Raw genomic sequence first — 56,982 nt, 5'->3', positions numbered from 1 at the left:
ACTCGCGACATGCCCGGATCTCCTTTGTCAAGGTCTCGAACATAACGTGCCTAGGCATCTCTCGTAATTACCTGAAGGAGTGATCCTGTGGGTCGCACCCTGCACACCATTCCCCGCCGCCTGCTGGGCGGCGAACTGCGGCGACTACGCCTGGCCGCCGGACGCTCCCAAGTCGAGGCGGCGCGGGCGATCGGTCGTGACCAGAGCCGGATCAACAAGCTCGAAGGTGGGCGGACCAGCCTCAACACCGAAGAACTCGCCGCGCTTCTCGACTTCTTCGGAGCCGATCCGGCCGAGCGCGGCCGAATCCTCGACATGGGGGTCGAGGCACGCAAAAGGCATCCCAGATCGCGCGCCTACGTAGACCAACTACCGCACTCCTACCGACGTCTCGCGACCCTGGAGGCGCAGGCAACCACCATCATGACGTACGAACGAGGCATCTTTCCCGGGCTGCTTCAGTGCGCCGAGTACGCCGAGGCGGCCATGCGGGCCGTGGACGGGCTGTGGTGGGAGCCGTCCTACGAGGAGCGGGCCAACCGGGTCGCGTTCCGGATGGAGAGACAACGCATGGTGCTGGAAGGCACGCTGCCCGAAAAGCTCGTATTCGTTGTCACCGATGACGCGCTGAACAGCCAGTACGGCGACCATAGGGTGATGCGAAGGCAGGTCGAGCACGTGCTCGCGCTGACCGCCGACCGCGAGATCGAACTCCGGCTGCTGTCGAGCTGGACGAGGGACAACCCGGCCCCCTCGGCCGGCTTCACCCTGCTGCACTTCGACCAGCCGGCCCCGCCCGTCGGCTTCATGTCGGTGGCGTTCGGTCCGTCGCCCTACCTGTCCGACCCGGACGACACTGCGGCGCTGGAACGGACCTTCCAGTGGCTGCTGGACGCCGCGCTCGACCCGGCAGAATCGAGGGACGTCCTGGAGGAAGCACTGAAGAGGAGTTGACCCGTGGCCGTCCCCACCGGCTGGTTCAAGAGCAGCCACAGCGCCCCCGCTTCCGACAACTGCGTGGAGGTCCGGTTCGCCGGTGCGGAGCGCGCGGTCGGCGTGCGCGACTCCAAGAACACCCGCGCGACCCTCACCGTCCCGGCCGCCGGCTGGTCGGTATTCGTCGCGTCGATGCGTCGGAGCTGACCGACGTGCGTTCGCGCCCCGCGTCATTGATCATGTTCACCGGAGGTTCCCGCGCCGTCGCCCGAACGGTGACGGCGCGGTAACCGGGCGGGACCCCAGGACCTGGGACCCTGCCCTCCACGGCAGGACCACGGCAGACCATGACGAGGACCACGGCGGACCACGGCGAGAACGGCGTGCCCGCCACGTGTGCGATGCCGTCGGACGGGGTACGAACAGCAGGGTGGGTCCCGGTGACGGCTGGTCCGGCCGCTGCGGGCAGACTTGACCGTGCACGCGTCACACCAGGTGAGAGGGGCGCTGCTGCCGATGAGTGGACGACTCGGGATCGACGACGTCTCCCCGATCGTGAGCGGTGGTCGTTACCCGGCGAAAGCCGTGGTCGGCGAGCACGTTCCGGTCGAGGCGACGGTCTGGCGCGAGGGGCACGACGCCGTCGCCGCCACCGTCGCGTGGCGAGGTCCGAACGACCGGGTCGCCAGACAGACGCGGATGGTCCCGCAGGGCGTGGGCCTCGACCGCTGGGCCACGACGATCGTGCCGGACGCCGAGGGCGCCTGGACGTTCCGCGTCGACGCCTGGAGCGACCCGTGGGCCACGTGGGTGCACGCCGTCGAGGTGAAGATCGCCGCCGGGCAGGGTCCGGAGGAGCTGGCCAACGACCTGGAGAGCGGCGCGCTGCTGCTCGACCGCGTCTCCCGCCGGCCCGACCGCCGCCGGGAGAAGCCGCTGCTGGCCAACGCCGCCGCGGCGCTGCGCGACGAGCACCGCCCGCTGGCCGAGCGGGTCGCCCCCGCGCTGGCCGCCGACGTCCGCCAGGTCATGCACGAGCACCCGGTCCGCGAGCTGATCACCAAGGGCAAGCCGCAGAAGGTCTGGGTCGACCGCAAGCGCGCCGCCTTCGGCTCCTGGTACGAGTTCTTCCCCCGCAGCACGGGCGGCGTGGACGAGTCGGGCGTGCCGGTCCACGGCACGTTCGCCACCGCGACCCGCGAGCTGGACCGCGTCGCGGCCATGGGCTTCGACGTCGCCTACCTGCCACCGATCCACCCGATCGGCCGGGTCAACCGCAAGGGCCCGAACAACACGCTGCACGCCACCGAGGACGACCCGGGCTCGACGTGGGCCATCGGCGCGGACGAGGGCGGGCACGACGCGATCCACCCCGAGCTGGGCACGATCGAGGACTTCGACGCGTTCGTGGCCCGCGCCCGCGAGCTGGACCTGGAGATCGCGCTCGACCTGGCGATCCAGTGCGCGCCCGACCACCCGTGGGTGCTGAAGAACCCGGAGTGGTTCACCACCCGCCCCGACGGCTCGATCGCCTACGCGGAGAACCCGCCGAAGAAGTACCAGGACATCTACCCGGTCAACTTCGACAACGACCCGCAGGGCATCTACAACGAGGTGCTGCGCGTCGTCCTGCACTGGGTCGACCACGGGGTGAAGATCTTCCGGGTCGACAACCCGCACACCAAACCGCCGGACTTCTGGGCGTGGCTGATCTGGGCGGTCAAGGACCGCCACCCGGACGTGCTGTTCCTGTCCGAGGCGTTCACCCGCCCCGCCCGCCTGTACGGCCTGGCCAAGCTCGGCTTCACGCAGAGCTACACCTACTTCACCTGGCGCACGACCAAGGAGGAGCTGACCGAGTTCGGCAACGAGCTGGTCGCGCACTGGGATGAGGCGCGCCCCAACCTGTTCGTGAACACCCCGGACATCCTGCACGAGTCGTTGCAGGTGGGCGGGCCGGGCATGTTCGCGCTGCGCGCGGCGCTGGCGGCGACGATGGCGCCGACCTGGGGCGTGTACTCGGGTTACGAGTTGTTCGAGCACGAGCCCGTCAAGCCGGGCAGCGAGGAGTACCTGAACTCGGAGAAGTACCAGCTCCGCCCCCGCGACTACGCGGCGGCGGTGGCCGAGGGCAGGTCGCTCGAACCGTGGTTGCGCAAGCTGAACGCGATCCGCCGGGCCCACCCGGCGCTCCAGCAGATGCGAACGCTGCGGTTCCACCACGTCGACAACCCGGCCCTGATCGCCTACTCGAAGCAGGACCCGGCCACCGGCGACACGGTGGTCGTCGTGGTGAACCTCGACCCGCACGACGCGCAGGACGGCACCGTCTGGCTGGACCTGCCCGCGCTCGGCATCGACTGGCACGAACGGCTGATCGCGCACGACGAGGTCACCGGGGAGACCTGGGACTGGGGGCAGGCGAACTACGTGCGCCTGGAACCGTGGCGCGCCGCGGCCCACGTCGTGGGCGTGCTGCGCCGATCCGGCTAGGGCGGGGTCCGGCGGCCGGCGGCCACGACAGCCGGCGACAGGCGACAACCGATCCGGTCCCCTTTCACGCAGTCCCCGCGCTCGCGGACGAGCGCGGGGACTATCGAACGTACCCCCAATGAGGTGGGACGAGGTGGAGCACAGATGCATGAAGAGGTCCGACCCGACGCCGCCCTGGTAGGGCTGGAGACCGTCCCGCACACCGGTGAGGGCATCCGCGCGGACGGCATGCTCATCGAACCGCAGGCCGAGGACTTCCGCTCGGCGAAGCTGGTGCCGCGCGAACCGGACTGGTTCAAGGGCGCGGTCTTCTACGAGGTGCTGGTCCGGGCGTTCAGCGACTCGAACGGCGACGGCACCGGCGACCTGCGCGGTCTCGCGTCGCGGTTGGACTACCTGGAGTGGCTGGGCGTCGACTGCCTGTGGCTTCCGCCGTTCTACGCCTCGCCGCTGCGCGACGGCGGTTACGACATCTCCGACTTCCGCGCCGTGCTGCCCGAGTTCGGCACCGTCGAGGACTTCGTCTACCTGCTGGACGAGGCGCACCGGCGCGGCATCCGCGTGATCACCGACCTGGTCCTCAACCACACCAGCGACGCGCACCCGTGGTTCCAGCAGTCACGGTCGGACCCGGACGGGCCGTACGGCGACTACTACGTCTGGAGCGACGACGACCAGAAGTACGCCGACGCGCGGATCATCTTCGTCGACACCGAGTCGTCCAACTGGACGTACGACCCGGTGCGCGGCCAGTTCTACTGGCACCGCTTCTTCTCCCACCAGCCGGACCTGAACTTCGAGAACCCGCACGTCCAGGAGGCCATGCTGGACACGCTGCGGTTCTGGCTCGACCTCGGCATCGACGGGTTCCGGCTCGACGCCGTGCCGTACCTGTTCGAGCAGGAGGGCACGAACTGCGAGAACCTGCCGCGCACGCACGACTTCCTCAAGCGCTGCCGCAAGGTCGTCGACGACGAGTACCCGGGCCGCGTGCTGCTGGCCGAGGCGAACCAGTGGCCGTCGGACGTGGTGGAGTACTTCGGCGACCCCGAGGTGGGCGGCGACGAGTGCCACATGGCGTTCCACTTCCCGCTGATGCCGCGCATCTTCATGGCGGTGCGGCGCGAGTCGCGGTTCCCGATCTCGGAGATCCTGGCCCAGACGCCGCAGATCCCGTCGGGCGCGCAGTGGGGCATCTTCCTGCGCAACCACGACGAGCTGACGCTCGAGATGGTCACCGACGAAGAACGCGACTACATGTACGCGGAGTACGCCAAGGACCCGCGGATGAAGGCGAACATCGGCATCCGCCGCCGCCTGGCGCCCCTGCTGGAGAACGACCGCAACCAGCAGGAGCTGTTCACCGCGATGCTGCTGTCACTGCCCGGCTCGCCGGTGCTCTACTACGGCGATGAGATCGGCATGGGCGACAACATCTGGCTCGGCGACCGGGACGCGGTGCGCACGCCGATGCAGTGGACCCCCGACCGCAACGCCGGCTTCTCGTCGTGCGACCCGGGCCGCATCTACCTGCCCGTGATCATGGACCCGGTGTACGGCTACCAGGGGCTCAACGTCGAAGCCCAGCTGAACAACCAGTCGTCCCTGCTCAACTGGACCCGCCGGATGATCGAGGTGCGCAAGCAGCACCACGCGTTCGCCGAGGGCGACTTCACCGACCTGGGCGGGTCCAACCCCAGCGTGCTGGCCTACCGGCGGCGCTACTGCCGACCCGACGGCCGCGAGGACGTCGTGCTGTGCGTGAACAACCTGTCGCGGTTCCCGCAGCCGGTCGAGCTCGACCTGTCCGAGCACCGCGGCTCCCGGCCCGTCGAGCTGACCGGCGGTGTCCGGTTCCCCCGCATCGGCGACCTGTCGTACCTGCTCACGCTGCCGGGCCACGGCTTCTACTGGTTCCAGCTCGTGGACGCGGGCGACGACAGCGAGAGCAGGTGAAGGACGTGACCGAAGCGCACGACCTGGTCGACAAGGTGGTGGCCGAGCTTCCGGCGTGGCTGCCGGAGCAGCGGTGGTTCGGCGGCAAGGACCGCCCGATCACCTCGGTCCGCCCCCTCCGGACGACCGTGCTGCGCGACGGCGTACCGGTGCTGGTGCACCTCGTGGTGGAGGTGGAGCAGGGCGACCGGCGCGAGCCGTACCAACTGCTGGTCACCGACCAGCCGGACAACCACGACGCGACGGGCGACTCCGAGCTGACCGGGCCGCTGCTCGACCTGATCGCGGAGGGTCGCGAGGTCGACGGGCTGGTGTTCGCGCACGAGCCGGGCGTGGAGATCCAGACGGGCCTGCGCGGCAGGCGCATCACCTCGGAGCAGTCGAACACCTCGCTGGTGTTCGGCAGCCAGTACATCCTCAAGCTGTTCCGCAAGCTCACGTTCGGCGAGAACCCGGACCTGGTGCTCCAGCGGGCCCTGCACGAGGTGGGCTGCGAGCACATCGCCCAGCCGCTCGGGTCGATCACCGGCGAGCTGGACGGCCGCGGCACGACCGTCGGCATGCTCCAGCAGTTCCTGCCGGACGCGGTGGACGGCTGGGCCATGGCCACGACGAGCGTGCGCGACCTGATGACCGAGCGGGACCTGCACGCCGACGAGGTGGGCGGCGACTTCGCGGGCGAGGCGCAGCGGCTCGGCCAGGCCGTGGCCACGGTGCACGCCGACCTGGAGCGCGCGCTGGGCGCCGAGCACGCCGACGCCGACGACATCGAGCGCAGCGTGCAGGCGATGGTCGACCGGCTGGACGACGTGGTGGCGCGGGTGCCCGAGCTGGAGCCGTACGTGCCCGCGCTGCGCGAGGCGTTCGAGCAGGCCAGGGACACGCCGGGGGCCGTCGCGATCCAGCACATCCACGGCGACCTGCACCTGGGCCAGGTGCTGCGGACCGTCCACGGGTGGCTGCTGATCGACTTCGAGGGCGAGCCGGGCGCGCCGATCGACGAGCGGACGGCGCTGCGGTCGCCGCTGCGCGACGTGGCCGGGATGCTGAGGTCGTTCGACTACGCGGCGCACCAGCTGCTCGTCGGCCGGCCGGAGGACCACCAGCTGGCCGTGCGGGCGCTGGAGTGGTCGCGCCGCAACCGGGCGGCCTTCACCCAGGGCTACGCGGAATCGGCGTCGCGGACGGTCGGCGACCCGCGCGAGCGCGGTTACCTGCTGCGCGCGTTCGAGCTGGACAAGGCCGTGTACGAGGTCGCCTACGAGCACGCGAACCGACCGGAGTGGTTGACGGTCCCGTTGTCGTCGATCGCCCGCATCACTGGAGAGGGAGCGGTGCAGTCATGATCTCGCCCCAGGACGTCGACCGGCTGCTGGCCGGGTCGCACCACGACCCGCACTCGGTGCTGGGCGTGCACCACGTCCCCGAAGGCGTGGTGGCGCGCGCCCTGCGTCCGGGCGCGTCCGCGGTGGCCGTGATGGCCGGTGACAAGCGGTTCGAGCTGGACCGCGTGACCGACGGGCTGTTCGCGGGCGAACTGCCCGAGCACCCCGGCGACTACCGGCTGGAGGTCGAGTACGGGTCCCAGGTCGTCGAGGTGGACGACCCGTACCGGTGGTTGCCGACGATCGGCGAGCTGGACCAGCACCTGATCGGCGAGGGCCGCCACGAGCGGCTGTGGGACGTGCTCGGCGCGCACGTGCGGACCTACGACACGCCCAACGGCGTCGTCAGCGGCGTGTCGTTCGCGGTGTGGGCGCCGACGGCGCGGGGCGTGCGGGTGATCGGCGACTTCGACGGCTGGGACGGTCGGGCGAACCCGATGCGCTCGCTCGGCTCGTCCGGGGTGTGGGAGATCTTCATCCCCGGCGTCCCCGTCGGCACCCGGTACAAGTTCCGCATCCTCGGCCAGGACGGCGCGTGGCACGAGAAGGCCGACCCGATGGCGTTCGCCACCGAGAAGCCGCCCGCCACCGCGTCGGTCGTCACCGAGTCGACGTACTCGTGGGGCGACGCCGAGTGGGAGGCGAAGCGCGACGCCACGCAGTGGGTCAACGCGCCGATGTCGGTGTACGAGGTGCACCTGGGGTCGTGGCGACCGGGCCTGGGCTACCGGGAGCTGGCCGAGGAGCTGGCCGACTACGTGTCGTCGGCCGGGTTCACGCACGTCGAGCTGATGCCGGTGGCCGAGCACCCGTTCGGCGGGTCGTGGGGCTACCAGGTGACGTCGTACTACGCCCCGACCTCGCGGTTCGGCTCCCCCGACGACTTCCGGCACTTCGTGGACGCCCTGCACCGGCGCGGCATCGGCGTGATCATGGACTGGGTGCCGGCGCACTTCCCGAAGGACTCGTGGGCGCTGGCGAAGTTCGACGGCACAGCGCTGTACGAGCACCCCGACCCGCGCCGCGGCGAGCACCCCGACTGGGGGACGCTCGTGTTCGACTTCGGGCGCAACGAGGTGCGCAACTTCCTCGTCGCGAACGCGCTGTACTGGATCGAGGAGTTCCACATCGACGGCCTGCGGGTCGACGCGGTGGCCTCGATGCTGTACCTCGACTACTCGCGGCAGGCCGGGCAGTGGCTGCCCAACCAGTACGGCGGCCGGGAGAACCTCGACGCGGTGCGGTTCCTCCAGGAGCTCAACGCCACGGTCTACAAGCGGCACGCGGGCGTCGTGATGGTCGCCGAGGAGTCCACCGCCTGGCCGGGCGTCACGCGGCCCACGCACCTGGGCGGGCTCGGGTTCGGCTTCAAGTGGAACATGGGCTGGATGCACGACACCCTGCACTACCTGTCGCGCGAACCCGTGCACCGCTCGTTCCACCACAACGAGATCACGTTCTCTCTGGTGTACGCGTGGAGCGAGAACTTCGTGCTGCCGCTGTCGCACGACGAGGTCGTGCACGGCAAGGGGTCGCTGTGGCAGCGGATGCCCGGTGACGACTGGAACAAGGCGGCGGGCCTGCGGTCGCTGCTGGCGTTCATGTGGGCGCACCCCGGCAAGCAGCTGCTGTTCATGGGCGGCGAGTTCGGGCAGCGCGGCGAGTGGTCGGAGTCGCGGTCGCTGGACTGGCACCTGCTGGACGACCCGCTGCACGCGGGCCTGCGGACGCTGATCGCCGACCTCAACGGCGTCTACAAGTCGTGCCCGGCGCTCTACAGCGCGGACGACCGCCCCGAGGGCTTCTCGTGGATCGACGCGAACGACTCGGGCGGCAACGTGCTGAGCTTCCTGCGCATCGGCGACGACGGCTCGGTGCTGGTGTGCGTCGCGAACTTCGCCGGTCAGCCGCACCACGACTACCGGGTGGGCCTGCCGTCGGCGGGGCGGTGGCGGGAGGTCGTCAACACGGATTCGGGCGCCTACGGCGGTTCGGGCGTGGGCAACCTGGGTGGCGTGGACGCGGAGGAGAGGCCGTGGCACGGCCGTCCCGCGTCGGCGGTGCTCCAGCTGCCGCCGTCGGGCGTGCTGTGGCTGACGCCGGAGGCCCCCGTGGCCGGTGAGGCGTCGGCGATGGCGCTGTCCGGGGTGAGCGAGAGCGGTGAGGTGACGGAGGCCCCGAAGGTGGTGCGGACGCCGGGGTCGGCCCCGGTCGCGCCGGGCGCCTCGTCCGGCGAGGTCGACACGGACGGCAGGGTCGAGCCGTCCGGCGGGGTCGACGCGGCGGGCGGGATCACCGAGGCCTGAGGCCCCGTCCCGGCACCCGGCAGGGGTTCCCTCGGAGGGGACCCCTGCTTCGTTCCACCCGCCGCACCTCCGGGCCGCCGCACCTCCGGGCCGCCGCACCTCCGGGCCGCCGAACGCCGGTCCGCCGAACGCCGGTCCGCGCAACCGCGTGACGCCCCGACGGAGTCCCGCGCTGTGACGGGCGACCGCGAGCCGTACCGCGACGCGGCCGGGTGCCCGGTGGTTCGCAGGAGGCGTCGACGGCCTTCCCGGCCCGCGGGGACGAGTAGTTCGCGCACTTCGCGGCCACGGCTGCGTGGAACAGCGGCGGACGGGCGTCGTCCGTGCCACCCTCGACTCCGTGGCCCGGGACATGCGGGCGTTGGAGGTGCCGACCGCCTTCGCCGACTTCGACGACTACCGGCCCCCGTTCCTCGGGCGCCGGGGCCTCGCGCCGTCCTACCTGGCGTCGCTGCCGGAGGACCGGCGGCTCGCCGTCCGGGACGCGGTCCGCGACCGCCTGCCGACCGGGCGCGACGGCTCCATCGGCCCGACGGCGCGCGCGTGGCCGTGCGGGGGACGACCTGACTCGTCCGGCCCCCGTAGGGGGTGCGGGCAGGCACAATGGACGAATGCGGCTCGCTTCGGCTCGGCTGGTCCTGCTGTCGACGGTCCTCGTCACGACGACGGCCTGCACGCAACTCGTGGCGGGCTCGCCCACGGCCGGTGACGCGGTCACCAAGGGCACCGTCGACCCCGCGTTCATCCAGGGCACCGACGGCGGTCCCATCGACCAGTTGGCGGCCACCGCGATCACGGACGTCGACTCGTTCTGGGAGGAGACCTTCCCGACGACGTTCGGCGAGCCGTGGCAGCCGCTGGAGGGCGGCATCTACTCGGTCGACACGTCCGACCCGTCCGCGAAGCCGCCGCCGTGCACGGAGAAGGCCAGCGACGTGGAGGGCAACGCGTTCTACTGCCCGAGCGCCGACGCCATCGCCTGGGACCGGGCCGCGCTGCTGCCGGTGCTCAAGGACCGGTTCGGCGACGCCGCCGTGGTGATCGTGCTGGCGCACGAGATGGGCCACGCCGTGCAGAACCGCATGGGCATCACGCCCGAGGCGGAGCGGCGCGACCCCGCCAAGTACCCGACGATCCTCACCGAGGCGATGGCCGACTGCTTCGCCGGCTCGTTCATCAAGTGGGTCAACGACGGCAAGTCCGAGCACCTCGACATCGGGTCGGACACGCTCGACTCGGCGCTCGGCGCGCTCATCACCTTCCGCGACCCCGTCGGCACGTCGCCGGACGACCAGTCGGCGCACGGCAACGCGTTCGACCGCGTGTCCGCGTTCCAGGACGGCTACCAGCAGGGCACGAAGTTCTGCGCGGCGATGACCGTGCAGAACCGGCCGTTCACGCAGGAGGCGTTCACCAGCGCCGACGACCGCGACCGGGGCGGCAACCTGCCGTTCGACGAGATGCTGGAGTCGATCACCCCGGACCTGAACGCCTACTACAAGGCGCTGGTCGAGTCGGCGGGCGGGACGTGGGTCCAGCCCGGGGCCACGGCCACCGAGACCGAGCCGGACTGCTCGGGCGACCAGGGGCCGGTGGCGTTCTGCCCGGCCGAGAAGTCGGTGGAGATCGAGGTCAAGGAGGACCTGCCCGAGCTGCACGCCGAGATCGGCGACTACGCGACGGGCGTGCTGCTGGCCAGCCGCTACGGCCTGGCCGCGATGTCCCAGGTCGGCGTGGACGTCGAGGGCGAGGCGGCGGCGACCGGCGCGCTGTGCCTGGCCGGCACGTACACGCGCGAGGTGTTCACCCGGCAGCAGGGCTTCGGCCTGTCCCCCGGTGACCTGGACGAGGCCGTGCGGGTGCTGCTGACCTACGACTACGCGGCGCGCGACGCGAGCGGCGGGTCCGCGCTGGACCCCGGCTTCAAGCGCGTCGAGGTCTTCCGCGGCGGGGTGCTGGAGGGCGTCGAGTCCTGCGGGTTGGGCTGAGGATTCGCCGGCTCCCACCCGAACGGGCGATCCGCTGGGTAGGGTTCGGCATCAACGTGAACCGCGGGAACGATGGAGCTGGGGCATGGGTCGACGGGCTTCTCTCTTCACGGCGCTCGTCGCCGTCCTGGCGTTGACCGGGTGCACCCAGCTGGTCAGCGGGCAGGGCCGGTCCGAGCGGCCGGACGTGAGCAAGGTGTCGGGGCTGGAGATCACCACCGGTGAGAGCGGGCCGAAACCCGGCGTGCCGGACGCCGACCTCCAGGTGGAGAACGGCGACGGCGGCGAGATGGACCGGCTGGCCATCAACACCCTCGCCGACGTCGAGGCGTACTGGGCGGAGCAGCTGCCGGCGAAGTTCGACGTCGAGTTCACGCCGGTCAAGCGGCTCGTGTCGTACGACTCGAACGGCAAGGGCGTCGACATCTGCCGCACCAACACGGCGGGCGTGGCCAACGCGTTCTACTGCTCCCTGGACGACTCGATCGCGTGGGACCGGGGCGAGCTGCTGCCCATGCTCGACGACGCGTTCGGCCCGATGTCCGTGGTGACCGTGCTGGCGCACGAGATGGGCCACGCCGTGCAGTACAAGCTCGGCGACAAGGGCGGCGTCAACCAGGCCACGCCGACGATCATCAAGGAGCAGCAGGCGGACTGCTACGCCGGCAACTTCTTCCGGTGGGTCGCCGAGGGCAAGTCGGAGCACTTCCGCATCTCGACCGGGCCGGGTCTGAACCAGGTGCTGGCGACGATGTTCTTCATCCGCGACGCGGCGGGCACGTCCGCCGAGAAGCAGGGCGCGCACGGCAGCGCGTTCGACCGGGTGTCGGCGTTCCAGTTCGGCTTCGCGGGCGACCCGACGCGGTGCGCCGCGATCGACGAGGCCGAGATCAAGGCCCGCATCACGCAGCAGAGGTTCGACGCGCAGGACGAGGACCAGGGGTTCGGCAAGGGCAACCTCAAGGTGGACGACCCGCGCTACCTGGACCTGCTGGAGCAGTCGCTGAAGGACGCGTACGCCGAGTCCGGCGCGACGCCCCCCACCTTCACCACGGAGGAGGACGACTGCCAGGACGCCGCCGAGACCTCGCCCGCGTCGTACTGCCCGGCGACCAACTCGGTGTCCATCGACCTGCCGGACCTGGTGAAGATCGGCACCCCGCCGAAGCGCGGTCAGAAGGGCGGGATCGGCGACTTCGCCGCGTTCGCCGAGATCGCGTCGCGCTTCGCGCTGTCCATCCAGAAGGCCACCGGGTACTCGCTGGAGGGGCCGGCGGCGGGGCTGCGGACGGCGTGCCTGACGGGCGCCTGGGCCGGGACCACGACGGAGAGCGAGGCCCGGCTGCGGTTGTCGTCGGGTGACCTGGACGAGGCCGTTGCGGAGTTGCTGGCCGACAAGAGCCTGATCGCGGCCGACGTGAACGGGACCGTGGTGCCCTCGGGGTTCGCCCGGGTCGAGGCCTTCCGGGACGGGTTCTTCGAGGGCTCCGGCTTGTGCACCCGGAAGTACTCGGGCTGAGGCCGACCCGGCACGGGTGGGCGGGAACAGCGGGAACGGGGACGGGGCCCGCCGGAGCGGGTCCCCGTCACGGCCGGGCGTGATCAGTACAGGGCGCTGGCCAGGTTGCGACGGGCCTTCGCGACCCGCTCGTCGTCCGCCGGGAACAGCTCGAACAACCCGACCAGGTGCTCGCGGACCCGGTCGCGGTCGTCGCCGAACACCCTGCGCACGGTGTCGACCAGGCGCTTGAACGCCTGCTCGACGTCGTTCGTGGCCACCTCCAGGTCGGCGGCGGCCAGTTGGGCGGCCACGTCGTCCGGGTCGGCGTCGGCCTTGGCGATCGCGTCGCCGCCGACCTCCTCGGCGCGGGCGGTGAAGCGGACCTGGGCCAGGGCGGCCTTCGCGTCGGCGTTGGCGGGTTCCGCGGCCAGGATGGCCTCGTAGGCGGCCTGGGCGGCGGCGAAGTCGCCCTGCTCGAAGGCCTCCTCGGCGGCGACGAAGCGGGGGTCCTCGAATTCCGGCTGCGGTTCGCCGCCGGCGTCGGCGCGGTTGGCCTCGGCCGCCTTGATGCCGGGCAGCCGGTCGCGCAGGGCGTCCAGCAGGCGGGTGATCCACTGGCCGAACTCGGCCTCCGGGAGGGGGCCGGCGAAGGCGTCGATCGGCTGGCCACCGGCGACGGCGACGACCGTGGGCACGGACTGGACGCCGAACGCCTGGCCGATGCGCGGGTTCGCGTCCAGGTCGACGCGCGCCAGCAGCCAGGCGCCGCCGCCGGCGCGGGCCGCCTTCTCGAGGATCGGCGAGAGCTGCCCGGCCTCGGGGCTCCAGGACGCGGTCAGCTCGACCACGACCGGGATGTCCAGGGAGCGCTCGACGACGGACTGGAACGTCGCCTCGGTGACGTCCAGCACCCACGGGCTCGGACCTGCGTCCGGAGCGGCGCCCGCGGGCGGGGGTGGGGTCGCGGAACGCTGCCTCGCGGCATCGGCCCGGGCCTTGAGCGCGCCGAGGTCGACGGCCCCGGACAGCGCGGCGGACAGTGCGGCGTTCTTGCGCGGGTCTGGCCTTGTCACGTTCCCATCCTGGCACGAGGGCCGGGACGGTCCGCGTCGGGTTGGCCGGCGATCTGCGCGACCGGGTCGATGGCCATGGGGTTGGTCCGCATGGCCTCGTTGAGGTGCCCCAGCCGGAGGGCGACGGGGGTCATCAGCCCGGTGAACCGGGCCGCGTCCACCTCCGCCCAGCAGTCGCGGGCGGCGTCGTCGGTGGCGCGTTCGACGTCGTCGCGCAGCGCCCGGCCGGCGGGGGTGAGGCCGCCGTCGACCAGGCCGCGTTCGCGCAGGGCCGATTCGGCGGCGGCCCACTCGTCGGCGGTCCAGCCGCGCGCCCTGCGCAGGTAGTCCGCGCCGAGCCCTTTGTCGGCGTCGAACAGCACGAGCGCCTCGCACGGCCCGAGCCCGGCGGCGACCAGGGCGGCGACGTGGCCGTCGCCCCGGGACTCGCGCAGCACGGTGCACGCCCACCACAGCGCGAGGTGGGGTTCGCCGGGCACGGGCAGCGCCCGGTTGGCCGCGGCGAGCACGCGGCCGGCGAGGGGCGTGGCCGTGGCGGCGGCGACGGCCAGGTCGGCGGCCTCCGCGAGGTCCAGCGACTCCAGCATCCGCCGCAGCGCGCCGTCGACGCCCTCCAGCCGGGCCTCCAGGTAGCGGGCGGGTGTGGCCACGTCCCACGCGTCGGGCAGCGCGCGGGCGACCATCCGCGGGTGGAAGGTGAAGAACGCGGCGGTCACGACCTCCGGCGGCACGGCGCCGAGCGGCGCGGCGCGCATGCCGAAGTAGCCCATCCAGCCGCCCTTGCAGCCGAGCGCGTCGGTGGCGGCCCTGGACTCCGGGGAGAAGTAGGTGACGTCGTGGTAGGTCTCGAACCGGAGCCAGAGGTCACGGGGTGTCATGACCACCAAATTAGTAGGACGTCCTACTAAATGCATCCCCCCGGACGATCCCCCGGGCGACCCCGTCCGGCTACGCGGGACCGGTCGGCGCGGCGTCGTCGCCGGCGGCGAGGTGCCGTTCGAGGCGCTCCACCTTGGCCGTCAGCTGACCGGTGTGGCCGGGCCGGATGTCCGCCTTGAGCACGAGGCCGACGCGGGGGGCGACGGCCTGCACGGCCTCGGTCGCCGCCTTGACCACCGCCATCACCTCGTCCCACTCGCCCTCGACCAGGGTGAACATGGCGTTGGTCTCGTTCGGCAACCCCGACTCGCGGACCACCCGCACGGCCTCGGCGACGGCCGCCGCCACCCCGTCGGACTCCCCGCCGAGCGGGCTGACACTGAAAGCGACGAGCACTGCTGCCTCCTGCCGGGCGGGTACTGACTGGTAGCTTCGGCGGCATGACGTCCCAGCCGCTGCCGTTCGACCCCATCGCGCGTGCCGCCGAGCTGTGGGAGAAGCGGATCGGACCCTCGACGTCGATGGCGGCGGTCACGAGCGTCATGCGAGTACAGCAGATCATCCAGTCCGCCGTGGACGCGGCCCTCAAACCGCACGGCCTGACGTTCGCGCGGTTCGAGGCGCTGGTGCTGCTGACGTTCTCCCGCGCGGGCAGCCTCCCGATGCGGGTCATGGGCGAGCGCCTCCAGCTGCACCCGACCAGCGTCACCAACATCGTGGACCGGCTGGAGGCCGACGGGCTGGTGCGCCGCACGCCGCACCCCACGGACCGCCGCACGACGCTGGTGGAGATCACCGAGGCCGGCCACACCCGGCGCGAGGCGGCGACCGAGGCCGTCACGACCGTCGACTTCGGCCTGCGCGGGCTCACCGACCGGCAGACCGAGCAGCTGACCGACCTGCTGGCGAAGGTCCGCCGCGCGGTCGGCGACTTCGACGACTGAGGACGTCGCGAACCGCCGATCCGGTCGACGCGGCGCGCCCGGCGTGACGACGAGCGTGCGGCGCCTGGTCCCGAGGGCGACCCCGAGGCGGAGCGGGAACGCGCTCAGTCCTCGGCGGCCCGAACCGGCCGGGTGTCGTCGAGGCGGCCGGTCTTCGCGGCCCAGCGCTCGAACACGACGGTGCCGAACGGCGGGATGCTCGCGAACAGCGCCCAGAACAGGGTCTTGCGGTCCCACTGCTGCGCCATCATCAGCGTCACGAGCACGTAGCCGACGAAGACGAGGCCGTGGATCGGCCCGAAGACCTTCACGCCGATCTCGTTCTGCACCACCACGTACTTGAAGAACATGCCGAGCAGCAGCCCGGCCCAGGACACCGCCTCGGCCATGGCGAGGAGGCGGAAACGGCCGACGGGGCTGGAGAGCATGTCCCCATTGTGGTGGGTGACGGCGCTCACCAGCCCCGCGGGGTGTCCGATTCGCCTGGATCGACCCGGCTCAGTCCTCCCAGCGGAACACGCGGGTCGCGACGAAGCCGACCACGAGCGTGAAGGCGACCAGCACCGCGGACGGCACCAGCAGCGCCTCCACGCCCTTGCCGCGCACCAGCACGTCGAGCATGCCGTCGTTCATGTGCCGCAGCGGGAACGCCTTCGACACGGTCTGGAGCCAGCCCGGCGCGTTGTCCACCGGGAAGAACGTGCCGGACAGGAACGCCATCGGCATGATGATCAGGTTCGCCGCGCCGGACGCGGCCTCCTCGGTCCTGCAGAACGCGCCGACCAGCATCCCGATGGCGAAGAACGCCGTGGTGCCGAGCACCAGCAGCGGCAGCGCGAGGTACCACTGGCCGGTGAGCCGCAGGCCGAACAGCGGCAGCATCGCGACCGCCACGAACACCACGCCCTGGACGAGCGCCGTGCCGATGGAGACGAGGATGCGCGAGGTGAGCACCGTTGTCGTGCTGACCGGGGCGAGCCGGATGCGGCGCAGCACCTGCTTCTTGCGCCACGACACCAGGGTGAGGGCCGCGCCGAACACGCCGGAGAACGAGACCGCCCACGACAGGATGCCGGGCGTCAGGTACTGGATGGGCTTGAGCGAGGCGTCCTCGACCGGCACGGTCCGCAGGGTGAACACCGGCCGCACGTCGGCCACGCCGAGGTTCACCTTGTCCACCACGCCGGACACGATGCCGACGACGGTGCCCGCGGCGACCTGGTCGGTGGCCGCGAACACGAGGTCGACCTGGTTGCCGTCCACGACGACCGCGGCGGGCAGGTCGCCGTCGTCGACCTTCCGCCGGGCGTCGGCGGCGCTGCCGTGGCGCTCCAGCTCCAGCGCGCCGGTCTGCTCCAGGGCGGTGACCACCGGGCCGTCGCCGACCACGCCGATCTTCGTCCGGTCGTCGTCCGGGCTGCCGAGCAGCAGGCCGAACACGACCAGGAACAGCAGCGGGAACAGGAAGATGAAGAACAGGGCCATCCGGTCGCGCAGGAAGCCCTTGACCATGGCCGCCGCGAGGCTCTTGAACGCGGTCACGCGCGGTACTCCCGTCCGGTCAGGTCGAGGAACACGTCCTCCAGGGTCGCGGTGCGCACCTGGAGCCCGTCGAGCGTGCCGCGCTCGGCCAGCGCCGAGAGCACGGGCGCGGGCCGGCGGGTGGAGATGGTCAGCGAGACCTCGTCCTCGTGCGCGTCCTCGACCCCGGAGATGGCGCGGGCCGCCTCGGTGGTGAGCGCGCCCTTCCGGAGGACGACGTGGGTGGGCGCGTCGAGGCCGCGCACCAGCGTGGCGGGCGCGTCCATGGCCAGGACGCGCCCGCGGTCCATGATCGCCACGCGGTCGCAGAGGATCTCGGCCTCGTCGAGGTAGTGCGTCGTGTAGACGATGGTCTTGCCGCGGGCCTGGATGGCGCGCAGCACGTCCCACAGGTTGCGGCGGGCCTGCGGGTCGAGCGCGGCCGTCGGCTCGTCGAGGAACACCACGTCCGGGTCGTGCACCAGGGCGCAGGCGATGGACAGCCGCTGCCGCTGGCCGCCGGACAGCTTGTTCTCCTGCACGTCCGCCTTGTCGCCGAGGCCGACGAGTTCCAGCATCTCGTCCGCCCGGCGCGCGGTCACGCCGTACAGCGAGCCGAACGTCTGGAGCTGCTCGCGCGCGGTCAGCCTCTCGAAGAAGCTCGACGCCTGGAGCTGCACGCCGATGCGGGGCAGCAGCTCGGGGTTGCGCGGCCACGGTTCGACGCCGAGCAGCGTCACCCGGCCCGAGTCGGGCCTGCGCAGCCCCTCCACGATCTCCAGCGTCGTGGTCTTCCCCGCGCCGTTCGGCCCGAGGATGCCGAAGAACTCCCCCTCCGCCACGGTGAACGAGACGCCGTCCACCGCCTTCAGCCCGCCGTAGCTCTTGCGGATGTCCGCAACCACGACCGCTGGAATGCGTGCCCCACTCATGGCTGGACGGTAGCCCCCGGACAGCGGCCGGTGGTGGGGAACGGGCAGCCCTCGACCGAAGTGGACGGTGATCGATACCTTCGTAGGACCCACCGGTAGCGCTGCGCACGCCACCGGCCACGAGGAGTGCTCACAGGCCCCGGGCGGTCTCGGCCGGGGCGTCGGTCAGCTCGTGGGCGACGGTCGTGCCCGACGTGAGCACCTCCCACGACAGCCGCACGTCGTCCCACGGCTCGTCGCCCACCCGCAACGCCCTCGTGCACTGGAGGCGGGAAGGGTCGGCGCCGGGCGCGGTGACGGTCAGGTCGCGGCCGTCCGCCAGGTGCACGACGGCGCGGGCGAACCTCGGGGTGTTGAGCACGAACTCCCCCGTGCCCGGTGCCACCGGGTACAGGCCGAGCGCGCCGAGCACGTACCACGCGGACATCGTGCCGAGGTCGTCGTTGCCCGTGACGCCGTCGGGCGCGGCCACGAACAGGGTCTGCGCCGCCCGCACCACCACCGAGGTCTTCCACGGCGCGCCGAGCAGCGCGTACATCCACGGCACGTGCAGGTCCGGCTCGTTGTTGGGGTTGTAGCGGTGCTGGTCGTAGTAGTCGTACGGCCCGACGACCCACTTGTCGCGCACCACGCGCGCCGGGTCGGCCGGCAGGTCGGTGAAGGCGAAGAAGTCGTCCAGCCGGGCGAGCGCGGCCTCCCTGCCGCCCAGCAGCCCGACGAGCCCGTCCACGTCGTGCTGGGCCAGCCACTGGTACTGCCACGCGGTGCCCTCGTGGAAGCCGTCCGGCCCCCGCGCGCTGAACGGCGACAGCCACGCGCCGCCGGCCACCTTCGGCCGCGGGAACCCGCGGAAGCCGCGGTCGGTGACCGAGGGGTCCCACAGCGCGCGGTGGTTGAGGCCCCTCGCGCGCAGCGCGGCGGCGTCCTCGTGGTGGCCCAGGGCTTCCGCCATGATCGACAGGGCGTGGTCGGCGAGCGCGTACTCCAGGGTCGCCGACGCGCCGTGGTGCGGGTCGACGTCCTGCCCCTTCTTCGGGAAGCCCGGGTCGTGCTCGACGAACCCGTCCGCGAGGTAGGACGGGTTGCCCGCCCTGCCCTCGAACGGCGAGGACGCGGGCGGCACGGACGTCGCGTTGCGCCACAGCGCCCGGTACGCCTGCTCCTCCCGGCCCTCCAGCGCGCCGAACCGCCACAGGTCGACCAGGAACGGCGTCACCGGGTCGCCGGTCATCGTGTTGGTCTCCTGGTTGGCGTACGCCCAGCGCGGCAGCCACCCGCCCTGCTCGTGGACCGCCAGCACGGACCGGGCGACGTCCCGCGCGCGGTCCGGCCGCAGCAGCGCGAGCAGCTGGTTGTGCGCGCGGTAGGTGTCCCACAGCGAGAAGTACTCGTGGTAGGTCCAGCCGTCCGCCAGGTGCACCCGGTCGTCGAACCCGCGGTAGCGGCCGTCCACGTCGTTGCCGGTCAACGGTTGGAGCAGCACGTGGTACAGCGCCGTGTAGAACACCACGAGGTCGTCGGGGTCCGCGCCCTCCACCTCCACGGACCCCAGTTCGCGCCGCCACTCGTCCTGGACGGCCGCGCGCAGCTCGTCGAACCCCTTGCCCCGCGACTCGGCCAGGTTCTTCGCCGCGCCCTCGGCGTCCACGTGCGAGAGGGCCGTCGCCACCGTCACCGGGTCGTCGCCGTCGAACACCGCCCACTGCCCGCGCAGGCCCGCGCCGCCCTCCGCGCCGCCCCAGTTCCCGGTGGTCCGGAACGGCCGGTCGAAGGTGGTGGTGAACCAGGTCGTGTAGGGCTTGCCGCCGCAGAACGCCTGCGCGGTCACGGTGCCCGCGAGCGTGCGGTCGTCCACCACCCGCACGGAACTGGCGGACACGGGTTCGCCGTCGTCGGCCTGACCGACGTTCACCAGCACGTGCGGCGTGGACCCGGGCGGGAAGGTGAACCGCTCGACGCCGGTGCGGGTCGTCGCGGTGCACTCGGCGGTGATGCCGGACGCCAGCCGCACCCGGTAGTAGCCGGCTTCGCCGACCTCGCCGTCGTGGGTGTACCCCGAGGCGTACGCGCGGTGGTCGAACGACGCCGGCAGGCCGAGCGCGGGCAGGACCGGCACCAGCCCGCCCTGCTCCCGGCAGCCCGCGCCGGACAGGAAGAAGTGCCCGAACCCGCGGATGGCCGGGTCGTCGTAACGGTAGCCCGCGTAGTGGGACCCGACGGGGCTGGAGTGGGCCATGCCGAACGGGGCCGACGCGCCGGGGAACGTGTTCCCGTCGTCGCGCGTGCCGATGAACGTGTTCACCCGGCCGACCGGGTCGAGGTCTGCCGCCACGACACCCACGGTAGACCCCACCAGCGGCGCCTGTCCGGTTCGGGACAGCGCGCGGCGTTGACATCCGCTGGTGCGGGGTGTGTGATTCGGCCACTATGACAACGTTGTCCCCGAACGGCGCGGCCGGCGCCCGCAAGGTGCGGCGCGCCACGATGAACGACGTGGCGCGGCTGGCGGGCGTCAGCATCAAGACCGTCTCGCGCGTGGTGAACGACGAGGCGGGCGTGCACCCGGCGACGGCCGAACGGGTGCTCGCGGCGATCGACCAGCTGGGCTTCCGGCGCAACCTCAGCGCGCGCAACCTCCGCCGCGGTTCGTCGACGGGCACCATCGGCCTGGTGCTGGAGGACGTGGGCAACCCGTTCTACTCCGGCGTCACGCGGGCGGTCGAGGAGATCTCGCGCCTGCGCGGCAGGCAGGTGATCACCGGTTCGTCGGACGAGGACCCGTCGCGGGAGCGGGAGCTGGCGCTGGAGTTCTGCTCGCGCCGCGTCGACGGGCTGCTGATCGTGCCGGCCGGGTTGCAGCACGGGTACCTGGTGCCCGAGATGCGCGCGGGCACGCCGGTGGTGTTCCTGGACCGACCCGCGGGCGACGTCGTGGCGGACACCGTGCTGGTGGACAACATCGGCGGCACGGTCGAGGCGGTCGCGCACCTGGCGTCGTTCGGGCACCGCAGGATCGCGTTCCTGGGCGACGCGCCGGACATCTTCACCGCCAACGAGCGGCTGCGCGGCTACCGCGAGGGCTGCGTGCGCGCGGGCATCGGCTACCACGAGTCGATGGTGGTCATGGGGCCGCACGACGAGCGCTCGGTGCGCGCGGCGCTGACCGGCCTGCGGGACCTGGCCGACCCGGCGACCGCCGTGGTGACCGGCAACAACCGGATCACCGTGCACGCGCTGCGCGCCCTCGCGGGCTCCGACTCGCGCCCGGCCCTCGTGGGCTTCGACGACTTCGAGCTGGCCGACCTGCTGTCCCCGCCGGTGACCGTGATCGCGCACGACGCGAGCGCGCTCGGCAAGGCGGCGGCCGACCTGCTCTACGCCCGGCTGGACGGCGACGGCACCCCACCGCGCCGCGTCGTCCTGCCGGTGCGCTTGGTGGCCCGTGGATCAGGAGAGGTACCCGTATGAGCTCCGACACCCAGCCCGTCCCGCTGGCGGCGAACCAGCCGCGCCAGTTCTACCGGGGCGGGGCGGCCATCGCGGCGTTGCGGAACGACGTCGGGGCCGACGGCGGGCCCGAGGACTGGGTCGCCTCGACGACCACCCAGTTCGGCAAGGACGAGGCCGGCCTGTCCCGGCTGCCCGACGGGCGGTGGCTGCGCGACGCCGTGGCCGCGGACCCGGTGACGTGGCTCGGCGCGGAGCACGCGGCCGAGTTCGGCGGTGACACCGCCCTGCTGGTGAAGCTGCTCGACGCCGGGCAGCGGCTGCCGGTGCACTGCCACCCCTCGAACGCCTTCGCCGAGCAGCACTTCGGGTGCCGGCACGGCAAGACCGAGGCGTGGATCGTGGTCGGCACCACCGGGCCGGACCCGACCGTCTACATCGGATTCCGCGAGGACGTGCCCGCGGACGTGGTGGCGCGGTGGGTGGCCGAGCAGGACCCGGCCATGCTCGACGCGCTCAACCCGGTGGCGGTCTCCCCCGGTGACACGGTGTTCGTGCCCGCGGGCGTGCCGCACGCCATCGGCGAGGGCGTGTTCATCGTGGAGCTGCAGCAGCCCACGGACTTCTCGATCACCCTGGAGTGGGACGGCTTCCTCGCCGACGCCGAGGCCGGCCACCTGGGCCTGGGCTACGACAAGGCGCTGGACTGCGTGGAGCGCCGCGCGCAGTCCGTCGACGACCTGGTGCTGCGCACGCGCGCCGAGACCGGTGCGTCGGTGCCGCTGCTGGGCACGCGGGCCGACCCGTTCTTCCGCGCCGACCGGCTGCACGTGTCGGGCACGGCGGCGCTGGAGCCCTCGTTCGGCGTGCTGGTGGTGCTGGAGGGCGCCGGCACGGTGGGTCCCGTCGCGGTGCGCCGGGGCAGCACGCTGGTCGTGCCGCACGCGGCGGGCGAGGTCGTGGTGACCGGCGACGTGGTCGCCGTCCGGTGCAGACCGCCACTGGTGTCGAGCCTCGGGAGCTGAGCGCATGGCACGTCCCGGTGGCCGGGCGCCCACCGGCCACCGGGACGGGTCACGCGCGTGCCAGGAGGCGCCCCTGGGGGAACCGCTCCCCCTCGCACGGCTCGCGCAGCACCCGGCCGACCTCGGTGAACCCGGCGTCGCGCGCCAGCGCCGCGAGGTCGTCGACCGGCCAGCGGTAGGCCGTCACCACCTCGTGGTCGAACGGCGCCACCGGTCCTCCCCCGGCCTCGAAGAAGCCGAGCAGCAGGTGGCCGCCGGGGACGAGCACCCGGCGGAACTCGGCGAAGCACGCGGCCAGGTCGGCCGGCGGGACGTGGATGACCGAGTACCAGGACAGGACGCCGTGCAGCGAGCCGTCCGGCAGGTCCAGGGCCTCCATGGAGCCGACCTCGAACCGCAGGTCCGGGTACGCCGCGCGGGCGAGGTCGACCATCACGGGCGACAGGTCGACGCCGAACGCGTCCAGCCCGAGGTCGCGCAGGTGCGCGGTCACCCTCCCGGGACCGCAGCCGACCTCGGCGACGGGGCCGGCGGCCCGCACGTGGTCGGCGAACGCGGCGAGCACCGCGCGGTCCAGCGGGATGCCGTCGAGGTCGTGGCGGGGCAGCTCGGCGTAGCGGACGGCGACGGCGTCGTAGGCGTCCGCCGTCGCGCGGAGGTCGGGTCGGGTCACGGCCGAAGACCCTAGAGGTACTTGTTGGCCAGCTCCGTGTACTCCTTCTCCAGGTCGTCGGCCAGGTACGCCACGTAGGCCCACGGCACGTCGTGCACGTGGTCGCGCATGCCGAGCAGGTGGCGCTTCGCGCGCGGCGCGTCGTCGGCCAGGGCGAAGGCCGCGGCGAACAGGTTGTGCGCCTGGAGGGCGCGCGGGTGCGGCTTGGCCTGGACCGCCTCCCACCGGTCCGCGGCGGTGGCGATCTCCTCCCGGTGCCGGCTGAAGTAGCGCAGCTTCAGGGTGGCGATCTTCAGCGCCGACCGGGACTGCACGGCGTCCTCGAACTGCTCCAGGAAGATCTCGAAGTGGGCCAGCGGCAGCATGGCCACGACCGGGTCGCCGGGCGGCGCGGCGTCCACGCTGCCCTGGGCGAACGCCATCATCTCCTCGGCCGAGCCGCCCCACTTGGCGGCCAGGATCTGCAACCGCGTCCAGTGCGCCGGGTACAGGGTGGGGCAGCGCGCGGCGATCTCGCGCCACACCTCGTCCTTCTGGTCCCGGTCGACCTGGAGGCCCAGGCCCGCGGTCTGGAGCTGCGCCCACGGCACGGCGTCCCGAGGCAGGAGCTTCGCGGCCTCGTGCAGCGGGCCGACGGCCTTGCGCAGCGTGCCGAAGAAGACCTTGAACCGGTCCTTGCCGACGGTGTCCGCGCGGCCCGAGCCGCGGATCGCCCACGCCTCCCGGATGAACGCGGTGCCCGCCAGCAGCCACAGGTCGGGGTCGGTGTTGCCCTTGGCCAGCTCCAGCAGCTCGTCGGCGTGCCCGATGGCGTGCTCGCCGAGCACCTCGGCCCGCAGCGCCCGCACCTCCGGGTCGTCCCGGCACTCCGCGAGGACCGTGGTGGCCGCGCGCAGGTGGCCCGCGTCCATCTCCTCCGCCGCGATGTCCAGGATCGCGTCGTCGTACGTGTGGTCCCGCACCACCTCGCGGGCGACCGCGGCAGGCCGCTTCCTCCGGAAAATCCCCACTCCCGCGACCTTACTTTCCTCCGAGCCCGAGTGGCCTAAGTCTTTCGTAGAGCCGAACAGGGCCTTTCTGCGCTTGTCCTCCACCCTACGCACGCGGTGGGGTGGAGGCCTCGACCGGAGGGGGAACCGATGAGGAGAGAACTGGCCACGGCCGTGTCCGCCGCGTTACTCGCGGTGGTGGCGCCGGCACTGGCGCAGGCACAGGACCGGGCGCCGGAACGGGCGCCCGCCAACCCGTACGAGAGCCAGACCGTCACGTGGGCGCCGTGCGCCGACATCCCGGGCCTGGAGTGCGCGACGTTCCGCGCGCCGCAGGACTGGCGCACACCGGGCGACGGCAGGGCCATCACCGTCGCGATCAGCCGGCTCACGCCGTCCGGCCAGGTCAAGGGCACCGTGTTCACCAACCCGGGCGGTCCCGGCGCGCCCGGCCGCACCCTGCCGCTGCTCTTCGCGGACCGGACCAGGCTCACGGGCAGCATGGAGGTCATCGGCATCGACGTGCGCGGCACGGGGGCGAGCACCAACGTCACCTGCGGCGGCTTCGACTTCTCGACGATCACCGACCCGCGCGACCGGAGCCGGGCCAACACCGACCTCCTCTACGACGCCGCGGAGCTCCAGGCCACGGCGTGCCAGGTGCGGTCCGGCGCGTTCGGGAAGGTCGTGAACACCGAGCAGACCGTCCGCGACCTCGACCTGCTGCGCCACCTGCTGGGCCGCGACAAGGTCAGCTGGATCGGCTACTCCGGCGGCACGTGGCTGGGGGCCTACTACGCGACGTACTTCCCGAAGCGCGTCGACAAGTTCGTGCTGGACTCGAACACCGACTTCACCAGCACGTTCCAGGACGTCTTCGACAACTTCGGCCACGGCTTCGAGCGCCGGTTCCGGGTGGACTTCCTGCCGTGGGTCGCCCGGTACGACGCCCTGTACCACCTGGGCACGACCGCCGAGCAGGTCCGCCAGTCCTACGAGCGGACCCGGGCCGCGCTCAACGCGAACCCGGTCACGCTGCCCGACGGCACCCTGCTCGACGGGGTCCTGCTCGACTTCGTCCTCGTCCAGGGGCAGTACAGCAAGCAGCTGTTCCCGGACACCGCGGCCGTCCTGTCCGAGCTGTCCGGGGGTTCCGGGACCGCGGCGTCGGTCCGGCTCCCCGCCGGCCCGGCGCGCTACCCGGACGCGGCGACCGGCACGCTGTTCGCCATCACCTGCAACGACACGCCGTTCCGGCACGACCGGACCACCCTGGCGCGCGAGGCCGAGCGCCTCGGCGCGCGGTACCCGCTGATCGGCTACCACCAGCCGCTCGCGCCCTGCGCGACCTGGGACCGGCCCGCCCTGGAGCTGCGGAAGCCGACCGGCCGGGACCTGCCGCCGGTGCTCATGGTGCAGTCGGTGCGCGACCCGGCCACCCCGCTGGAGGGGGCGCGGGCCGCGCACCGGAAGTTCGCGAACTCCCGGCTGCTGACCGTGACCGACGAGGGCGACCACGGGGTCTACGCCTTCGGCAACGCGTGCGTGGACGACGTCGTGGAGTCGTTCGTCGTGGACGGCGTGGTGCCCCCGGTCGACTCGACGTGCCCCGGCACGCCGCTGCCCGACCCGACCGCGCCCGCCGCCCAGCGGGAACGACCGCTCGTCGGCTACCCGCTGTAGCCGTTGGGGTGACCGGTCACGCCGCCCGCCTGCCGACGGCGGGCGGCGTACACCCCGGCCTCGGTGCGCCGGTCGAAGCCCAGCTTGTGCAGCAGCGAGGAGACGTAGTTCTTGACCGTCTTCTCCGCCAGGTACAGCCGGCTCGCGATCTGCCGGTTCGTCAGGCCCTCGGCGATCAGGTCGAGGATGCGCCGCTCCTGCGGGCTCAGCGCCGCGTAGCGCGGGTCCTCGACCGGTCCGCCGCGCAGACGCTGGAGCACGGTCGCGGTGACGCCCGAGTGCAGCAGCGAACCGCCGGCGGCCAGCGTGCGGATGGCGGACACCAGGTCGTTGCCCGACACCTGCTTGAGCATGTACCCGGCCGCGCCCGCCATGATCGCCCCGAACAGCGCCTCGTCGTCGGAGTACGAGGTCAGCATGAGGCACGCGGGCGGCGGTTGGACGGTCGAGCGGATCTCGCGGCACACCGTGACGCCGTCGCCGTCGGGCAGCCGCACGTCGATCACGGCCACGTCCGGCCGGTGCAGCGCGGCGGCGGACACGGCCGCCGCGGCGCTCTCCGCCTCACCCACGACCTCGATGTCCGGTTCCACGTCGAGCAGCTGGTGGAGCCCCCTGCGGACGATCTCGTGGTCGTCGACGAGCAGCACCGAGATGGACAACTCTTCCCTCCCTCTTGACCGCGTCACGCCGTGATCAGCGGCACGGACCACGTCACCGTCACCCCGCGGCCCCCCGGCGAGTCGACCTCGCAGGAACCGTCCCACCTCCTGGCCCGCGCCGCCATGTTGACCAGACCGCCGGTGTGCCGCGCCCGGCCCCGGGGCAGACCGTCGCCGTCGTCGCGCACGACGAGCCGCAGCCACGTCGCCGCGCGGTCCACCGACAGCTCGACCTCGACCTTCTTCGCCGACGCGTGCCGCGCCGCGTTCGCCAGCGCCTCGCGCAGCGTGGCGAGCAGGTCGGGGCGCACGTGGTCGGGCACGACCGAGTCGACGGGACCGTCCAGCGCGAGCGCGGGTTCGAAGCCGAGCAGCCGGGTCGAGTCCTGCACGACCCGGCGCAGCTGGACGCGCAGGTCGGAGTCGCCCGCGGGCGACTCCTGCAACGAGAAGATGGTGCGCCGGATCTCCCGGATCGTCTGGTCGACCTCGGTGACGAAGTCCTGCAACCGCTGCGCCACCAGCGGTTGCTCGACCAGGCCGTTGAGGCCCTGCAACCCGAGGCCCAGGCCGAACAGGCGCTGCACGACGAGGTCGTGCAGGTCGCGGGCGATGCGGTCGCGGTCCTCCAGCACCGCCAGGCGCCGCCCCGCGCCGGTGGCCCGGGTGAACTCCAGGATCAGCGCGGCCTGCCGGGCGAACGACTCGACCAGCTCCACGTCCGGCGCGTCGAACCCCACCTGGTCGCGGGCCCGCGCCACGAGCAGCACGCCGAGCACCCGCTCACCGGCCGCCAGCGGCACGACGACCACCGGCCCCACCCGGTCCGGCGTGCCGGGCAGCCCGTCGAGCACCTTCGCGCGGCCGGTCCCGAACACCTCGCGGGCCGGGCCGCCCTCGTCGGACACGTCGAACCCGCGCAGCTCGCCGTCCATCACCCGCACGACCAGCCCGCCCTGCGAGCCGGGCAGCGCCAGCGCGGCGGTCAGCCCGTCGGCGGCGAGCCGGGCGCGCACCGCGACCAGCCGCAGCGCGTCCCGGTCCGGGGTGCCGGTGAGCAGGGCGTTCGTCACCTCGTTGGACGCCCGCAGCCACACCTCGCGCTGCCGGGACTGCTCGTAGAGCCGGGCGTTCTCGATCGCGATGCCCGCCGCCGCGGCCACCGCCACCACCACCTCCCGGTCGGCGCGGGTGAAGTCGGCGCCGTCCTCCTTGTCGGTGAGGTAGAGGTTGCCGAACACCTCGCCCCGCACGTGCACGGGCACGCCGAGGAAACCGGGAGCGGACGGGTCGAACGCGGCGCCGCCCGCGTGCGGCCCGGCGGGGTGGTGCCCCTCGCCGTGGGTGAACTCCAGCAGCCGCCGGTTGGGACCCACGACGGCCAGCGCGCCGTAGCGGGCGCCGACGAGGCTGCACGACGACTCGACGATGCGGCGCAGCACGTCCGGCAGCGACAGGTCGCTGGCCAGCGACACGACCGCGGCGAGCAGCCGGTGCAGCCGCTCCTGCGACACGATCGCCTCGGCCGTGCGGTCGGTCAGCTGCCGGAGCAGGCCGTCCAAGCGCACCGCGTTGGCGTCGGGGAAACCGGGCACCGTGGAACCGCCCTCGGGCTGTGGGGGCTGCGCTGACGACCGCGCGGGGGCCACTGAGAGTAGCGCTTTCCGCTACGGGATGCGACGACCCGTGAGCACTTCCAGGTCCACGACGAGGTAGTGGTCGGGTCTGCCGTGGCGGCGGGCGGCCAGGGGAAGCTCGCGCAGGCGCGCCAGGTCCACCTCGTCGACGGCCTCGGTGACGTGCCCGACCACCATCACCGACCAGCCCTTGGACAGGTCGTGGGCGATGTCGTCGATCTGGAACGCGACGATCGTGTCGCGCGCGACCAGCGTGGAACTGCCCTCGGGAACGCGAAGCACGACGGTCTCGCCGTCGACGACGTACGGCACGGGGTGGACGACCGGCAGGGCGCGGTCGGTGTAGACGAGCCGCCCGATGACGGCCGTCCGCAGCAGCTGCATGCACTCCTCGCGGGAGAGGAGCTGAAGTCCAGCGGCGTCGTACATCGCACCCTCTTCATCCCCCGGTTGCCGGACCGAATCCTCCTGCCCCGTGGGCGTCCCGCCTAGAGGCGGAAGTCCCCCTTGTCTTCCCCACCCGGACGGGCGATCCCCGGCTCACCCGGCGAGTCCAACCCCCGAGCCGGGCGAGTCCAACGCCCAGGTCGCGGGAGTCCACCGCCCGGGTCGCGAATGTCGGACTCCCGGGTCCTGGGTGTGGGACTCGCCGGGTGAGCCGGCGGGTGAGCCGGCCCCCTACGCCCCCACTCCCTCGACGAGCCGGTCGGCGGCGGCGTAGGGGTCCAGCTCACCCGCCGCGACGCTCTCGGCCAGGGTTTCCAGGTCCGCGCCGCCGCGCAGTCCGCCGAAGCGCGACCGCAGCCGCTCGACGGCGATGGCCTCGACCTCCCGCGCCGCGCGCACCGCGCGGCGCCGGGCCAGTTCGCCTCGTTCGACCAGCCACGCGTGGTGGGCGTCGACGGCGTCCACGACGTCGTGGACGCCCTCGCCGCGCGACGCCACCGCCTTCACCACGGGTGGCCGCCACAGGCCGCCCTCGCGCTCCCGGCGCCCCAGGGAGATCGCGTGCTTGAGGTCGCGGGCGGTCCGGTCGGCGCCGTCGCGGTCGGCCTTGTTCACCACGAACACGTCGGCGATCTCCAGCACGCCCGCCTTCGCGGCCTGGATGCCGTCGCCCATGCCGGGCGCGAGGAGCACGACCGCGGTGTCGGCCAGCGACACCACCTCGACCTCGGACTGCCCGACGCCGACGGTCTCCACGAGCACCACGTCGCAACCCGCCGCGTCGAGCACGCGCAACGCCTGCGGCGTGGCCCAGGACAGGCCGCCGAGGTGGCCTCGGGTGGCCATGGACCGGATGAACACGCCGGGGTCGGTGCTGTGCTCCCCCATCCGCACCCGGTCGCCGAGCAGCGCGCCGCCGGAGAACGGCGACGACGGGTCGACGGCCAGCACCCCGACCCGTTCACCGCGTTCCCGGTACGCCTTGACCAGCGCGGACGTGCAGGTGGACTTGCCGACGCCGGGTGCGCCGGTCAGCCCGACGACCCGCGCGTTCCCGCAGTGCGGCGCCAGCGCGGCGGCCACGTCGCGCAGCTCCGGGCCGGCGTCCTCCACGAGCGAGATGAGCCTGGCGACCGCGCGCGGTTGTCCTTCGCGCGCGCGGTCGACCAGTCCTGCCACGTCAACGGTGCGGGCCACGCCGCCGGCCTCCCGCCCGACCCCGGGTCAGGCCTTGGGCACGCGCACGATCAGCGCGTCGCCCTGCCCGCCGCCGCCGCACAGCGCCGCCGCGCCCACGCCGCCGCCGCGGCGCTTCAGCTCCAGCGCGAGGTGCAGCGCGATGCGCGCGCCGGACATGCCGATCGGGTGGCCCAGCGCGATCGCGCCGCCGTTGACGTTGACCTTGTCCTCGGTCAGGCCGAGTTCGCGCATGGAGACGATGCCGACCGCGGCGAACGCCTCGTTGATCTCGACCAGGTCCAGGTCGGCCGGGTCGATGCCCTCCTTGGCGCACGCGGCCCTGATCGCGTTCGACGGCTGCTGGTGCAGGCCGGCGTCCGGGCCGGCCACCACGCCGTGCGCGCCGATCTCGGCGAGCCAGGTCAGGCCCAGCTCCTCGGCCTTGGCCTTGCTCATCACGACCACGGCCGCCGCGCCGTCGGAGATCTGCGACGCCGAGCCCGCCGTGATGGTGCCGTCGGGGGCGAACGCCGGGCGCAGCTTGGCCAGCGTCTCCGCCGTGGTGTCGCCGCGCACGCCCTCGTCCTTGGCGAACACGACCGGGTCGCCCTTGCGCTGCGGGATGGTGACGGGGGCGATCTCCTCGTCGAACACGCCGTTCTCGGCGGCCTTCGCGGCCAGCCGGTGCGAGCGGGCGGAGAACGCGTCCTGCTCCTCGCGGGTCAGGTCGTGGCGCGCGTTGAACTTCTCCGTGGACATGCCCATCGCGACCTGGTCGAAGGCGCAGAACAGGCCGTCGTGGGACATGTGGTCGAGCATGGCGACGTCACCGAACTTGAAGCCGCCGCGCGACTTCTGCAGCAGGTGCGGCGCCTGGGTCATGGACTCCTGACCGCCCGCGACGACGATGTCGAACTCACCCGCGCGGATCAGCTGGTCGGCCAGCGCGATGGCGTCGATGCCGGACAGGCAGACCTTGTTGACGGTCAGCGCGGGCACGGTCATCGGGATGCCGGCGTTCACCGCCGCCTGGCGCGCCGGGATCTGGCCCGCGCCTGCGGTCAGCACCTGGCCCATGATCACGTACTGGACCTGCTCGGGCGCGACCCCCGCCCGCTCCAGCGCCGCCTTGATCGCGACGCCGCCGAGCTGGGCGCCGGAGAAGTCCTTCAACGATCCGAGCAGTCGCCCCATCGGGGTACGGGCCCCGGCGACGATGACGGAACCGGACACAGCAGCCTCCACAGCGGGTGTAAGCGGTTGTTAACACGCCACGATACCCAGGGTTACCGAAGAGTAGCCTTGTGAGACGCCGCACAACGGGACCTGCACCGATTCGGGCGTTATGTTCGCGGCATGGAAGAACTCCGCGGCTTCGTCACCGCCATCGACCACGTGGGCATCGCCGTGCCCGACCTCGACACCGCGATCGCGTTCCACCGCGAGCACTTCGGCCTGGAGGTCGCGCACGAGGAGGTCAACGAGGAGCAGGGCGTGCGCGAGGCCATGCTGCGCGCCCCCGGCGACGACGGCGGCGGCACCGCCGTGCAGCTGCTCGCACCGCTGACCCCCGAGTCGACGATCGCGAAGTTCATCGGCCGGTCCGGCCCCGGACTCCAGCAACTGGCCTACCGGGTGTCCGATGTGGACGCCGCGGCCGACGCGCTGCGCGCCCGGGGGCTGCGCCTGCTGTACGAGGAGGCGCGGCGCGGCACGTCCGACAGCCGGGTCAACTTCGTGCACCCCAAGGACGCGGGCGGCGTGCTCGTGGAGCTGGTCGAACCCGCCCCCGGTCACTGAACGGGCGGCGGTCCGGCGCCGGCGACCCATCGGCGGTCGGCCGTTCGGCGGAAGCTTCAGTGCGGTGGCTCACAGCATGTCTTCTGAATCGGTTACCCGTGGGTAACCTCCGGCAACCCGCGTGGACCTCTTGAGCGCCACGACATCTCGAAGCACCCCCGACCTGGGAGGGAACGCCGTGCAGAAGATCCTCGACGCGATCCTGGCCGACGAAACGGACGCGATCGGATCGCTCGACGTACCGGAGACCTACCGAGGTGTGACGGTGCACGCCGACGAGGCGGGCATGTTCGAGGGCCTCGCCACCAAGGACAAGGACCCGCGCCGGTCGCTGCACGTCGACGAGGTGCGCACGCCGGAACTGGGTCCGGGCGAGGCGCTGGTGGCCGTGATGGCCAGCGCGATCAACTACAACACCGTGTGGACCTCGATCTTCGAGCCGGTGTCGACCTTCTCGTTCCTGAAGAAGTACGGCGGTCGCCACGACCAGCCGTTCCACGTCGTCGGCTCCGACCTGGCGGGCGTCGTGCTGCGCACCGGCCCTGGCGTCAACGCCTGGAAGCCCGGTGACCGGGTGGTCGCGCACTGCCTCGACGTGCAGCTGGAGCACCCGGACGGCCACGGCGACACCATGCTCGACCCGGAGCAGCGCATCTGGGGCTTCGAGACGAACTACGGCGGCCTCGCCGAGATCGCCCTGGTCAAGGCCAACCAGCTGATGCCGATGCCCGCCCACCTCACGTGGGAGGAGGCGGCGTCGCCCGGTCTGGTGAACTCCACCGCCTACCGGCAGCTCGTGTCGACGAACGGCGCGAACATGAAGCAGGGCGACACCGTCCTGATCTGGGGCGCCTCCGGCGGCCTCGGCTCCTACGCCACGCAGTTCGCGCTGAACGGCGGGGCGACCCCGGTGTGCGTCGTGTCGTCCCCGGAGAAGGCGGAGATCTGCCGCCGGATGGGCGCCGAGCTGATCATCGACCGCAGCGCGGAGGGCTACCGGTTCTGGAAGGACGAGCACGAGCAGGACCCGCGCGAGTGGAAGCGGCTCGGCGCGAAGATCCGCGAGCTGACCGGCGGCGACGACCCGGACATCGTGTTCGAGCACCCCGGCCGGGAGACGTTCGGCGCGTCCGTCTACGTCGCCAAGCGCGGCGGGACCATCGTGACCTGCGCCTCGACCAGCGGCTTCCTGCACCAGTACGACAACCGCTACCTGTGGATGCACCTCAAGCGGATCATCGGCTCCCACTTCGCGAACTACCGCGAGGCGTGGGAGGCCAACCGGTTGGTCGCCAAGGGGAAGATCCACCCGACACTGTCCAAGGTGTACTCGTTGGAGGACACCGGGCAGGCCGCGCACGACGTGCACCGCAACACCCACCAGGGCAAGGTCGGCGTGCTGGCGCTGGCCCCCGAGGAGGGCCTGGGCGTCCGCGACCACGAGATGCGGGCGGCGCACCTGTCCGGGATCAACCGATTCCGGGGCGTCTAAAGCGAAACCACCCCCGGTGTGCGGCGCTCGGGTGACCGCCGCGCACCGGGAGCGGGTAGCGTGCACGGCATGGGCCTCGCCGACGACCGTGACCTTGTCCCCCTGGGCTCCGGCTTCGACATCGTCAAGCGCGGGTACGACCGCGCCCAGGTCGAGGACCACCTGGAACGACTGGACTCCGACCTGCGCCTGCTCGCGGCCGACCGCGACGCGGCGGTGTCGCAGACCAACGACCTCGCCCGCCAGCTGGAGGCGGCCCGTTCGGAGGTCGGCGAGCTGCGCGGCCAGGTCGAGCGGTTGTCGCTGCCGCCGACCACGCTGGAGGGCCTGAGCGAGCGGTTGCAGCGGATGCTGCGCCTCGCCCAGGACGAGGCCAACGAGATCAAGGCGCGCGCCGAGGCCGAGGGCGGCCACATCCGCGCCAAGGCGGAGGCCGACGCGGCGGCCCTGCGCACCCGGTACGAGAAGCTGATCGCGGACCAGGAGCAGCGGCGCGCCGAGATGGAGGCCGAGCACCGGGGCGTCCTGGAGAAGGCCCGCGCCGAGGCCGAGAAGATCGTGGGCGACGCCCGCGAGGCGGCGGCCGCGCTCGACGCGGAGTCGCTCCGGCGCCGGACCACGGTCGAGGAGGACTTCGAGATCGCGATGGCCGCGCGCCGGGTCGAGTCGATGAAGACCCTGGCCGAGAGCGAGGCGGCGTCGAAGGGCGAGGCCGACCGGCGGGTGCGCGAGGCCTCCGAGGAGGCGGCCCGCGTGCGCGCGCAGGTCGCCCAGGAGCAGGCGGCGTCGACCGCCGAGGCGCAGCGGCTGGTGCGGGAGGCCACCGAGGAGGCCAACCGGCGCCGCCACGACTCGATCAGCGAGGCGACCGCGCGCGTCCAGGAGGCGACCGACGAGGCCAACCGCCGCGTCCGGGAGGCCACCGAGGAGGCGAACCGGCGCGTCACCCAGGCCACCCAGAAGGTCGAGGCGCTCCGCCAGCTGCGCAACCGGCTGTCGCAGCAGCTGCACTCGGTCCGCACCGCCCTGCACGACGTGACGCCGCTGCTGGACCCGCTCGAGGAGGAGAAGCCGCAGGCCGTGACCCCGGCGCCCGCTCCGGTCGCCGCTGCCCCCGCCGCGGCCGCCCCCGCCACCGCTGCTCCGGTGGCGGCTGCCCCGGTGGCCGCGGAAGAGCCGAAGCCCGCGGGTGGCGCGTCACCTGCCCCGGCGCCCGGCGCGAAGCCCGGCCCGGACGGCCCGACCCAGAAGATCGCCCGGCCGAACCCGAAGGCCCAGGCCGGTAAGCGCTAGCGGTCCGATCGCGCACGGCCCCGGTGGCCTCGTCACCGGGGCCGTGCGCGTCCTCACAGGTCGACGCGCTGCCACCACGCCACCACGGCCGCCGCGAACGCCTCCGGGGCCTCCAAGGGCGTCAGGTGGCCCACGCCGGGCAGCTCCACGCAGTCCACCCGCCGCAGCACCGCCGCCATCCCGCGGGCGGTCGCGGGCGGTGTGAGCCGGTCGTGCTCCCCCACCAGCACCAGGGCCGGCACGTCGACGTCCGCGAGCAGCCCCGTCGAGTCCGGTCGCGCGGCCATGGCCCGCTGCGCCCACGCCACCTCGGCCGGGTCGCGGGCCAGCACCAGCTCCCGCACCCGCTCGACCACGGCGTCGTCCGGGTCGGGGCCGAGGAGCCCGGGGACCACCGCGTCGGGCACCCAGCCGACGCCCTCGGCCTCCACCCGCTCGGCCATCGCCAGCCGGTTCGCCCTGGCCTCGTCGGTGTCCGCGCCGGCCCGCGTGTCGGCCAGCACGAGCCCCGCGACCCGCTCCGGCGCGCGCCGGAGCAGGGCCATCGCCACGTAGCCGCCCATGGAGCAGCCGCCGACCACGGCGCGCTCGACGCCGAGCCGGTCCAGCTCGGCCAGCACGTCCTCCGCGATGACCACCAGATCGGGTGAACGGTCGCCGCCGCGCTGGTCGATCGTGACGGGTTTCAGCTGGTCACGCACCCCGTCCCACATCCGTGAGTCGAGCGGGAAGGCGTGCAGCAGCACCAGGGGGAGGGAATCCACACCCGGGATTGTCGGTGACCCCCGTTACCGTCGCGACCATGACCTCGAACCCGGAGCTGATCCGCACCGACCGCCTGCTGCTCAGGCGCGTCGGGCCGGGTGACGTGCGCTCCGCGATCGCCGTGCTGTCCGATCCGGGGACGAACCGCTTCAACCCGGCCGGCTCGCCGTCCGCGGAGCAGGCGGCGGCGATGCTGGTGGAGTGGCAGGCCCACTGGGCGCGCGACGGCATCGGGTACTGGGCGGTGGAGCTGCCGGAGACCGGGGAGGTCATCGGCTTCGGCGGGCTGCGCCACCACGAGTTGGACGGGGAACCGGCGCTCAACCTGTTCTACCGGTTCCGCCCCCGGCACTGGGGCCGGGGCTACGCACCCGAGATGGCACGCGCGGCCGTCGAGTGGGCGGGCCCCGCCCGGCCGGACCGTCCGGTGGTGATCATCACCGACCCCGACAACACGCCCTCCCAGCGCGTCGCGGAGAAGCTGGGCTTCGCGCACGTGGGCGATAGCAGGACCGTCGAGGGGCCGGTGCTGGTCTGGCGGCGTCAGGAGGCCACGATGGTCACCTGATGCCGCTCGTGAGGGCCGGACCAGGTGCGCGGCAACGGCGTGGGCACCTCGGGCACGGCTGCGGCGACGATCGCGTCGAGCACCTCGTCGGCCTGCCCGACCATGAGGTGCCCGGCCCCGGGGAAGACGATCACGTCCGCGGTCGGGATGCCCGCGCCGAACCGCCGCCTGGCCCGTTCCGGCGGGAGGAAGGTGTCGTGCTCGGGCACCAGGCACACCACCGGCTTGTCCGAGCGCGCCCACACCCGCAGGTGTTCGGCCTCGCTCCACCGCAGTGGCGGGGAGATCAGCACCGCACCCTCGACGCGCGGGTCGCACCCGTGCATGAGGGTGAGGTCGGTGCCGAACGACCAGCCGACCAGCCACACGGAGGGCAGTCCGCGCTCGGCCGTGAACGCCAGTGCGGCGGCGACGTCCAGCCGCTCGCCCACGGCGTGGTCGAACGCGCCCTCGCTGCGCCCGGCCTCGCTGGCCGTCCCACGCGTGTTGAACCTCAGCACCGCGAGGTCGGCCAGGGCGGGCAGCCGCCACGCGGCCTTGCGCAGCAGGTGGGAGTCCATCATCCCGCCGCGCGTCGGCAGCGGGTGCAGGAGCACCAGCGTGGCGCGGGGGTCGCGCGCGGCGGGCAGGGACAGCTCGCCGACCAGTGACAGGCCGTCCTCGGTCCGCAGCGTCACCGCCTCGCGCCGGGCGGGCAGCACGGTGTTGGCCTTGATCGGCACCTCGTCCACGCCTGACCTCTCCTTCGCCGAGCCCGCGCCGATCCGCGCCGCACCCTTCACCGAGTCGAGAGCGCTCTCACCACCGGCGGGGGCTGGGTCCGCGCCGGCCGCGCGAGTTCCAGCAGCCCTGGTGCCAGTGCCGGCGGTCCTCGACCGAGCCGTGGTCGGCGCCGGGCCAGGCGACGACGTGCGGGGTGCCGGGCCGGATCTCGTGGTCGCAGCCGGGGCAGCGGTACGTCTTCGTGGTCGCGGCGCCCGAGACGGAACGGACCAGCCACTCGCCGTCCGGCCCGCTCTCGGCACGCGCCCAACCGTGGCCACCGACGGGTCGCGGCTCGGCGGGGCGCTGCGGGCGGTTGCGGCGGGGCACGAGGGACCAGGGTATCGGGCCCGGGTATCGGGCCCGGGCCGCCGGTCGTCCGCGGTCCACGGGGCAGGCACGCGGGTGGCGGTGCGCGGCGCCCCTCCTCCTCGGGGCCGGAGCGGTGGTGACGCCGCTGCCGGTCGTCCGCGGCCCGCCCCGCTCGCCGCGGTGTCCGCCGTCGGGGTGCCCTCGCTGGTGCCGGCGCCCCCTCGGCGGGGAGAATGGGCGTCGTGCCCACCTACGAGTTCCGCTGCAAGGCGTGCGGGTCGACCTTCGACGTGAAGCGCTCGATGAGCGAGTCCGACGCCCCCGCTCCGTGCCCGCACGGCCACGACGACACCGTGAAGCTGCTGTCCGTGGTCGGCCTGGGCGGCAAGTCCGGCGCCCCGGCCGGCGGTGGTGGCGGTGGCGGGGGCTGCTGCGGGGGCGGCTGTTGCGGCTGAGGCTGCGTTCCCCCGGACAGGCCCGGCCCGACAGGCCCGGACCGGGCCGGGGTCAGCCGTTCGGCTCCTTCTCCAGCAGCGCCTCGGCGACCTTCCTGCCCTGGTCGCAGATCCCGCCGAAGCGGGCGGTGCCGTCGATCACGATGATGCCGATGCCGCCGCCCGCGTAGTCCATCACCAGCACGCACGACGGCTGCACGGTGGTGTCCGTGGTCCGGTCGAAGTAGGTGACCTTGCGGTCGCCCACCTGGAACTCGCCGTTGTTCTGCTCCAGCGTGATCGTCCTGCCCTCGCGGAAGCGCAGGGTGACGCCCACGTCGAGCGAGCCGACCGACGTCTGCCACTTGCAGGACTGGTCGAACGTCGAGTCGTAACCGGTCTCGGTCGGCTCGGCGTTCTTGTCCTCGACCTCGTACGGCAGGTCCTTCCAGCCGATCAGCGCGCAGATGTCACCGACCGACCCCGTGTCCGGGTCGGAGGTGGACGACGGGTCGTCGTCGTCCGTCGGTGTGGGCTCCGTTCCCGAGGTGAACGGCGGGTCGACGTCGAGCACCTGCTCGGACACCGGGGTGCCGTTGACCGTGTACGCACAGGCGCCCGTCAGGCCGAGCACCGCCACCAGGAGCGAGATCACCACACGCCGCATGGTGCCCACGATGCCAAACGCCGCGACCGGACACGCACTCAGGCCGCGTAATCCCGAAAACCCTTCCCCGTCTTCCGCCCCAGCCGACCCGCCGTGACCAGGTGCTCCAGCAGCGGCGCGGGGGCGAAGCCCGCCTCGCGGAACTCCAGGTACAGGGTGCGCTCGATCGCGAGCGACACGTCCAGGCCGACCACGTCGAGCAGCTCGAACGGCCCCATGGGCAGCGAGCAGCCGACCTTCATGGCCTCGTCGATGTCGTCGGCCGACGCGTAGTGGGCCTCCAGCATCTTCACCGCGTCGTTGAGGTACGGGAACAGCAGCGCGTTGACGATGAACCCTGCCCGGTCGCCGCAGTGCACCGGCACCTTGCCCAGGTCGAGGCACACGCGCCGGGCGGTGGCGACGACGTCCGCCGACGTGGAGATGGTCTCCACGACCTCGACGAGCTTCATCACCTGGGCCGGGTTGAAGAAGTGCAGGCCGACGACGTCACCGGGGCGCGACGTGGCGGCGGCGCACTCGATGACGGGCAGCGACGAGGTGGTGGTCGCGAGCACCGCGCCCGGCTTGCACACCTCGTCCAGGGCCGCGAACACGTCCTTCTTGATCGACAGCTCCTCGGCGACGGCCTCGACGACCAGGTCGCAGTCGGCGAGGTCGACGAACTCCACGACGGGCGCGACGCGCGCGAGCGCGGCGTCCCGGTCGGCCTCGGACAGCCTGCCGCGCGACACCGCCTTGTCCAGGGACTTGCGCACCTTGCCGAGGGCCGCCTCCGCCTTGTCCCGCGAACGGGCCCGCAGCACGACGTCGTAGCCGCGCTTGGCGAACACCTCGACGATGCCGGTGGCCATCGTGCCGGTGCCGATCACGCCGACCCGCCGCACCTCGCGCGCCGGGGTGGCGTCGGCGGCGGCGACGGGGGTGTGCACGTCCGGCACGACGACCGGCGAGTCCGGGCCGTCGTAGGTGTAGAAACCGCGTCCGCTCTTGCGGCCCAGCAGACCGGCCGCGATCATCTGCTTGAGCAGCGGCGCCGGGGCGTGCAGCCGGTTGCGGGACTGGTGGTACATCGTGTCGAGGATCTCGTAGGCGGTGTCCAGCCCGATCAGGTCGAGCAGCGCCAGCGGGCCCATCGGGTAGCCGCAGCCGTACCGCATGGCGGCGTCGAGGTCCTCCCTCGTCGCGTAGCGGGACTCGTACATGCGCACGGCGTGGTTGAGGTAGCCGAACAGCAGCGCGTTGGCGATGAACCCGGCGCGGTCGCCGATCACGACGGGCGCCTTGCCCAGCGACTCGGCGAACGCGACGACGTCGGCCACCACGTCCGGCTCGGTGACGACGGTGCGCACGACCTCGACCAGCTTGAGCACCGTGGTGGGGTTGAAGAAGTGCAGGCCGACGACCTTGCCCGGCCGTCCGGTGTGGACACCGATCTCGGTGATCGACAGCGACGACGTGTTGGACGCGAAGATCGTGTCGGGGCCGCAGATCCGGTCGAGCGCGGCGAACACCTCGGCCTTGAGCTCCACGCGCTCCGGCACGGCCTCGATGACGAGGTCGGCGCCCGCGAGGGCGTCCAGCGAGGTGGCGTACGAGATGCGGCCGAGCAGTTCGGCGCGCTCGTCCTCGGTGAGCTTGCCGCGCGCCACCGCGCGCCCGGTCGAGTGGTCCAGGTGCCCGCGGCCCCGGGCCAGGCCCTCCTCGTCCACGTCGACCGCCACGACAGCGACACCGGTCCTGGCGAGCACCTCGGCGATGCCGGCGCCCATGGTGCCGAGACCGACGATCCCGACCGTGCTGAACTGGCGCGTCACTGCGACCTCCCACTCAACCGGAGTGGCTACCAGACGGTAACTTGTGGCTACTGTGCCACGGTCGCCACGCGGCGCCCGCGTGAGCTTCACCATCGGTATCGAGCAAGTGACCGGTTCAGCGCGGCCGGCGGCCGCTACTCGTCGAACCCCCGCGCGACCAGGTCCTCGATGGCGCGCACGGCCCGCGCCGCGTCGGGCCCGGACGCCTCCACCCGCACCTCGGCGCCGCCCGGCACCCCCAACCCCATCAACGCCAGCACGCTCTTCGCGTCGGCCTCGGCGGTCCCGAACCGCACCACCACCAGGGCGTCGAACGAGTCCACCGCGCGCACCACGAGCGCGGCGGGCCGGGCGTGCAGGCCGGCGCCGTCCGCCAGCACCAGCGAGGCCCGCACGACCTCCTCGCCGGCCGGGGCGGGGACGTCCTCGGGCGCGAGCGCCGCCGACGCGGCCGCCGCCACCTCCTCCAGCGAGGCGCCGCCCTGCGCCCGCACCGCCGCCGCGACCGCACCCTCGACCAGGGGCGCGTCCGCCACGAGCACCGTGGCACCGGCCTCCTCGGCGGCCATCTCGGCGACCATCCGCGCGCTGCCCAGGTCGAACAGCACGACGACCCCGGCACCGGAGTCCGCGTTCGCGATGGCCTCCACGACCGCGACGAAGTCCGTGCCGAGCCCGCCGGCCCCGTCGCCGCCGACCGGCGCGATCGTCACCGAGGGCGCCATCTGCCCGGCCAGCTCCGCCACGCCCGCCGCCAGCTGCCGGCTGTGCGACACGACCACCAGCCCGATCACGACAGCACCTGCCCGGCGAGCGAGCGCAGGACCAGCGCCGTGGACCGGGCGCCCGGGTCGAGGTGTCCCGCGCTGCGCTCCCCCAGGTAGGAGGCCCGTCCCTTGCGCGCGACCAGCGGCACCGTGGCGGTCGCGCCCGCCTCCGCCGCCTCGGCCGCCGCCGTCAGGACCGCGCCGACGTCGCCGCCGCCCGCCGAGGCGGCTTCGGCGGCCACCACCGCCGGGGTCAGGGCATCGACCATCGTCTTGTCGCCCACGGCGGCCTTGCCGCGCGCCACCACGCCCTCCAGGGCGGCCTGGAGGGCGCCCGCCACGGACGCCGCGTCCAGGGTCGCCGCGTCGCCGACCGACGTGGCCGCGCGCAGGAACGCCGTGCCGTACAGCGGTCCGGCCGCGCCGCCCACGGTGGAGATCAGGGTGGTCGCGGCGAGCCGCAGCACACCACCCGGCAGGGCGGGCACGTCACCGTCCAACTTGGACACCAGTGCGGTGAAGCCGCGGGCCAGGTTCTCGCCGTGGTCGCCGTCGCCGATCTCGCGGTCGAGCCGGATCAGCTCCTCGCGGTGCTCCTTGACCACGGCCGCCACCGCCCGCAACGCCCGCGCGACGTCCTCCGCCGTGCACGCCATCACACACCCCACCGCAGCGCCGGGGTGTGCACGGGCGCGTCCCACAGCTCCACCAGCTCGTCGTCGAGCTTGAGCAGGGTCAGCGACATGCCCTGCATCTCCAGGCTGGTGACGTACGGGCCGACGAGCCGTCGTTCCACCGTGATCCCCCGTTCCGCGAGCAGCCGTTCCGCGATGCCGTGCGCCAAGTACAGCTCGATCAGCGGCGTCCCGCCCATCGAGTTGGTGAACAGCAGCACCCGGTCGCCCCCCGCGAACGGCAGGTCCTCCAGGATCGGGTCGAGCAGCGCGGGCACCAGCTCGTCCGCCGGGCCGACCGGCACGCGCTGCCGCCCCGGCTCGCCGTGGATGCCGATGCCCAGCTCCATCTCGTCGTCGGCGAGCGTGAACGACGGCTCGCCCGCGTGCGGCACGGTGCAGGCGGTCAGCGCGAGCCCCATGGAGCGGACGTTCGCCACGACCCGCCGCGCGAGCGCCTCGCAGCCGTCGAGGTCGACCCCGCGCTCGGCCGCCGCGCCGACGACCTTCTCCAGCAGCACGGTCCCGCCGACGCCGCGCCGGCCGGCCGTGAACAGCGAGTCCTTGACCGCCACGTCGTCGTCGACGACCACCGTGCGCACGTCCACGCCGTCGGCGGCGGCCAGCTCGGCGGCGGTTTCGAAGTTCAGCACGTCACCGGTGTAGTTCTTGACCACGAGCAGCGCGCCCGCGCCGCCGTCGGTGCGCGCCACGGCCGCCGCGACCTGGTCGGGCGTGGGCGAGGTGAACACCGCGCCGGGGCACGCCGCGTCGAGCATCCCCCGCCCGACGAACCCGCCGTGCAGCGGCTCGTGCCCCGCCCCGCCGCCGGAGATCACGGCGACCTTGCGCGGCACGGGCGCGTCGGCCCGCACGATCACCGCCGGGTCGTACTCGACGTCGAGGAGGTCGGCGTGCGCGAGGGCCATCCCGCGCAGCGCGTCCGCCACGACGGTCGCCGGGTCGTTGATGATCTTCTTCACGGGGAGGCCCTCCCGATCGACGCTGATCACCCATTCCTACTCCACCCGGGGCACCCCCGAAAGCGGAGCGGTCCACCGCGGCCGCGCCGACCCGGCCGGCGGCCGCACGGGGACTAGCGGCCGTACAGGACCCGGACCATCCGGAGCACGTGCCGCATGGTCCGGGACCCGCGGTCGTAGGTCATGGGGTTCAGCAGCGCCGGGAACCGCTTGCGCGCCACGGAGTGCGCGAAGGTGAACTCGCGCAGGCCGTCCTCACCGTGGATGCGGCCGAACCCGGAGTCGCCGACCCCGCCGAACGGCAGCGCGCCCACCGACGCGTAGGCGAGCACCGAGTTCACCGACACCATGCCGCAGCGCAGCCGGTCCGCCAGCTCCTCGCCCCGGTTGCGGGAGAACACCGACGCGCCGAGCCCGTACTTGTGGGCGTTGGCGCGGCGCACGGCCTCGTCGGCGTCGGCGACCCTGGTCACCACGAGCGTGGGGCCGAACGTCTCCTCCGTCGCGGCCTTCGCGTCGTCGGGCACGTCCACCAGCACGACGGGCTCCACGTACGGCGGCCGGATCGACTCCAGCCCGCCGACGACGGCCCGCGCGCCGCGGTCGAGCGCGTCGGCCACGTGCGACTGGATGACCTCGACCTGCCCGGGCATGGTGATGGGCCCGAAGTCCGCGTCCGGCTCGCCGCCGGGGCGCAGCGTGGCCGCCTTCCGGGTGACCAGGGCGACGAACTCGTCGTAGACGGCGTCCGCGACCAGCGCCACCTCGACGCCCGCGCACGTCTGGCCCGCGTTGAAGATCCCGCCCCACACCGCGGCCTCCGCGGCGGCCTTCACGTCCGCGTCCTCGGCCACGATGAGCGGGTCCTTGCCGCCGCACTCCAGCAGCACGGGCGTGAGGGAGGCCGCGCACGCGGCCATGACCTTCTTGCCGGTCGCCGTGGAGCCGGTGAACGCGATCTTGTCCACGCCGGACGCGCACAGCGCGGCGCCGGTCTCGCCGAACCCGGTCACCGTCCGGAGCACCGGGTACTCGGGGACGACCTGGGCGAACGTCTCGGCCAGGAACACGCCGACGCCGGGGGTGAACTCCGAGGGCTTGAACACCACGGCGTTGCCGGCGGCCAGCGCGTAGCCGATCGAGCCCACGGGCGTGAGCGCCGGGTAGTTCCACGGCCCGATGACGCCGACCACGCCGAGCGGCCGGTACTCCAGGGTGGCCGCGAAGTTGTACATGAGCATGCCGGAGGGCACCTTGCGCTTGCCCAGCGCCTTCGCCGCGTGCTTGGCGGCCCAGTGCAGGTGCTCGACGACCAGCGCCAGCTCGGTGCGCGCGTCGTCGGCGGACTTGCCGGTCTCCGCGCTGATCAGCTGCTGGAACTCGTCGAGCCGCTTGACCAGCAGCTTCCGCCACGCGTCGAGCCGGGCGCGCCGGCCGTCGAAGCCGAGGCCGGCCCAGAACACCGCCGCGTCGCGAGCGGCCCGCACGGCCTCGCGCACGTCGGCCTCGGAGGCGACGGGGTGGTGCGCGACGACCTCGCCGGTGCGCGGGTCGAGGGAGGCGAACCGCTTCTGCTCGTCGTCTGCCCGCGCGCTGGTGGTCGGAGCGAGCTGCGTCATCGGGCCCTCCAGGTGGTGCACGGTGTTACTGAACAGTAACCGGTATCCGGCGGTGGTGTCAGCCCCCGTTCAGCCCTTCGGGATCTTGGCCAGCAGCACCTTGGCGAACGTCACGGCCGTGGCGCAGCGGTCGAACTGCGCCTTCTCCGGTCCGGCCGACTTCACCTCGACCACCTCGCCCTCGTCGTTCCCCGTCTCCCGCTGCACCCACTTGACCTCGCAGGAGGGGAACGCCGTGGCGCCCGCCTTCTGGTAGCCCGTGACGCCGCCGCCCAGGTCGACCTCGGTCTGCCCCTCGTCGAACTCCCGGTCGTCGGGGACGAAGGTGCGCCGGAAGTCCACGGTCAGCTCCGGGCCGTCGCCCACCCACGAGCAGTTGTGCAGCCCGTACGGGTACGTGCGGTAGCCGGCGCCGACGGCCGCCTCCACCGCGCCGGCGTCCGGCAGGGCGCACGGGTCGAGCGTGATCAGCGACCCCTTGGCGGGTGTGATGACGCCCTTGCGGTCCCGGACCTGCGCGACCACGGACTCGGCCACGGTGCGGCCTGGCGCGCACGCGTCGCCGTCCTTGTAGCCGATCTGCACGGTGATGCCGAGGCCCGGCTTGTCCTGCGTGATCACCGAGACGAAGCACGCGCTGTTGTCCAGCGTCTGCTCGGCGCTGCGCAGGCCGGCGAGCTGCTTGTCGGCGTTCTTGATCTCGGATGTCATCGTCTGGCCGAGGTCGACGGTGACCGCGAGGTCCTTGCCGGCCTTGTCGGTCATGAAGTTGGAGCACCGGCTGAAGCCGCTGCGCGACACGTCGCCGGGTGTGCCCAGGCCCTTGAGCACGTCCTCGTCGAGCAGCTCGCACGGGTCGGTGAGCCGCAGCCGGTCTGGCGCGAACGCCGGTTCGACCGGCTGACCGGGCGCGGCGCTGCCCGTGGTGCCCGTGGTCCCGGTCGGGTCGGCGACGTTCTCCGCGTTCGCCGGGATGGTGGTGCGGGGGAACCGCTGCTTCGCCAGGTCCGTCCCGGCGCAGCCGGCCACCAGGAGGGTCGCGCTCAGGATCGCGCTCAGCACAGCGACGGGACGCTTCACGACGTGCACGGTAGCTCCCGGTTGCGCCATTCGTGGCCGGAACCCTGTGTTCGTCCTCACGAGGGCCTTCGGGAACGATTCAGAAGGTCATCGCGCTGAACCAGGTGGAACCAACGAAAGGAGCACCGAGTGCGCAACCGCATCCGACGCGCCGTCCGCTGGCTCGACACCTGGACGGTCGAGGCGTTCAACCCGGTCTACCCCCGGCGCTGAGCACCCTCCACCGGGTCCCCGTCAGCGGGCTCGTCCGGCACGATGACGGGCCGCAGGAGCGCCCAGGCGGCGAACAGCGCCGCCAGGACGAGCATGCCGACACCTGACCACAGGTTGATGTTGAGCCCGTCGGCCCTGGCCAGGTCGGACTCGTCGGTGAAGCCGAGTCCGACCACCACCAGGACCACCCCGTAGATCGCGAACAGCACCGCGATCACCAGCCGGAGGTCGAACAGACCTGCCTTGTGCGCCGCCATGACGACCTCCCTCAGGCGAAGATGATGTTGAGCACGACGGTGATGACCAGGACGCCCGCGCCGAGCACGGCGGGCGAGCGGTACCAGCCCGAGTCGTCGCCGGTCGTGGAGTGCCTGCGGTCCTCCTTGGGCGTCAGGCTGTAGACCAGCCCGCGCAGCCGCTCCTCCGGCACCGGCCGGGTGAATACCGTCACCACGACGCTGACCACGATGTCGACCGCGAACGCCACGCCCGCGCCGACGAAGCTCGCGCCCTGACCGGGCAGGTCGAGCACGCCGGTCTCGGCGAGCACGAACACCAGCACCGCGGCGAGCGTGCCCGCGACCAGACCGATCCAGCCCGCCGCCGCCGACATCCGCTTCCAGAACATCGCCAGGATGAACGTGGCGAACAGCGGCGCGTTGAAGAACGAGAACAGCGCCTGGATGTAGTCCATGATGTTGCCGTAGCCGGCGGCGATGAACGCCGTGCCGATGGCGACCACCGTGCCGCCGATCGTGGCCAGGCGGCCGATGCGCAGGTAGTACTCGTCCGGCTTGTCCTTCTTGACGTACTGCTGCCACAGGTCGTACGTGAAGACCGTGTTGAAGCTCGACACGTTCGCCGCGACACCGGCCATGAACGACGCCAGCAGACCCGTGATCGCGATGCCGAGCATGCCGTTGGGGAGCAGCTCGCCGATCAGCGCGGGCAGCGCGTTGTTGTAGGCGACGTCCCCGCTCTCGTCACCGGCCTTGAGCGCCACCATCTCCGGCACGACCAGCGCGGCGATGATGCCCGGGATGATGATCACGAACGGGATCAGCACCTTGGGGTAGGCGCCGATGATCGGCGTGCGCCGGGCCGCGGACATCGACTTCGCCGACAGCGCGCGCTGCACCTCGGCGAAGTTCGTCGTCCAGTAGCCGAACGAGAGCACGAAGCCGAGGCCGAACACGATGCCGATGACGCTGAGCACCGGGTTCTGGATGCCGGTCAGCTCGGTCGCCGGCCACGACGACAGCTGCTCCGCGCCGCCGGGACCGGCCGTCACCTTGTCGACCAGGCCGTCCCAGCCACCGACCTTGTGCAGGCCCACGATGGTGAGCGGCAGCAGGGCGGCGACGATGACGAAGAACTGGAGCACCTCGTTGTAGATCGCCGCGGACAGGCCGCCGAGGGTGGTGTAGGCGAGCACGACCGCCGCGGCGATGACCACCGACAGCGGGATCGGCCAGCCGAGCATGAGGTTGAGCAGGAACGCCAGCGCGTAGAGGTTGACGCCCGCGATGAGCACCTGGGCCGCGGCGAAGCTGAGCGCGTTGACCAGGTGGGCGCCCTTGCCGAAGCGGCGGCGCAGGAACTCGGGGACGCTGCGGACCTTCGAACCGTAGTAGAAGGGCATCATCACGATGCCCAGGAACACCATGGCCGGGATCGCGCCGATCCAGTAGTAGTGCATCGTGGCCATGCCGTACTGCGCGCCGTTGGCCGCCATGCCGAGCAGCTCGATCGCGCCGAGGTTGGCCGAGATGAACGCCAGGCCCGTCACCCAGGCGGGCAGCGACCGGCCGGAGAGCAGGAAGTCGAGGCTCGACGACACCGACCTGCGGGCCAGGAAGCCGATGCCGAGCACGAACACGAAGTAGACCGCCAACAGCGCGTAGTCCAGCGGTCCGGCGTCAAGCCGCAGGTCCGCCTGTGCGAGCACGGGCACCCTCGCCCACCTCCCCGATCAAACAATCTAAAACACCAACGAACACTACTCACCAGCGACCACGCTGACCGTAGTGCACTCCGGCGCGGTTCGCCGGTTTGAACTACCCGCTCCTAAACCTCGTACTCCCGGAGGTGGAGCCAGGAGGTGCCGATTGCCGACCGTGACCGCGTACGGGGTCGATTCCGGTGCTCGCGAGCTGACGCCGCGGGAGCTGTCCGAGTACACCCGCACGGGTGGCCACGACCTGAGGTTCCTCGTCCGCCGCATCGGTTCCCCGGTCGCCCGGGGCGCGTGGGGCCACCGCCCGGGAGCGCCGGTCGGGCACCGCGCCGAGGGGCGCCTGGTGCTGCTCCGCCACCAGTTCGGGGACGACGACTTCGCCGGCGGCCACGACGCGGGCCGCGCGCACGCGACGGCCGCCCTCGCCGACGGCCGCGAGCAGGGCTACCCCGAACACCTGCCGTTCCTGTTCGTGTGCGGTTCCGGGCTGTCGCGTTCGTTCACCCTGTCCACCGCCCTCGACCACCTCCAGGGCGCGGCGGAGGTCGTCGGGTTCACCCGCACGTGGCTGTCCGGCACGGCGGACGTGGTCCACCCCGTCCAGGACCGCGGCGGCGCGGCGGGCTTCGCGCTCACCGGCGACGCGTCGGCCGTGCGCGAGGGCATCGCGTTCCACCGCCGGGACGACGGCGGGACCTTCCCCGGCCGCGCCGGGGCGGGCCTGCTGGAGGCGTACGTGGACCTGACCGACTTCGAGGGCGGGTGCCCGGACGTGCCACCGGAGGTGGCCCGCCTGGCCGACCACCTGGCGAGCCGGTTCGCGCTGAGCCGGGCCGACGTCCTGGACGAGCTCTACCGGGTGAGGACGAACGGCGTCTCGGCGTAGAACGGCCCCGACGTGGCCCCGATCGTGACCTGGGTGCCGGGCCCGGCGTCCGCGAACGCGGCCGGCACCACCACCGCCACCTCGGCGAACCGCCCCACCGCGTCCGCGGTGGTCTCGCCCACCTGCGCCCCGCGGAAGGTGAACACGACCCGGCCGTGAGCGGGGTAGCCCTCACCGCTCAACCGGATCTCGCTGTTCACGGCCCCGGCCACGGGCCGCGCGGCCAGGTGCGCCGAGGGGAGGGCCGTCATGCTGGAGCTGGGCGCCGTCATCCCGAGCGGCACCGGTGCGCGACCGGTGTCCGCGCACGCCGCGAGCGCGAGGGGGAGGAGCAGCAGGGCGGGCACACCGGATCTTCGTCTTCGCACGGTTCCTCCCCAGGCCCACGAACGGGGAGGTCAGCGTATATCGCGGAAAACGCTTTGCCACGCGCCCGAACGGTGTACCGCGGACCGGGGTGCGCGGAACGGATCAGAACAGGCGGAACTCGTCGGACTCGATGCCGCGCAGCGCGTCGTAGTCCAGGACCACGCAGCGGATGCCGCGGTCCTCGGCGAGGGTGCGGGCCTGGGGCTTGATCTGCTGCGCCGCGAACACGCCGCGCACCGGGGCGAGCAGCGGGTCGCGGTTGAGGAGCTCCAGGTAGCGGGTGAGCTGTTCCACGCCGTCGATCTCGCCCCGGCGCTTGATCTCCACCGCCACGGACTTCCCCGCGCTGTCGCGGCACATCAGGTCGACCGGGCCGATCGGCGTGGGGAACTCGCGGCGGACGAGGGTCCAGCCCTCGCCGAGGGTGGTGACGTGCTCGGCCAGCAGCTTCTGGAGGTCGGCCTCCACGCCGTCCTTCACCAGGCCGGGCTCCGGGCCGAGTTCGTGCTTCGAGTCGTGCAGGACCTCGGCCAGGGTGATGATCAGCTTCTCCCCCGCCTTGTTCTGCACCACCCAGATGTCCGGGTCCTCGATGAGCCAGCACGGCGGGCTCATCCAGTTCAGCGGCTTGTACGCGCGGTCGTCGGAGTGGATCGACACGGACCCGTCCGCCTTGATCAGCAGCAGCCTCTGGGCCATCGGCAGATGGGCGGTGAGGCGTCCGACGTAGTCGACCTGGCAGCGAGCGATGACGAGGCGCACGGCCGACAGGCTACGGGGTGCGAGCGCCGGACGACCGGCAGGTACCGTCGGCCGACGTGTCACCGCTGCGGCAGCTCCTGCGCACCAAGCCCGTCGACCTGATCAACGACGAGAGCGCTCACACGGCGCTGCGCCGCGGCCTCGGGCTGCCGGCCCTGGTCTCGCTGAGCGTCGGCGCCACGCTCGGCACGGGCATCTTCGTGGTGCTCGGCCAGGCCGCCCCGGTCGCCGGGCCGGCGGTGACGGTGTCGTTCGCCGTGGCGGCGCTCGCCGCGCTGTTCTCGGCCCTGTCCTACGCCGAGCTGGCGGGCGCGGTGCCGGTCTCCGGGTCGGCCTACTCCTACACCTACGCCACGCTGGGCGAGCTGGTCGCATGGGTGTGCGGCTGGTGCCTGCTGCTGGAGTACGGCGTGTCGGTCGCGGCCGTCGCGGTGGGCTGGAGCGGTTACCTCGACGAGTTCCTCGGCGCGACGGTCGGGTCGCGGGTGCCCGAGGCGCTCAGCGGCGGCGTGGTCGACCTGCCGGCCGCCGCGGTGGTGCTGCTGGCCACGGCGGTGCTCCTCGGCGGCGTGCGGGAGAGCGGCGTGGTGACCGTGGTGACGACCGTGCTGAAGGTCGCCGTCCTCGCGTTCTTCGTGGTGGTCGCCGCGTTCGGGTTCAGCACCGGCAACCTGGCGCCGTTCGCGCCCGCCGGGGTCGCGGGCGTCACGGGCGCGGCCTCGCTGGTGTTCTTCTCGTTCATCGGGTTCGACGCGGCCTCGACGGCGGGCGAGGAGGCGCGGAACCCGCAGCGCGACCTGCCGCGCGCCATCGTCGTCTCGCTGGCCGTGGTCACGGTCGCCTACGTGCTGGTGGCGCTGACGGCGGTGGGCGCGGTCGGCGTGGACGCGCTGAGCGGGTCCGACGCCTCGCTGGCCACCGTGCTGCGGCAGGTCACGGGCGACGGCTGGCCGGCCGTGGTGCTGGCGGCCGGCGCGGTGGTCGCGATCGCCTCGGTGGTGCTGACCGTCCTGTACGGACAGACCCGGGTGCTGGTCGCGATGGCGCGCGACGGCCTGGTGCCCCGGGTGTTCGCCCGGATCGGCGCGCGGCGCGTGCCCGCGGCGAACACGCTGATCGTGGGCGGGGCGGTGGCGGTGCTCGCCGCGCTGGTGCCGCTGGGGCAGCTGGCGGAGGCGACGAGCATCGGCACGCTGGTGGCGTTCGGCCTGGTCAACATCGGCGTGGTGGTGCTGCGGCGGACCCGGCCGGACCTGCCGCGCGGGTTCCGCACGCCGTGGGTGCCGGTGGTGCCGCTGCTGGGGCTGGGCATGTGCGCGCTGCTGGTGGCCGGGTTGGCGCCCGCGACGTGGGCGGCGTTCGGCGTGTGGTCGGCGGTGGGGTTGGTGGTGTACTTCGCCTACGGCCGCAGCCGTTCGCGGTTGGGACAACAGGTGCAGGGAGAGTGATCGTGGAGACCCTCGGCTCGCGCGAGGTGTACGCGAACCAGTGGATGGTGGTCCGGGAGGACGCGATCGGGCGTCCCGACGGGACGACCGGGATCTACGGGGTGGTGGACAAGCCGGACTTCGCGCTGGTGATACCCATGGACGGCGAGCGGCTCCGGCTGGTCGAGCAGTACCGGTACCCGCTGGGCATGCGGCGCTGGGAGTTCCCGCAGGGCACCGCGCCGGAGCGCGCCGACCTCGCCCCGCTGGAGCTGGCCGCCCGCGAGCTGCGCGAGGAGACGGGCCTGCGCGCGGGCAGGCTCGTGCAGCTGGGGCTGCTGGACGTGGCGCCGGGCATGTCGAGCCAGCGCGGGCGGGTGTTCCTGGCCACCGAGCTGGTCGAGGGCTTCCACGAGCGGGAGCACGAGGAGCAGGACATGCGCTCGGCGTGGTTCCCGCGCGCGGAGTTCGAGGCGATGGTCGCGCGGGGCGAGGTCACCGACGCGCAGTCGATCGCCGCCTACACCCTGCTCCTGCTGCACGAGCACGCCCAACCGTGAGCCGGGACGTCGTCACCGCGGGGTCGACCCCCGCCGAACCGCAGGCGAACGCCGACGTGCCGGCCGACGCGGTGGCGGACGGCGCGTCCGTCGGCTTCATCGCCGCCGGCGCGGCGGGCGAACGGGGTCGGCAGCCGAGCGGCTCCACCGGCGCGCGGACTGGATCGAGGTCGGCGCAGTCCCGGACTGCGGGCTGACCCCGGTGGGGGTGTTGTGGTCCACGACGTCGTCCCACGGGCCACTCACCGCCTGGGTCCCGTTCGCTTGTCGGCAGCTCGCAACCGCTTGCGGCCGGCGGCGGCGAGCACGACGCCGCCGCCGGCCGCAAGCGGCCAGTACCCGAAGTGCTGCACCAGCAGCGCCGCGCAGAGCACCAGAGCACCGGCACACGCGGTGACCAGCGCCAGCAGGACGGCGATCCGGCCAAGGGCGGCCCACCCGTCCTGCCGAGCGGCGTCGAGCAGCGTGAAGGCCATGCGCCACGCCGGCGGGTCATCGGCCCTCTTCACCACAGCCCCCGCTTCGCCCGGATGGTCACCACGCGGTGCGCGCGGTGCACCGGCGGGTTCACCTCGCCACTGGGGAACACGAACTCGACCCGCCCTTCCAGGAACGACGAGACGTCGTCGGAATCGGCGAAGACCGCGACGAAGCGCTCGTACCCCGGTAACTCCCGCAACCGCGCGACACGCTGCGTCGTCACGTACCCGTGCCGCTCCATCACCCAGCAGCGCTTGTGCGGCAGCAACCGGACCCGAACCCTGGGCACCGAGGACAGGACCATGAATCCCAGACCGCCGCCGGCCGTCACGAGCCACGTCGCACCAGCCGCCACGAGGCCTCGCAGCACCGGCCGGAACAGGCCGACACGCCCCAGGTGGGCACCCCAACTGGTCAACCACTGCCGGGGAAAGGTTCCCACCAGGTTCGCCTGGAACCGCCGCCGCTCCCCACCCACGAGGTCGTGTGCGTAACCGACGTGGGTGGCGAACCACTCGGGCCCCTCCCCGTCGGGCAGCAACGAGGCGATCAGGGCGAGGAACCAGTGCTGCGCCAAGGTCCGGCTGGTCACTCCGATGTGGATGTAGGCACTCCACCGGGACACCAGTCGGCACCGAGCCGCCCAACCGATCGCGAGCACGCCGGTCGACACGACGGCAGCCAGGAACGCGATCACGCCGGACCGCCCGACTCGGGCACGAGGCCCAGCATCCTGGTCAGCGCGGGGTTGCGCTGTTCCGCCGCCTGCAACGCCCGCACCGCCAGGACGACCCCGTCACCGGTCAGCCGGTAGTACCGGCGCGCCGGTCGCGCCTCGTCCGACGGATCGACGCGCTCCCACCTGCTGCTGACCCACTTGTCCCGCTCCAACCGCTGCATGATCGGGTAGACCGTGCCCGGTCCGAGCCCGGTCCGGCGTATCACGTCGAGCCCGTAGTGCTCGGTTTCGGGTTGTCCGAGCAGGACGTGCAGGACCAGTTGGGTCTGCAACGTCATCCTCATGTCGATGACGACAGCACTCGTTCTCGATATAGGGTGATGCGGTTTCCCACGGTGGGCCCTTCACCCCGGCCGGGTCAGTCGGTCCACACCGCCGGGCGCTTCTCCAGGAACGACGACATGCCCTCCTTCGCCGCCGCGGTCTGGGACGCCGCCGCCATCACCTCCACGGCGATCGCGTACGCGTCGGCCTCGGGGCGGTCGAGCTGGGCGTAGATCGTCTGCTTGCCGAGCGCCTTGCTCGCCCTGCTGCCGCGGGTGGCGCGGCGCACCAGGTCGTCCACGGCCTCGTCCAGCCCGTCGGCCGGCACGACGCGGTTGACCAGGCCCCACTGCTCGGCGGTCCGCGCGTCGATCGGGTCGCCGGTGAGCGCCAGCTCCATCAGGCGCTTGCGGCCGATCGCGCGGGCCACCGGCACGGCCGGCGTGTGGCAGAACCAGCCGCCCTTGCCGCCGGGCAGCGCGAAGGCCGCGTCCTCGGACGCCACCGCCAGGTCGCACGAGGCCACCAGCTGGCAGCCGGCCGCGGTGGCCAGGCCGTGCACGCGGGCGACCACCACCTGCGGCACCGACTCGATCGTGCGCATCAGGTCCGTGCAGAGGATCAGCAGCTCCCGCACGCCCTCCAGGTCGCGCGAGGACACGTCGGCGAAGTCGTGCCCGGCGGAGAACACCGGTCCCTCCCCCGCGAGCACGACGCCCAGCGCGTCGGACGCGGCGACGTCGCGGAACGCGGTCAACAGCTCCGCCAGGTGTTCGGCGGACAGGGAGTTGCGCCGCGCGGCGCGGTCCATGGTGATGCGCACGACGTCATCCGTGCGCTCGACGCGGATGTGCTGGTACTCGGCCATGTCGCGACCGTATCCGGGTCGGCGACCGCCCGCCGGACCGCGGTCCGGCTCACGACGCGGCGGGCACCCGGAACGTGCGGCGGTAGGCGTCCGGGGTGACGCCCAGTTCGGCGCGCAGGCGGCGACGCAGGTTGGCCGGGGTGCCGAGACCGGAGCGCTCGGCCACGCGCTCCACGGTCAGGTCGGTGGTCTCCAGCAGGCGCCGGGCCAGGCGGACGCGCTGCACCCGGAGCCAGCGGCCCGGGGTGCTGCCGGTGGCGGCCAGGAAGGCGCGGTGGAAGGTGCGTTCGCTCATGCCCGCGCGCGCGGCCAGGTCGGCCACGCCGGTGGTGCCGGTCAGGTTGTCCACCGCCCAGTCGACGACGTCCGCGAGGCCGGCGCGCGAGGGGCGGTTGGGCAGCGGCGGCTCCGCGTACTGGCGCTGGCCGCCCTCCCGGCTCGGCGGCATGACCATGCGGCGTGCCAGGGTGGCGGCGACGTCCGCGCCGTGCGCCCGGCGCACGAGGTGCAGGCACAGGTCGAGGCCGCCGGCGACGCCCGCCGAGGTGAACACGACGTCCTCGGCGTAGAGCACGTCGCGCAGCACGCGGGCGCGGGGGGCGGCGCGTTCCAGGTCGTCCAGCAGCCGCCAGTGGGTGGTCGCCGCGCGGCCGTCCAGCATGCCCGCGGCGGCGAGCGTGAACGCGCCGGAGCACAGCGCGGCGACCGTGCCGCCGGACGACCGGAGCGCGCGGACGGCGGACCGCGGGACCGGGGCGAACGGCTCGACGCGACCGGGCACCACGACCAGGTCGCAGCCGGCCAGGCCGGACAGGCCGTGCGTCGCGGGGACGACGCCGAGGGGCGCGACGGGGGTGGCGGCCCGGCCGGGCGCGCACAGCCGCACCTCGAACGGCCCCACCCCGGAGTCGGTGCGGTCCACCCCCCACACCTCGCCGACCACCGAGACCTCGAACGACCTGGTGCCGGGCAGCAGGAGCACCCCCACGGTGAACATGGCAGGAAAGTACTGCACCGCGCCGGTTCCGCCACTCACCGGCGCGAGCCCGGTGACCCCAGACTCGACGCCGTGACCAACGCACTCATCCTCGTCGACGTGCAGCGCGGCTTCGCCGACCCGTCCTGGGGCAGGCGCAACAACCCCGACGCCGAGGCGAACATCGCCCGCCTGCTGGCGTCCTGGCACGGGCCGCTGGTGCTCGTGCGGCACGACTCGACCGAGCCCGGCTCGCCGCTGCGGCCCGGCCAGGACGGCAACCGGTTCACGCCGGAGCTGGACGGCGCCGTGCCCGACCTGGTGTTCGCCAAGTCCGTCAACTCGGCGTTCCACGGCGAGGTCGACCTGGACGCGTGGCTGCGCGGGCGCGGCGTCACCGGCATCGTGCTCGCGGGCGTCCAGACGAACATGTGCGTCGAGACGACGGCCCGGGTGGGCGGGAACCTCGGCTACCGGGTCCGGGTGGTGCTCGACGCCACGTTCACCTTCGACCTGGAGGACCTGAGCGCCGACGAACTGGCCCGCGCGACCGCGACGAACCTGCGCGGCGGCGGGTTCGCGGAGGTCGTGACGACCGATGACGTCGTCTAGCGGGAACGGTGGCCGACGGGATGGTGGTCAGTGGGACGGCGGCTTCAGGCCGTTGGCCTCGCGGACCACGGTGACGATCTCGTCCATGATGTCGGTCAGCTCGTAGTCCTTCGGCGTGAACACGCGCGCCACGCCGCGGTCGCGGAGCGCGGCGGCGTCGTCGGGCGGCACGATGCCGCCGACGATGACCGGCACGTCGCCCGCGCCCGCCGCGCGCAGGCCGTCGACCACGGCGGGCACGACCTCGAGGTGCGAGCCGGACAGGATCGACAGGCCCACCACGTGCACGTCCTCCTGCACCGCGGCGGCCACGATCTGGGCCGGGGTGAGCCGGATGCCCTGGTACACGACCTCGAAGCCGACGTCGCGGGCCCGCACGGCGACCTGCTCGGCGCCGTTGGAGTGCCCGTCGAGGCCGGGCTTGCCGACCAGGACGCGCAGTCGTCGACCGAGTTCCTCGCCGGTCGTCCGGACCCGGTCGCGCACGCGGGCGATCCGCTCGCCCGCCTCACCGGAGGCGGAGGCCGCGGAGACACCGGTGGGCGCGCGGTACTCGCCGAACACCTCGCGCAGCGCGGACGCCCACTCGCCGGTGGTGACGCCGGCCTTGGCGCACGCGATCGTGGCCTCGACGAGGTTCGCGTCGGTCTTCGCGGCGGCGCGGAGGGCGTCCAGGGTGGACGTCACCAGGGCGTCGTCCCGGCCGGCCCGCCAGGCCCGCACCGCCTCGACGGCCCGCTGCTCCACGACGGGGTCGATCTGCTCGATCGCGTTCGCGCCCTCGGCCTGGAGCGGTGACGGTTCGGTGGTGGCGAACTTGTTCACGCCCACCACGACGTCCTCGCCCGACTCGACGCGGCGGCGGCGCTCGGCGAGGGAGGAGACCAGCGCCGACTTCATGTAGCCGGACTCCACGGCCGCGACGGCGCCGCCCATCGCCTGCACGCGGTCGATCTCGGCACGGGCGGCTTCGACGATCCCGTCCACCTTGGCCTCGACGACGTGCGAGCCGTCGAAGACGTCCTCGTACTCCAGGAGGTCCGTCTCGTAGGCGAGGACCTGCTGCATGCGCAGCGCCCACTGCTGGTCCCACGGGCGCGGGAGGCCGAGGGCCTCGTTCCACGCGGGCAGCTGGATCGCGCGGGCGCGGGCGTCGCGGGAGAGCGTGACGGCGAGCATCTCCAGCACGATCCGCTGCACGTTGTTCTCGGGCTGCGCCTCGGTGAGGCCGAGGGAGTTCACCTGCACGCCGTAGCGGAAGCGGCGGTGCTTCGGGTTCTCGATGCCGTACCGGTCGCGGGTGATCTCGTCCCACAGCCGGACGAACGCCCGCATCTTGCACATCTCCTCGATGAAGCGGACGCCCGCGTTCACGAAGAACGAGATGCGCGCGACGACCTCGCCGCGGCGCTCCTCGGGGACCTGGCCGGAGTCGAAGACCGAGTCCAGGACCGCGATGGCGGTGGACAGGGAGTAGGCGATCTCCTGCGCCGGGGTCGCACCGACCTCCTGGAGGTGGTACGAGCAGATGTTGATCGGGTTCCACTTCGGCACGTTCGACACGGTCCACGCGACCACGTCCGTGATCAGGCGGAGGCTCGGGCCGGGCGGGAACACGTACGTGCCGCGGGACAGGTACTCCTTGATGATGTCGTTCTGCGTCGTGCCGGAGAGGGTCGCGCGGTCGGCTCCCTCCTCCTCGGCGACGGAGATGTACAGCGCGAGCAGCCACATGGCCGTCGCGTTGATCGTCATGGAGGTGTTGGCCTCGCCCAGCGGGATTCCGTCGAACAGCTGCCGCATGTCGCCGATGTGGCTGATCGGCACGCCGACCTTGCCCACCTCGCCCCGGGCCAGCTCGTCGTCCGGGTCGTAGCCGGTCTGGGTGGGGAGGTCGAAGGCCACGGAGAGGCCGGTCTGCCCCTTGTCCAGGTTCCGGCGGTAGAGGGCGTTCGAGGCGGCGGCGCTGGAGTGACCCGCGTAGGTCCGCATCACCCACGGTCGGTCCCGCTCACGATCGGCCGGGTACGGCACGGCAGCCTCCTCGAACGGCGTCGTTGTCCGTGTGGTTCTGGCGGTTCCCCGTAGCGTACTGACGAGTAACCCACACGGAGCGTGCCGTTGCTCACTGAATCGTGCCTGGAGGACGACGGGGGGCGTGACCGCGCTCACGCCGTTCC

General features: G+C 72.8%; 57 protein-coding genes (1 of these 57 running past the window's edge). 22 read left to right on the top strand and 35 right to left on the bottom strand.

Features of this window, described 5'->3' with window-relative positions; genetic code table 11:
* Window positions 1–11, bottom strand: the start of a protein-coding gene (locus CKY47_RS19675) for a hypothetical protein (protein WP_306747351.1). The gene continues 220 nt to the left of window position 1, outside the view; 11 of the gene's 231 nt are visible here — the first part of the coding sequence; the start codon lies at window positions 9–11; its stop codon lies off the left edge, out of view.
* Window positions 12–87: 76 nt separating this feature from the next.
* Here CKY47_RS19675 and CKY47_RS19670 point away from each other — a divergent pair, with 76 nt between their 5' ends.
* The 8 genes from CKY47_RS19670 (at window position 88) to CKY47_RS19635 (ending at window position 12,583) form a co-directional block, all read left to right on the top strand.
* Window positions 88–954 (top strand): helix-turn-helix domain-containing protein, encoded by an 867-nt coding sequence (locus CKY47_RS19670; RefSeq protein ID WP_306747350.1) that lies wholly within the window; start codon window positions 88–90, stop codon window positions 952–954.
* A gap of 3 nt (window positions 955–957) precedes the next feature.
* Window positions 958–1,143 carry a DUF397 domain-containing protein gene (locus CKY47_RS19665; RefSeq protein ID WP_306747349.1) on the top strand — a complete coding sequence of 62 codons (186 nt, stop codon included), beginning with the start codon at window positions 958–960 and terminating at the stop codon, window positions 1,141–1,143.
* A 309-nt stretch (window positions 1,144–1,452) separates the two neighbouring features.
* Window positions 1,453–3,429 carry an alpha-1,4-glucan--maltose-1-phosphate maltosyltransferase gene (locus tag CKY47_RS19660; protein WP_306747348.1) on the top strand — a complete coding sequence of 659 codons (1,977 nt, stop codon included), beginning with the start codon at window positions 1,453–1,455 and terminating at the stop codon, window positions 3,427–3,429.
* 144 nt (window positions 3,430–3,573) lie between these two features.
* Window positions 3,574–5,385 carry a maltose alpha-D-glucosyltransferase gene (treS, locus tag CKY47_RS19655; RefSeq protein ID WP_306747347.1) on the top strand — a complete coding sequence of 604 codons (1,812 nt, stop codon included), beginning with the start codon at window positions 3,574–3,576 and terminating at the stop codon, window positions 5,383–5,385.
* Between the two features lie 5 nt (window positions 5,386–5,390).
* Entirely contained in the window at window positions 5,391–6,731 is a 1,341-nt protein-coding gene (locus CKY47_RS19650; protein WP_306747346.1) for a maltokinase N-terminal cap-like domain-containing protein, read from the top strand.
* Window positions 6,728–9,076, top strand: coding sequence for a 1,4-alpha-glucan branching protein GlgB (glgB, locus tag CKY47_RS19645; RefSeq protein WP_306747345.1), 2,349 nt, complete (start codon window positions 6,728–6,730; stop codon window positions 9,074–9,076). The genes CKY47_RS19650 and glgB overlap by 4 nt, the downstream gene beginning before the upstream one ends.
* A 611-nt stretch (window positions 9,077–9,687) precedes the next feature.
* Window positions 9,688–11,064: a neutral zinc metallopeptidase gene (locus tag CKY47_RS19640; RefSeq protein ID WP_306747344.1), complete on the top strand. Its 1,377-nt coding sequence runs from the start codon at window positions 9,688–9,690 to the stop codon at window positions 11,062–11,064.
* A gap of 85 nt (window positions 11,065–11,149) precedes the next feature.
* Window positions 11,150–12,583, top strand: a complete 1,434-nt coding sequence (locus CKY47_RS19635; protein ID WP_306747343.1) for a neutral zinc metallopeptidase — start codon at window positions 11,150–11,152, stop codon at window positions 12,581–12,583.
* An 83-nt stretch (window positions 12,584–12,666) separates the two neighbouring features.
* Here CKY47_RS19635 and CKY47_RS19630 read toward each other — a convergent pair whose 3' ends face one another.
* The 3 genes from CKY47_RS19630 to CKY47_RS19620 form a co-directional block, all read right to left on the bottom strand.
* A complete protein-coding gene (locus tag CKY47_RS19630; RefSeq protein WP_306747342.1) occupies window positions 12,667–13,638 on the bottom strand; it encodes a tetratricopeptide repeat protein in 972 nt (323 codons plus the stop codon).
* On the bottom strand, window positions 13,635–14,516 hold the full coding sequence (locus tag CKY47_RS19625; protein ID WP_306747341.1) for an SCO6745 family protein: 882 nt from the start codon (window positions 14,514–14,516) through the stop codon (window positions 13,635–13,637). The genes CKY47_RS19630 and CKY47_RS19625 overlap by 4 nt, the downstream gene beginning before the upstream one ends.
* 70 nt (window positions 14,517–14,586) lie before the next feature.
* Window positions 14,587–14,913: an MTH1187 family thiamine-binding protein gene (locus CKY47_RS19620; RefSeq protein WP_306747340.1), complete on the bottom strand. Its 327-nt coding sequence runs from the start codon at window positions 14,911–14,913 to the stop codon at window positions 14,587–14,589.
* A 44-nt stretch (window positions 14,914–14,957) separates the two neighbouring features.
* Here CKY47_RS19620 and CKY47_RS19615 point away from each other — a divergent pair, with 44 nt between their 5' ends.
* On the top strand, window positions 14,958–15,461 hold the full coding sequence (locus CKY47_RS19615; protein ID WP_306747339.1) for a MarR family winged helix-turn-helix transcriptional regulator: 504 nt from the start codon (window positions 14,958–14,960) through the stop codon (window positions 15,459–15,461).
* 104 nt (window positions 15,462–15,565) lie between these two features.
* Here the strand turns inward: CKY47_RS19615 and CKY47_RS19610 are convergent, their stop codons facing one another.
* The 4 genes from CKY47_RS19610 to CKY47_RS19595 form a co-directional block, all read right to left on the bottom strand.
* Window positions 15,566–15,889, bottom strand: coding sequence for a DUF3817 domain-containing protein (locus CKY47_RS19610; protein ID WP_306747338.1), 324 nt, complete (start codon window positions 15,887–15,889; stop codon window positions 15,566–15,568).
* A 70-nt stretch (window positions 15,890–15,959) separates the two neighbouring features.
* Complete coding sequence (locus CKY47_RS19605) at window positions 15,960–17,003, bottom strand: ABC transporter permease (protein WP_306747337.1); 1,044 nt, start codon at window positions 17,001–17,003, stop codon at window positions 15,960–15,962.
* Window positions 17,000–17,914, bottom strand: coding sequence for an ABC transporter ATP-binding protein (locus tag CKY47_RS19600; protein ID WP_306747336.1), 915 nt, complete (start codon window positions 17,912–17,914; stop codon window positions 17,000–17,002). Before CKY47_RS19600 ends, CKY47_RS19605 begins: the two co-directional genes overlap by 4 nt.
* Window positions 17,915–18,044: 130 nt before the next feature.
* Window positions 18,045–20,270, bottom strand: coding sequence for a GH92 family glycosyl hydrolase (locus CKY47_RS19595; protein WP_371320708.1), 2,226 nt, complete (start codon window positions 20,268–20,270; stop codon window positions 18,045–18,047).
* Between the two features lie 128 nt (window positions 20,271–20,398).
* Between CKY47_RS19595 and CKY47_RS19590 the strand changes: the two genes are divergently transcribed.
* Window positions 20,399–21,382 carry a LacI family DNA-binding transcriptional regulator gene (locus CKY47_RS19590; protein ID WP_306747632.1) on the top strand — a complete coding sequence of 328 codons (984 nt, stop codon included), beginning with the start codon at window positions 20,399–20,401 and terminating at the stop codon, window positions 21,380–21,382.
* Window positions 21,379–22,386: a class I mannose-6-phosphate isomerase gene (locus CKY47_RS19585; protein ID WP_306747334.1), complete on the top strand. Its 1,008-nt coding sequence runs from the start codon at window positions 21,379–21,381 to the stop codon at window positions 22,384–22,386. The genes CKY47_RS19590 and CKY47_RS19585 overlap by 4 nt, the downstream gene beginning before the upstream one ends.
* A 49-nt stretch (window positions 22,387–22,435) precedes the next feature.
* On the opposite strand, the gene CKY47_RS19580 is transcribed toward CKY47_RS19585, so the two are convergent.
* Complete coding sequence (locus CKY47_RS19580) at window positions 22,436–23,059, bottom strand: class I SAM-dependent methyltransferase (protein WP_306747333.1); 624 nt, start codon at window positions 23,057–23,059, stop codon at window positions 22,436–22,438.
* An 11-nt stretch (window positions 23,060–23,070) separates the two neighbouring features.
* Window positions 23,071–24,021 (bottom strand): hypothetical protein, encoded by a 951-nt coding sequence (locus CKY47_RS19575; protein ID WP_306747332.1) that lies wholly within the window; start codon window positions 24,019–24,021, stop codon window positions 23,071–23,073.
* A gap of 177 nt (window positions 24,022–24,198) precedes the next feature.
* On the opposite strand from CKY47_RS19575, the gene CKY47_RS19570 reads away from it, so the two are divergent.
* On the top strand, window positions 24,199–25,731 hold the full coding sequence (locus tag CKY47_RS19570; RefSeq protein ID WP_306747331.1) for an alpha/beta hydrolase: 1,533 nt from the start codon (window positions 24,199–24,201) through the stop codon (window positions 25,729–25,731).
* Here the strand turns inward: CKY47_RS19570 and CKY47_RS19565 are convergent.
* The 5 genes from CKY47_RS19565 to CKY47_RS19545 all read right to left on the bottom strand — a co-directional run bounded on the left by CKY47_RS19565 (window position 25,719) and on the right by CKY47_RS19545 (window position 30,889).
* Window positions 25,719–26,393, bottom strand: a complete 675-nt coding sequence (locus tag CKY47_RS19565; protein ID WP_306747330.1) for a response regulator — start codon at window positions 26,391–26,393, stop codon at window positions 25,719–25,721. The two genes, CKY47_RS19570 and CKY47_RS19565, sit on opposite strands and share 13 nt — an antisense overlap.
* Before the next feature lie 23 nt (window positions 26,394–26,416).
* Window positions 26,417–27,988: a sensor histidine kinase gene (locus CKY47_RS19560; protein ID WP_306747329.1), complete on the bottom strand. Its 1,572-nt coding sequence runs from the start codon at window positions 27,986–27,988 to the stop codon at window positions 26,417–26,419.
* Window positions 27,989–28,060: 72 nt separating this feature from the next.
* The gene (locus CKY47_RS19555) at window positions 28,061–28,459 is read right to left on the bottom strand and encodes a pyridoxamine 5'-phosphate oxidase family protein (RefSeq protein WP_306747328.1); all 399 of its coding nucleotides are present in this window, start codon (window positions 28,457–28,459) and stop codon (window positions 28,061–28,063) included.
* Between the two features lie 249 nt (window positions 28,460–28,708).
* Window positions 28,709–29,674: a methylmalonyl Co-A mutase-associated GTPase MeaB gene (gene meaB, locus CKY47_RS19550; RefSeq protein WP_306747327.1), complete on the bottom strand. Its 966-nt coding sequence runs from the start codon at window positions 29,672–29,674 to the stop codon at window positions 28,709–28,711.
* A 27-nt stretch (window positions 29,675–29,701) separates the two neighbouring features.
* Window positions 29,702–30,889 carry an acetyl-CoA C-acetyltransferase gene (locus tag CKY47_RS19545; protein WP_306747326.1) on the bottom strand — a complete coding sequence of 396 codons (1,188 nt, stop codon included), beginning with the start codon at window positions 30,887–30,889 and terminating at the stop codon, window positions 29,702–29,704.
* 123 nt (window positions 30,890–31,012) lie between these two features.
* On the opposite strand from CKY47_RS19545, the gene mce reads away from it, so the two are divergent.
* The 3 genes from mce to CKY47_RS19530 all read left to right on the top strand — a co-directional run bounded on the left by mce (window position 31,013) and on the right by CKY47_RS19530 (window position 34,241).
* Window positions 31,013–31,456: a methylmalonyl-CoA epimerase gene (gene mce / locus CKY47_RS19540; protein ID WP_306747325.1), complete on the top strand. Its 444-nt coding sequence runs from the start codon at window positions 31,013–31,015 to the stop codon at window positions 31,454–31,456.
* Window positions 31,457–31,634: 178 nt separating this feature from the next.
* Complete coding sequence (gene ccrA / locus CKY47_RS19535; protein WP_306747631.1) at window positions 31,635–32,948, top strand: crotonyl-CoA carboxylase/reductase; 1,314 nt, start codon at window positions 31,635–31,637, stop codon at window positions 32,946–32,948.
* A 69-nt stretch (window positions 32,949–33,017) separates the two neighbouring features.
* Window positions 33,018–34,241, top strand: coding sequence for a coiled-coil domain-containing protein (locus tag CKY47_RS19530; protein ID WP_306747324.1), 1,224 nt, complete (start codon window positions 33,018–33,020; stop codon window positions 34,239–34,241).
* A gap of 53 nt (window positions 34,242–34,294) precedes the next feature.
* Here CKY47_RS19530 and CKY47_RS19525 read toward each other — a convergent pair whose 3' ends face one another.
* Window positions 34,295–35,005 carry an alpha/beta fold hydrolase gene (locus CKY47_RS19525; RefSeq protein WP_306747323.1) on the bottom strand — a complete coding sequence of 237 codons (711 nt, stop codon included), beginning with the start codon at window positions 35,003–35,005 and terminating at the stop codon, window positions 34,295–34,297.
* A gap of 38 nt (window positions 35,006–35,043) precedes the next feature.
* On the opposite strand from CKY47_RS19525, the gene CKY47_RS19520 reads away from it, so the two are divergent.
* Window positions 35,044–35,574 carry a GNAT family N-acetyltransferase gene (locus tag CKY47_RS19520; RefSeq protein ID WP_306747322.1) on the top strand — a complete coding sequence of 177 codons (531 nt, stop codon included), beginning with the start codon at window positions 35,044–35,046 and terminating at the stop codon, window positions 35,572–35,574.
* Here CKY47_RS19520 and CKY47_RS19515 read toward each other — a convergent pair.
* Together CKY47_RS19515 and CKY47_RS19510 are read right to left on the bottom strand one after the other, a co-directional pair.
* Entirely contained in the window at window positions 35,550–36,305 is a 756-nt protein-coding gene (locus CKY47_RS19515) for an alpha/beta hydrolase (RefSeq protein WP_306747320.1), read from the bottom strand. The two genes, CKY47_RS19520 and CKY47_RS19515, sit on opposite strands and share 25 nt — an antisense overlap.
* A gap of 67 nt (window positions 36,306–36,372) precedes the next feature.
* The gene (locus CKY47_RS19510) at window positions 36,373–36,666 is read right to left on the bottom strand and encodes an Rv1322 family protein (protein ID WP_306747318.1); all 294 of its coding nucleotides are present in this window, start codon (window positions 36,664–36,666) and stop codon (window positions 36,373–36,375) included.
* Between the two features lie 224 nt (window positions 36,667–36,890).
* Between CKY47_RS19510 and CKY47_RS19505 the strand changes: the two genes are divergently transcribed.
* Window positions 36,891–37,103, top strand: coding sequence for an FmdB family zinc ribbon protein (locus CKY47_RS19505; protein WP_306747317.1), 213 nt, complete (start codon window positions 36,891–36,893; stop codon window positions 37,101–37,103).
* Window positions 37,104–37,155: 52 nt separating this feature from the next.
* Here CKY47_RS19505 and CKY47_RS19500 read toward each other — a convergent pair whose 3' ends face one another.
* The 9 genes from CKY47_RS19500 to CKY47_RS19460 all read right to left on the bottom strand — a co-directional run bounded on the left by CKY47_RS19500 (window position 37,156) and on the right by CKY47_RS19460 (window position 46,856).
* Entirely contained in the window at window positions 37,156–37,749 is a 594-nt protein-coding gene (locus CKY47_RS19500; RefSeq protein WP_306747316.1) for a DUF3558 family protein, read from the bottom strand.
* A 38-nt stretch (window positions 37,750–37,787) separates the two neighbouring features.
* Window positions 37,788–39,566 (bottom strand): 3-hydroxyacyl-CoA dehydrogenase family protein, encoded by a 1,779-nt coding sequence (locus CKY47_RS19495; protein ID WP_306747315.1) that lies wholly within the window; start codon window positions 39,564–39,566, stop codon window positions 37,788–37,790.
* 134 nt (window positions 39,567–39,700) lie between these two features.
* On the bottom strand, window positions 39,701–40,360 hold the full coding sequence (dhaM, locus tag CKY47_RS19490; protein WP_306747314.1) for a dihydroxyacetone kinase phosphoryl donor subunit DhaM: 660 nt from the start codon (window positions 40,358–40,360) through the stop codon (window positions 39,701–39,703).
* Window positions 40,357–40,989, bottom strand: coding sequence for a dihydroxyacetone kinase subunit DhaL (gene dhaL, locus CKY47_RS19485; protein WP_306747313.1), 633 nt, complete (start codon window positions 40,987–40,989; stop codon window positions 40,357–40,359). The genes dhaM and dhaL overlap by 4 nt, the downstream gene beginning before the upstream one ends.
* Window positions 40,989–41,990, bottom strand: a complete 1,002-nt coding sequence (gene dhaK, locus CKY47_RS19480; protein WP_306747630.1) for a dihydroxyacetone kinase subunit DhaK — start codon at window positions 41,988–41,990, stop codon at window positions 40,989–40,991. The genes dhaL and dhaK overlap by 1 nt, the downstream gene beginning before the upstream one ends.
* 113 nt (window positions 41,991–42,103) lie before the next feature.
* Window positions 42,104–43,609: an aldehyde dehydrogenase family protein gene (locus CKY47_RS19475; RefSeq protein WP_306747312.1), complete on the bottom strand. Its 1,506-nt coding sequence runs from the start codon at window positions 43,607–43,609 to the stop codon at window positions 42,104–42,106.
* A gap of 69 nt (window positions 43,610–43,678) precedes the next feature.
* Window positions 43,679–44,689 (bottom strand): DUF3558 domain-containing protein, encoded by a 1,011-nt coding sequence (locus tag CKY47_RS19470; RefSeq protein ID WP_306747311.1) that lies wholly within the window; start codon window positions 44,687–44,689, stop codon window positions 43,679–43,681.
* Between the two features lie 197 nt (window positions 44,690–44,886).
* Entirely contained in the window at window positions 44,887–45,159 is a 273-nt protein-coding gene (locus CKY47_RS19465; protein WP_306747310.1) for a hypothetical protein, read from the bottom strand.
* 11 nt (window positions 45,160–45,170) lie between these two features.
* The gene (locus tag CKY47_RS19460; protein WP_306747309.1) at window positions 45,171–46,856 is read right to left on the bottom strand and encodes a sodium:solute symporter family protein; all 1,686 of its coding nucleotides are present in this window, start codon (window positions 46,854–46,856) and stop codon (window positions 45,171–45,173) included.
* A gap of 163 nt (window positions 46,857–47,019) precedes the next feature.
* Here CKY47_RS19460 and CKY47_RS19455 point away from each other — a divergent pair, with 163 nt between their 5' ends.
* On the top strand, window positions 47,020–47,745 hold the full coding sequence (locus CKY47_RS19455) for a hypothetical protein (protein ID WP_306747308.1): 726 nt from the start codon (window positions 47,020–47,022) through the stop codon (window positions 47,743–47,745).
* Here the strand turns inward: CKY47_RS19455 and CKY47_RS19450 are convergent.
* A complete protein-coding gene (locus CKY47_RS19450; protein WP_306747307.1) occupies window positions 47,712–48,113 on the bottom strand; it encodes a hypothetical protein in 402 nt (133 codons plus the stop codon). The genes CKY47_RS19455 and CKY47_RS19450 overlap by 34 nt on opposite strands.
* Before the next feature lie 103 nt (window positions 48,114–48,216).
* A complete protein-coding gene (gene nucS, locus CKY47_RS19445; RefSeq protein WP_306747306.1) occupies window positions 48,217–48,876 on the bottom strand; it encodes an endonuclease NucS in 660 nt (219 codons plus the stop codon).
* A 56-nt stretch (window positions 48,877–48,932) separates the two neighbouring features.
* Here nucS and CKY47_RS19440 point away from each other — a divergent pair, with 56 nt between their 5' ends.
* From CKY47_RS19440 to CKY47_RS19430, 3 genes are read left to right on the top strand one after another with little or no spacing between them, the layout of a single operon-like run.
* Complete coding sequence (locus tag CKY47_RS19440) at window positions 48,933–50,324, top strand: amino acid permease (protein WP_306747304.1); 1,392 nt, start codon at window positions 48,933–48,935, stop codon at window positions 50,322–50,324.
* A 2-nt stretch (window positions 50,325–50,326) separates the two neighbouring features.
* Window positions 50,327–50,863: an NUDIX domain-containing protein gene (locus CKY47_RS19435; RefSeq protein ID WP_306747629.1), complete on the top strand. Its 537-nt coding sequence runs from the start codon at window positions 50,327–50,329 to the stop codon at window positions 50,861–50,863.
* Window positions 50,860–51,060, top strand: coding sequence for a hypothetical protein (locus tag CKY47_RS19430; RefSeq protein ID WP_306747303.1), 201 nt, complete (start codon window positions 50,860–50,862; stop codon window positions 51,058–51,060). Before CKY47_RS19435 ends, CKY47_RS19430 begins: the two co-directional genes overlap by 4 nt.
* A 45-nt stretch (window positions 51,061–51,105) precedes the next feature.
* On the opposite strand, the gene CKY47_RS19425 is transcribed toward CKY47_RS19430, so the two are convergent.
* The 5 genes from CKY47_RS19425 to CKY47_RS19405 form a co-directional block, all read right to left on the bottom strand.
* Entirely contained in the window at window positions 51,106–51,372 is a 267-nt protein-coding gene (locus CKY47_RS19425; protein ID WP_306747302.1) for a hypothetical protein, read from the bottom strand.
* Window positions 51,369–51,935, bottom strand: coding sequence for a hypothetical protein (locus CKY47_RS19420; protein ID WP_306747301.1), 567 nt, complete (start codon window positions 51,933–51,935; stop codon window positions 51,369–51,371). Before CKY47_RS19420 ends, CKY47_RS19425 begins: the two co-directional genes overlap by 4 nt.
* A 101-nt stretch (window positions 51,936–52,036) precedes the next feature.
* Window positions 52,037–52,360 (bottom strand): PadR family transcriptional regulator, encoded by a 324-nt coding sequence (locus CKY47_RS19415; protein ID WP_306747300.1) that lies wholly within the window; start codon window positions 52,358–52,360, stop codon window positions 52,037–52,039.
* 80 nt (window positions 52,361–52,440) lie between these two features.
* A complete protein-coding gene (locus CKY47_RS19410; protein ID WP_306747299.1) occupies window positions 52,441–53,214 on the bottom strand; it encodes an enoyl-CoA hydratase-related protein in 774 nt (257 codons plus the stop codon).
* A gap of 49 nt (window positions 53,215–53,263) precedes the next feature.
* Entirely contained in the window at window positions 53,264–54,211 is a 948-nt protein-coding gene (locus CKY47_RS19405) for a GlxA family transcriptional regulator (protein WP_306747298.1), read from the bottom strand.
* Between the two features lie 72 nt (window positions 54,212–54,283).
* On the opposite strand from CKY47_RS19405, the gene CKY47_RS19400 reads away from it, so the two are divergent.
* Window positions 54,284–54,802, top strand: coding sequence for a cysteine hydrolase family protein (locus CKY47_RS19400; protein ID WP_306747297.1), 519 nt, complete (start codon window positions 54,284–54,286; stop codon window positions 54,800–54,802).
* A gap of 27 nt (window positions 54,803–54,829) precedes the next feature.
* Here the strand turns inward: CKY47_RS19400 and CKY47_RS19395 are convergent, their stop codons facing one another.
* On the bottom strand, window positions 54,830–56,836 hold the full coding sequence (locus CKY47_RS19395) for an ethylmalonyl-CoA mutase (RefSeq protein ID WP_306747296.1): 2,007 nt from the start codon (window positions 56,834–56,836) through the stop codon (window positions 54,830–54,832).
* Window positions 56,837–56,982 lie beyond the last annotated feature (146 nt).

The organism is Saccharothrix longispora (genome assembly GCF_030852425.1).
GTDB lineage: Bacteria > Actinomycetota > Actinomycetes > Mycobacteriales > Pseudonocardiaceae > Actinosynnema > Actinosynnema longispora.
The sequence above is the reverse complement of the archived record's forward strand: the minus strand, read 5'-3'. Positions and strand labels throughout refer to the sequence as shown.

Coding starts and splice junctions, on each gene's coding strand:
- CKY47_RS19660 (WP_306747348.1), top strand. CDS start 1,453: ATGAGTGGACGACTCGGGATCGACGACGTCTCCCCGATCGTGAGCGGT.
- treS (WP_306747347.1), top strand. CDS start 3,574: ATGCATGAAGAGGTCCGACCCGACGCCGCCCTGGTAGGGCTGGAGACC.
- glgB (WP_306747345.1), top strand. CDS start 6,728: ATGATCTCGCCCCAGGACGTCGACCGGCTGCTGGCCGGGTCGCACCAC.
- CKY47_RS19640 (WP_306747344.1), top strand. CDS start 9,688: ATGCGGCTCGCTTCGGCTCGGCTGGTCCTGCTGTCGACGGTCCTCGTC.
- CKY47_RS19635 (WP_306747343.1), top strand. CDS start 11,150: ATGGGTCGACGGGCTTCTCTCTTCACGGCGCTCGTCGCCGTCCTGGCG.
- CKY47_RS19625 (WP_306747341.1), bottom strand. CDS start 14,516: ATGACACCCCGTGACCTCTGGCTCCGGTTCGAGACCTACCACGACGTC.
- CKY47_RS19615 (WP_306747339.1), top strand. CDS start 14,958: ATGACGTCCCAGCCGCTGCCGTTCGACCCCATCGCGCGTGCCGCCGAG.
- CKY47_RS19610 (WP_306747338.1), bottom strand. CDS start 15,889: ATGCTCTCCAGCCCCGTCGGCCGTTTCCGCCTCCTCGCCATGGCCGAG.
- CKY47_RS19600 (WP_306747336.1), bottom strand. CDS start 17,914: ATGAGTGGGGCACGCATTCCAGCGGTCGTGGTTGCGGACATCCGCAAG.
- CKY47_RS19590 (WP_306747632.1), top strand. CDS start 20,399: ATGAACGACGTGGCGCGGCTGGCGGGCGTCAGCATCAAGACCGTCTCG.
- CKY47_RS19585 (WP_306747334.1), top strand. CDS start 21,379: ATGAGCTCCGACACCCAGCCCGTCCCGCTGGCGGCGAACCAGCCGCGC.
- CKY47_RS19570 (WP_306747331.1), top strand. CDS start 24,199: ATGAGGAGAGAACTGGCCACGGCCGTGTCCGCCGCGTTACTCGCGGTG.
- CKY47_RS19555 (WP_306747328.1), bottom strand. CDS start 28,459: ATGTACGACGCCGCTGGACTTCAGCTCCTCTCCCGCGAGGAGTGCATG.
- mce (WP_306747325.1), top strand. CDS start 31,013: ATGGAAGAACTCCGCGGCTTCGTCACCGCCATCGACCACGTGGGCATC.
- CKY47_RS19530 (WP_306747324.1), top strand. CDS start 33,018: ATGGGCCTCGCCGACGACCGTGACCTTGTCCCCCTGGGCTCCGGCTTC.
- CKY47_RS19520 (WP_306747322.1), top strand. CDS start 35,044: ATGACCTCGAACCCGGAGCTGATCCGCACCGACCGCCTGCTGCTCAGG.
- CKY47_RS19500 (WP_306747316.1), bottom strand. CDS start 37,749: ATGCGGCGTGTGGTGATCTCGCTCCTGGTGGCGGTGCTCGGCCTGACG.
- dhaL (WP_306747313.1), bottom strand. CDS start 40,989: ATGGCGTGCACGGCGGAGGACGTCGCGCGGGCGTTGCGGGCGGTGGCG.
- CKY47_RS19475 (WP_306747312.1), bottom strand. CDS start 43,609: ATGACGCAGCTCGCTCCGACCACCAGCGCGCGGGCAGACGACGAGCAG.
- CKY47_RS19465 (WP_306747310.1), bottom strand. CDS start 45,159: ATGGCGGCGCACAAGGCAGGTCTGTTCGACCTCCGGCTGGTGATCGCG.
- CKY47_RS19415 (WP_306747300.1), bottom strand. CDS start 52,360: ATGACGTTGCAGACCCAACTGGTCCTGCACGTCCTGCTCGGACAACCC.
- CKY47_RS19410 (WP_306747299.1), bottom strand. CDS start 53,214: ATGGCCGAGTACCAGCACATCCGCGTCGAGCGCACGGATGACGTCGTG.
- CKY47_RS19405 (WP_306747298.1), bottom strand. CDS start 54,211: ATGTTCACCGTGGGGGTGCTCCTGCTGCCCGGCACCAGGTCGTTCGAG.